Source organism: Burkholderia sp. Ac-20345 (assembly GCF_017104825.1).
In the GTDB taxonomy this organism is placed as follows: Bacteria; Pseudomonadota; Gammaproteobacteria; order Burkholderiales; family Burkholderiaceae; genus Burkholderia; species Burkholderia lata_B.
In genome coordinates this window covers 1-55,829 of record NZ_JAAGPO010000025.1, presented here as the reverse complement: position 1 = coordinate 55,829, position 55,829 = coordinate 1, and the positions used below count along the sequence as shown (strand labels likewise).

The 55,829-nt window shown below is 65.9% G+C and carries 56 protein-coding genes and 4 tRNA genes; 16 read left to right on the top strand and 44 right to left on the bottom strand.

Features of this window, described 5'->3' with window-relative positions; all coding sequences use genetic code 11:
- The first annotated feature begins 273 nt into the window (after positions 1-273).
- Positions 274-1,422, top strand: a complete 1,149-nt coding sequence (locus G3O06_RS12315; protein WP_205816182.1) for a branched-chain amino acid ABC transporter substrate-binding protein — start codon at positions 274-276, stop codon at positions 1,420-1,422.
- 137 nt (positions 1,423-1,559) lie between these two features.
- Here G3O06_RS12315 and G3O06_RS12310 read toward each other — a convergent pair whose 3' ends face one another.
- A complete protein-coding gene (locus tag G3O06_RS12310; protein WP_089450172.1) occupies positions 1,560-2,321 on the bottom strand; it encodes a FadR/GntR family transcriptional regulator in 762 nt (253 codons plus the stop codon).
- Positions 2,322-2,679: 358 nt separating this feature from the next.
- Here G3O06_RS12310 and gudD point away from each other — a divergent pair, with 358 nt between their 5' ends.
- Positions 2,680-4,032, top strand: coding sequence for a glucarate dehydratase (gene gudD, locus G3O06_RS12305; protein ID WP_174983063.1), 1,353 nt, complete (start codon positions 2,680-2,682; stop codon positions 4,030-4,032).
- A gap of 240 nt (positions 4,033-4,272) precedes the next feature.
- Here gudD and G3O06_RS12300 read toward each other — a convergent pair whose 3' ends face one another.
- The 3 genes from G3O06_RS12300 to G3O06_RS12290 form a co-directional block, all read right to left on the bottom strand.
- Positions 4,273-4,737, bottom strand: coding sequence for a DUF2214 family protein (locus tag G3O06_RS12300; RefSeq protein ID WP_205816181.1), 465 nt, complete (start codon positions 4,735-4,737; stop codon positions 4,273-4,275).
- A gap of 39 nt (positions 4,738-4,776) precedes the next feature.
- Positions 4,777-5,583: a hypothetical protein gene (locus tag G3O06_RS12295; RefSeq protein WP_174918687.1), complete on the bottom strand. Its 807-nt coding sequence runs from the start codon at positions 5,581-5,583 to the stop codon at positions 4,777-4,779.
- A 237-nt stretch (positions 5,584-5,820) separates the two neighbouring features.
- Positions 5,821-6,885 (bottom strand): glycosyltransferase family 4 protein, encoded by a 1,065-nt coding sequence (locus G3O06_RS12290; protein WP_059235315.1) that lies wholly within the window; start codon positions 6,883-6,885, stop codon positions 5,821-5,823.
- A gap of 563 nt (positions 6,886-7,448) precedes the next feature.
- Between G3O06_RS12290 and G3O06_RS12285 the strand changes: the two genes are divergently transcribed.
- Positions 7,449-9,281 (top strand): ABC transporter ATP-binding protein, encoded by a 1,833-nt coding sequence (locus tag G3O06_RS12285; RefSeq protein WP_174918686.1) that lies wholly within the window; start codon positions 7,449-7,451, stop codon positions 9,279-9,281.
- A 77-nt stretch (positions 9,282-9,358) separates the two neighbouring features.
- On the opposite strand, the gene otsA is transcribed toward G3O06_RS12285, so the two are convergent.
- Positions 9,359-10,738, bottom strand: a complete 1,380-nt coding sequence (gene otsA / locus G3O06_RS12280; RefSeq protein WP_205816180.1) for an alpha,alpha-trehalose-phosphate synthase (UDP-forming) — start codon at positions 10,736-10,738, stop codon at positions 9,359-9,361.
- The gene (gene otsB / locus G3O06_RS12275; protein WP_174973156.1) at positions 10,735-11,487 is read right to left on the bottom strand and encodes a trehalose-phosphatase; all 753 of its coding nucleotides are present in this window, start codon (positions 11,485-11,487) and stop codon (positions 10,735-10,737) included. The genes otsA and otsB overlap by 4 nt, the downstream gene beginning before the upstream one ends.
- 281 nt (positions 11,488-11,768) lie before the next feature.
- On the opposite strand from otsB, the gene G3O06_RS12270 reads away from it, so the two are divergent.
- Genes G3O06_RS12270 through G3O06_RS12260 form a run of 3 tightly spaced genes read left to right on the top strand, consistent with a single transcriptional unit; the run spans position 11,769 to position 13,743 of the window.
- Positions 11,769-12,404, top strand: a complete 636-nt coding sequence (locus tag G3O06_RS12270) for an SCO family protein (protein WP_205816179.1) — start codon at positions 11,769-11,771, stop codon at positions 12,402-12,404.
- A gap of 12 nt (positions 12,405-12,416) precedes the next feature.
- A complete protein-coding gene (locus G3O06_RS12265; protein ID WP_174973152.1) occupies positions 12,417-12,863 on the top strand; it encodes a copper chaperone PCu(A)C in 447 nt (148 codons plus the stop codon).
- 10 nt (positions 12,864-12,873) lie between these two features.
- Positions 12,874-13,743 (top strand): cytochrome c oxidase assembly protein, encoded by an 870-nt coding sequence (locus tag G3O06_RS12260; RefSeq protein WP_205816178.1) that lies wholly within the window; start codon positions 12,874-12,876, stop codon positions 13,741-13,743.
- A 22-nt stretch (positions 13,744-13,765) separates the two neighbouring features.
- On the opposite strand, the gene G3O06_RS12255 is transcribed toward G3O06_RS12260, so the two are convergent.
- Both G3O06_RS12255 and G3O06_RS12250 read right to left on the bottom strand, forming a co-directional pair.
- Positions 13,766-14,251, bottom strand: a complete 486-nt coding sequence (locus tag G3O06_RS12255) for a GNAT family N-acetyltransferase (protein ID WP_175003442.1) — start codon at positions 14,249-14,251, stop codon at positions 13,766-13,768.
- Positions 14,252-14,378: 127 nt separating this feature from the next.
- Positions 14,379-15,251 carry a pirin family protein gene (locus G3O06_RS12250; RefSeq protein ID WP_205816177.1) on the bottom strand — a complete coding sequence of 291 codons (873 nt, stop codon included), beginning with the start codon at positions 15,249-15,251 and terminating at the stop codon, positions 14,379-14,381.
- A gap of 109 nt (positions 15,252-15,360) precedes the next feature.
- Between G3O06_RS12250 and G3O06_RS12245 the strand changes: the two genes are divergently transcribed.
- Positions 15,361-16,278 (top strand): LysR family transcriptional regulator, encoded by a 918-nt coding sequence (locus G3O06_RS12245; RefSeq protein WP_205816176.1) that lies wholly within the window; start codon positions 15,361-15,363, stop codon positions 16,276-16,278.
- A 102-nt stretch (positions 16,279-16,380) separates the two neighbouring features.
- On the top strand, positions 16,381-16,884 hold the full coding sequence (locus G3O06_RS12240) for a GAF domain-containing protein (protein ID WP_205816175.1): 504 nt from the start codon (positions 16,381-16,383) through the stop codon (positions 16,882-16,884).
- A 153-nt stretch (positions 16,885-17,037) separates the two neighbouring features.
- Here G3O06_RS12240 and map read toward each other — a convergent pair whose 3' ends face one another.
- Together map and G3O06_RS12230 are read right to left on the bottom strand one after the other, a co-directional pair.
- Positions 17,038-17,844 carry a type I methionyl aminopeptidase gene (gene map, locus G3O06_RS12235; protein WP_174973143.1) on the bottom strand — a complete coding sequence of 269 codons (807 nt, stop codon included), beginning with the start codon at positions 17,842-17,844 and terminating at the stop codon, positions 17,038-17,040.
- Positions 17,844-18,080: a ParD-like family protein gene (locus tag G3O06_RS12230; protein ID WP_043182015.1), complete on the bottom strand. Its 237-nt coding sequence runs from the start codon at positions 18,078-18,080 to the stop codon at positions 17,844-17,846. Before G3O06_RS12230 ends, map begins: the two co-directional genes overlap by 1 nt.
- A 148-nt stretch (positions 18,081-18,228) precedes the next feature.
- Here G3O06_RS12230 and G3O06_RS12225 point away from each other — a divergent pair, with 148 nt between their 5' ends.
- Positions 18,229-18,849 carry a helix-turn-helix domain-containing protein gene (locus tag G3O06_RS12225; RefSeq protein WP_205816174.1) on the top strand — a complete coding sequence of 207 codons (621 nt, stop codon included), beginning with the start codon at positions 18,229-18,231 and terminating at the stop codon, positions 18,847-18,849.
- Between the two features lie 58 nt (positions 18,850-18,907).
- Positions 18,908-19,456, top strand: coding sequence for a GNAT family N-acetyltransferase (locus tag G3O06_RS12220; RefSeq protein ID WP_205816173.1), 549 nt, complete (start codon positions 18,908-18,910; stop codon positions 19,454-19,456).
- Between the two features lie 115 nt (positions 19,457-19,571).
- Here G3O06_RS12220 and G3O06_RS12215 read toward each other — a convergent pair whose 3' ends face one another.
- From G3O06_RS12215 to uvrC, 8 genes are all read right to left on the bottom strand, one after another.
- Complete coding sequence (locus G3O06_RS12215; RefSeq protein WP_205816172.1) at positions 19,572-20,015, bottom strand: GNAT family N-acetyltransferase; 444 nt, start codon at positions 20,013-20,015, stop codon at positions 19,572-19,574.
- Between the two features lie 243 nt (positions 20,016-20,258).
- Positions 20,259-20,582 carry a hypothetical protein gene (locus G3O06_RS12210; RefSeq protein ID WP_205816171.1) on the bottom strand — a complete coding sequence of 108 codons (324 nt, stop codon included), beginning with the start codon at positions 20,580-20,582 and terminating at the stop codon, positions 20,259-20,261.
- A 1,051-nt stretch (positions 20,583-21,633) separates the two neighbouring features.
- A tRNA-Cys gene (locus G3O06_RS12205) sits at positions 21,634-21,707 on the bottom strand.
- Positions 21,708-21,806: 99 nt separating this feature from the next.
- Positions 21,807-21,882 (bottom strand) — tRNA-Gly (locus tag G3O06_RS12200).
- A gap of 51 nt (positions 21,883-21,933) precedes the next feature.
- Positions 21,934-22,009 (bottom strand) — tRNA-Gly (locus G3O06_RS12195).
- A gap of 53 nt (positions 22,010-22,062) precedes the next feature.
- Positions 22,063-22,138 (bottom strand) — tRNA-Gly (locus G3O06_RS12190).
- A 135-nt stretch (positions 22,139-22,273) separates the two neighbouring features.
- Complete coding sequence (gene pgsA, locus G3O06_RS12185) at positions 22,274-22,861, bottom strand: CDP-diacylglycerol--glycerol-3-phosphate 3-phosphatidyltransferase (RefSeq protein WP_205816170.1); 588 nt, start codon at positions 22,859-22,861, stop codon at positions 22,274-22,276.
- Between the two features lie 90 nt (positions 22,862-22,951).
- A complete protein-coding gene (gene uvrC / locus G3O06_RS12180) occupies positions 22,952-24,985 on the bottom strand; it encodes an excinuclease ABC subunit UvrC (RefSeq protein WP_205816169.1) in 2,034 nt (677 codons plus the stop codon).
- Between the two features lie 76 nt (positions 24,986-25,061).
- Here uvrC and earP point away from each other — a divergent pair, with 76 nt between their 5' ends.
- From earP to G3O06_RS12165, 3 genes are all read left to right on the top strand, one after another.
- Positions 25,062-26,255: an elongation factor P maturation arginine rhamnosyltransferase EarP gene (gene earP, locus G3O06_RS12175; RefSeq protein WP_205816168.1), complete on the top strand. Its 1,194-nt coding sequence runs from the start codon at positions 25,062-25,064 to the stop codon at positions 26,253-26,255.
- Positions 26,256-26,381: 126 nt separating this feature from the next.
- Positions 26,382-26,939, top strand: a complete 558-nt coding sequence (gene efp, locus G3O06_RS12170) for an elongation factor P (RefSeq protein WP_057928039.1) — start codon at positions 26,382-26,384, stop codon at positions 26,937-26,939.
- 269 nt (positions 26,940-27,208) lie between these two features.
- A complete protein-coding gene (locus tag G3O06_RS12165) occupies positions 27,209-28,594 on the top strand; it encodes a sigma-54 dependent transcriptional regulator (protein WP_205816167.1) in 1,386 nt (461 codons plus the stop codon).
- A gap of 189 nt (positions 28,595-28,783) precedes the next feature.
- Here the strand turns inward: G3O06_RS12165 and nagZ are convergent, their stop codons facing one another.
- From nagZ to G3O06_RS12055, 22 genes are all read right to left on the bottom strand, one after another.
- A complete protein-coding gene (gene nagZ / locus G3O06_RS12160; protein ID WP_175003453.1) occupies positions 28,784-29,812 on the bottom strand; it encodes a beta-N-acetylhexosaminidase in 1,029 nt (342 codons plus the stop codon).
- A gap of 16 nt (positions 29,813-29,828) precedes the next feature.
- Positions 29,829-30,257 carry a holo-ACP synthase gene (gene acpS, locus G3O06_RS12155; RefSeq protein ID WP_166957641.1) on the bottom strand — a complete coding sequence of 143 codons (429 nt, stop codon included), beginning with the start codon at positions 30,255-30,257 and terminating at the stop codon, positions 29,829-29,831.
- Between the two features lie 72 nt (positions 30,258-30,329).
- The gene (gene pdxJ, locus G3O06_RS12150) at positions 30,330-31,106 is read right to left on the bottom strand and encodes a pyridoxine 5'-phosphate synthase (RefSeq protein ID WP_031400031.1); all 777 of its coding nucleotides are present in this window, start codon (positions 31,104-31,106) and stop codon (positions 30,330-30,332) included.
- On the bottom strand, positions 31,103-31,939 hold the full coding sequence (gene recO, locus G3O06_RS12145) for a DNA repair protein RecO (protein ID WP_174915656.1): 837 nt from the start codon (positions 31,937-31,939) through the stop codon (positions 31,103-31,105). Before recO ends, pdxJ begins: the two co-directional genes overlap by 4 nt.
- On the bottom strand, positions 31,926-32,825 hold the full coding sequence (era, locus tag G3O06_RS12140) for a GTPase Era (protein WP_174915655.1): 900 nt from the start codon (positions 32,823-32,825) through the stop codon (positions 31,926-31,928). Before era ends, recO begins: the two co-directional genes overlap by 14 nt.
- Before the next feature lie 60 nt (positions 32,826-32,885).
- Positions 32,886-34,118, bottom strand: a complete 1,233-nt coding sequence (gene rnc / locus G3O06_RS12135) for a ribonuclease III (protein WP_205816166.1) — start codon at positions 34,116-34,118, stop codon at positions 32,886-32,888.
- Between the two features lie 152 nt (positions 34,119-34,270).
- The gene (lepB, locus tag G3O06_RS12130) at positions 34,271-35,164 is read right to left on the bottom strand and encodes a signal peptidase I (protein WP_174983024.1); all 894 of its coding nucleotides are present in this window, start codon (positions 35,162-35,164) and stop codon (positions 34,271-34,273) included.
- 16 nt (positions 35,165-35,180) lie between these two features.
- Complete coding sequence (gene lepA, locus G3O06_RS12125; protein WP_205816165.1) at positions 35,181-36,974, bottom strand: translation elongation factor 4; 1,794 nt, start codon at positions 36,972-36,974, stop codon at positions 35,181-35,183.
- Positions 36,975-37,167: 193 nt separating this feature from the next.
- Positions 37,168-37,404: a glutaredoxin family protein gene (locus G3O06_RS12120; RefSeq protein WP_205816164.1), complete on the bottom strand. Its 237-nt coding sequence runs from the start codon at positions 37,402-37,404 to the stop codon at positions 37,168-37,170.
- Between the two features lie 7 nt (positions 37,405-37,411).
- Positions 37,412-38,914 (bottom strand): DegQ family serine endoprotease, encoded by a 1,503-nt coding sequence (locus G3O06_RS12115; RefSeq protein ID WP_205816163.1) that lies wholly within the window; start codon positions 38,912-38,914, stop codon positions 37,412-37,414.
- Between the two features lie 16 nt (positions 38,915-38,930).
- The gene (locus G3O06_RS12110; RefSeq protein ID WP_175000523.1) at positions 38,931-39,983 is read right to left on the bottom strand and encodes a MucB/RseB C-terminal domain-containing protein; all 1,053 of its coding nucleotides are present in this window, start codon (positions 39,981-39,983) and stop codon (positions 38,931-38,933) included.
- A gap of 5 nt (positions 39,984-39,988) precedes the next feature.
- Positions 39,989-40,606 carry a sigma-E factor negative regulatory protein gene (locus G3O06_RS12105; RefSeq protein WP_205816162.1) on the bottom strand — a complete coding sequence of 206 codons (618 nt, stop codon included), beginning with the start codon at positions 40,604-40,606 and terminating at the stop codon, positions 39,989-39,991.
- 86 nt (positions 40,607-40,692) lie between these two features.
- Positions 40,693-41,292, bottom strand: coding sequence for an RNA polymerase sigma factor RpoE (gene rpoE / locus G3O06_RS12100; RefSeq protein WP_006490873.1), 600 nt, complete (start codon positions 41,290-41,292; stop codon positions 40,693-40,695).
- Between the two features lie 91 nt (positions 41,293-41,383).
- Positions 41,384-41,848, bottom strand: a complete 465-nt coding sequence (locus G3O06_RS12095) for a hypothetical protein (RefSeq protein ID WP_174970299.1) — start codon at positions 41,846-41,848, stop codon at positions 41,384-41,386.
- A gap of 12 nt (positions 41,849-41,860) precedes the next feature.
- Positions 41,861-43,093, bottom strand: a complete 1,233-nt coding sequence (fabF, locus tag G3O06_RS12090) for a beta-ketoacyl-ACP synthase II (protein ID WP_174983014.1) — start codon at positions 43,091-43,093, stop codon at positions 41,861-41,863.
- A gap of 167 nt (positions 43,094-43,260) precedes the next feature.
- Complete coding sequence (acpP, locus tag G3O06_RS12085; protein ID WP_004197638.1) at positions 43,261-43,500, bottom strand: acyl carrier protein; 240 nt, start codon at positions 43,498-43,500, stop codon at positions 43,261-43,263.
- A gap of 144 nt (positions 43,501-43,644) precedes the next feature.
- Positions 43,645-44,394, bottom strand: coding sequence for a 3-oxoacyl-ACP reductase FabG (gene fabG / locus G3O06_RS12080; RefSeq protein WP_006476504.1), 750 nt, complete (start codon positions 44,392-44,394; stop codon positions 43,645-43,647).
- A gap of 36 nt (positions 44,395-44,430) precedes the next feature.
- Positions 44,431-45,363, bottom strand: a complete 933-nt coding sequence (fabD, locus tag G3O06_RS12075; RefSeq protein ID WP_205816161.1) for an ACP S-malonyltransferase — start codon at positions 45,361-45,363, stop codon at positions 44,431-44,433.
- An 83-nt stretch (positions 45,364-45,446) separates the two neighbouring features.
- On the bottom strand, positions 45,447-46,436 hold the full coding sequence (locus tag G3O06_RS12070; RefSeq protein ID WP_175000526.1) for a beta-ketoacyl-ACP synthase III: 990 nt from the start codon (positions 46,434-46,436) through the stop codon (positions 45,447-45,449).
- The gene (gene plsX / locus G3O06_RS12065; RefSeq protein ID WP_174915645.1) at positions 46,437-47,543 is read right to left on the bottom strand and encodes a phosphate acyltransferase PlsX; all 1,107 of its coding nucleotides are present in this window, start codon (positions 47,541-47,543) and stop codon (positions 46,437-46,439) included.
- Positions 47,544-47,672: 129 nt separating this feature from the next.
- Entirely contained in the window at positions 47,673-47,852 is a 180-nt protein-coding gene (rpmF, locus tag G3O06_RS12060) for a 50S ribosomal protein L32 (RefSeq protein ID WP_006051932.1), read from the bottom strand.
- 98 nt (positions 47,853-47,950) lie between these two features.
- Positions 47,951-48,589: a DUF177 domain-containing protein gene (locus G3O06_RS12055; protein ID WP_174915644.1), complete on the bottom strand. Its 639-nt coding sequence runs from the start codon at positions 48,587-48,589 to the stop codon at positions 47,951-47,953.
- 230 nt (positions 48,590-48,819) lie between these two features.
- Here G3O06_RS12055 and G3O06_RS12050 point away from each other — a divergent pair, with 230 nt between their 5' ends.
- Both G3O06_RS12050 and G3O06_RS12045 read left to right on the top strand, forming a co-directional pair.
- Positions 48,820-49,452, top strand: a complete 633-nt coding sequence (locus G3O06_RS12050) for a Maf-like protein (RefSeq protein ID WP_205816160.1) — start codon at positions 48,820-48,822, stop codon at positions 49,450-49,452.
- Positions 49,449-50,171: an SAM-dependent methyltransferase gene (locus G3O06_RS12045; RefSeq protein WP_174915642.1), complete on the top strand. Its 723-nt coding sequence runs from the start codon at positions 49,449-49,451 to the stop codon at positions 50,169-50,171. The genes G3O06_RS12050 and G3O06_RS12045 overlap by 4 nt, the downstream gene beginning before the upstream one ends.
- A 63-nt stretch (positions 50,172-50,234) precedes the next feature.
- Here the strand turns inward: G3O06_RS12045 and G3O06_RS12040 are convergent, their stop codons facing one another.
- Genes G3O06_RS12040 through G3O06_RS12025 form a run of 4 tightly spaced genes read right to left on the bottom strand, consistent with a single transcriptional unit; the run spans position 50,235 to position 53,307 of the window.
- Complete coding sequence (locus tag G3O06_RS12040) at positions 50,235-51,227, bottom strand: S49 family peptidase (protein WP_174915641.1); 993 nt, start codon at positions 51,225-51,227, stop codon at positions 50,235-50,237.
- A 12-nt stretch (positions 51,228-51,239) separates the two neighbouring features.
- The gene (locus G3O06_RS12035; RefSeq protein WP_043181955.1) at positions 51,240-51,641 is read right to left on the bottom strand and encodes a Rieske 2Fe-2S domain-containing protein; all 402 of its coding nucleotides are present in this window, start codon (positions 51,639-51,641) and stop codon (positions 51,240-51,242) included.
- Entirely contained in the window at positions 51,638-52,297 is a 660-nt protein-coding gene (locus G3O06_RS12030; RefSeq protein ID WP_174960347.1) for an HAD-IA family hydrolase, read from the bottom strand. The genes G3O06_RS12035 and G3O06_RS12030 overlap by 4 nt, the downstream gene beginning before the upstream one ends.
- Before the next feature lie 5 nt (positions 52,298-52,302).
- Positions 52,303-53,307 (bottom strand): RluA family pseudouridine synthase, encoded by a 1,005-nt coding sequence (locus tag G3O06_RS12025; RefSeq protein WP_174915663.1) that lies wholly within the window; start codon positions 53,305-53,307, stop codon positions 52,303-52,305.
- 725 nt (positions 53,308-54,032) lie between these two features.
- Between G3O06_RS12025 and G3O06_RS12020 the strand changes: the two genes are divergently transcribed.
- The coding region (locus G3O06_RS12020; RefSeq protein ID WP_205816159.1) for an Rne/Rng family ribonuclease at positions 54,033-55,829 on the top strand (1,797 nt) is incomplete at its 3' end.

Here is a 55,829-nt window from a genome sequence, read left to right as displayed (position 1 = left end):
CTCCCGATACCGGCTGCCGCCGCCCGCGCGGAAGCTATGCGCAAATCCGCACCGAATGCGCGGCAAATTGCCAAGACCCGGGCATATCGGCGACCTATATATCGAGGCGATCGGGGCTCTTCGCGGAGCCTGACGGGAGATTGTTCCGAGGATCACGATGCCGACCTCCCCGCCCGATTCCGAGAAGCGGTCGAACCGCCCGCCCGTCGCACATGTCCGGCCCGCCCGAGCATGTGCGGTACTCACTCGCAGGTATCGAACAAGAGGAACAACATGAAATTCCGTCATTCCCTGCTGTCGGTGTCGGTTGCATCCGCGCTTGCCCTCCTCTCGCAACAGGCGGCCCAGGCCGCCGATACGACCGACGTGAAGGTCGGTTTCGCCGCGCCGCTCACGGGCGTGAACGCCGGCTACGGCAAGGACCTGCAGAACGGCGTGCAGCTCGCGCTCGACGACGCTGCCGCGCAGAAGGTGCAGATCGCCGGCAAGCCCGCGCACTTCAATCTCGTCGTGCAGGACGACCAGGCCGACCCGCGCATCGGCGTGCAGGCCGCGCAGGCGCTCGTCGACCAGAACGTGTCGGTCGTGGTCGGCCACTTCAACTCGGGAACGACGATTCCGGCCTCGGTGGTCTACGACAAGGCCGGCATCCCGGTGATCGATCCGGCCGCAACCAACCCGACGCTCACCGCGCGCGGGCTCGCGAACATGTTCATGGTGATCGCGACCGACGGCCAGAACGCCGGCAATGCGGGCAAGTACGCGGTCGACGTGACGAAGGCGAAGCGCATCGCGATCATCGACGACCGCACCGCGTTCGGCCAGGGTGAGGCCGACGAGTTCGAGAAGGCCGTGAAGGCCGCGGGCGGCAACCTCATCGGCCGCGAGTTCACCAGCAACCAGGCGGTCGACTTCCGCGCGCAGATCACGAGCCTGAAGGCCAAGAATCCCGACCTGATCTTCTTCGGCGGCCTCGATTCACTCGCCGCGAACTTCATCAAGCAGATGCGCCAGCTCGGGCTGAACGCGCAGTTCGTCGGCGGCGGCGGCGTGAAGGACAACGAGTTCATCAAGATCGCGGGCCCGGCCGCCGAAGGCGCGATGGCGTGGGAATACGGCCGGCCGCTCGACGAGTTGCCGCAAGGGAAGGATTTCGAACAGCGCTTCAAGAAGCGCTTCGGCGTCGACGTGCTGTCGTACGCGCAGTTCGGCTACGACGCGGCGTGGGCGGCGATCAAGGCGATGCAGGCGGCCAGCTCGATCGATCCGAAGGTCTATCGCCCGGCGCTGAAGAAGGTCGACTTCGAAGGCGTCACCGGTCGCATCTCGTTCGCGAACGACGGCTCGCTGAAGAGCGGGATGTCGACGCTGTACCAGGTGAAGAGCGGCACGTGGAAGACGATCACGACGAAGGGAGGCTGATCGGCGGTGCCGGCGGCCGGCGGCGGAGACGCCGCCCGGCCCCGGTGATCGACGAAGGGATATCGATCTCGTATGACGACTGATGTTGGCGCGATGCGAGCGGGTAAGCGGCAACTCGGGCCGCGCCGCTCGGCGCGTCAGCTGGCCTGCGTGTCGCGCTCGGCCTCGGCCGCCTCGTGCGCGCGGCGCAGCCGTTCGCGGCTGTTCGTGAGGTGCGTGCGCATCGCGGCGCGTGCGGCCTCCGGGTCGTGGCGCGCGATCGCCTCGTAGATATCCTCGTGCTCGTGGTTCAGCCGGCCGACGTACCGCTCGAGATCGTCGCCGGCAAAGCGGGCCGAATTCACGCGCGTGCGCGGGATGATCGACGTGCCGAGCTGCGTCATGATGTCGACGAAATAGCGGTTGCCGGTGGATTGCGCGATCTGCAGGTGGAACTGGAAGTCGAGCTGCGCGGTGTCGCGGCCGCCGCCCGCCCCCGTGGCGATCGCGTCGAGCGCGCGCCGCAGCGCGGCCAGGTCGGTATCGTTCGCGCGTTGCGCGGCGAGGCTCGCGCATTCGCTTTCGAGGCTGATGCGCAGTTCCAGCACCGCGAGCACGTCGCGCAGCGTCGTGATCGTCGCCGGGTCGATGCCGAGCGTCTGGCGGCGCGACGGCTCCAGCACGAAGCTGCCGATGCCGTGGCGCGTCTCGACGAGGCCGCTCGCCTGCATCCGCGAGATCGCTTCGCGCACGACCGTGCGGCTCACGCCCTGCGCCGCCATGACTTCGGTTTCGGTCGGCAGCTTGTCGCCGGGACGCAGCGTGCCGTTTTCGATCTGCGCGGTCAGCGCGTCGACGACATCTTGTGCGAGGCTGCGTGCGCGACGGCGCGGCGCTGCGGGAAGCGTAGGCACGGACATGAGGCCGGTTCCTTTTTGAATGATCGTAATGTGAGCCGAGGGTTTACGCGGGGTTTGAGCGAAAGCCGATGATTCATTATACTGCGTCACAAGTCATCCGACGACTGATGATCGAAACACGGATCTCCTGTCGACTCAAGCGAGCATTCCAGCGCCGCCCGGTCCCATGCCTTACGATCGGCCAGCGTTCGCGTTCTGCGCTCCGCTGGTCAGGTTGTCGCTCCCACCCCGTTTCGGGTTGCGTCGACTTGCGGGGCTTGCGCGCCGCGCATGTCGGTTGTCGAATGATCGCACCTCCCGCCGCGCGCGGCAAAGCTTTTGCCGCACGGCATTGCCCACTCTTTCGCCATCGCCGCCCATGAACGCCGTCACTGCCTCGCCCTCCCACGACACGCCGCGCATCGTCGACCTGCAAGCGATTCCGGTCGCCGGCCACGACAGCATGCTGCTCAACCTGAGCGGCGCACACGGCCCGTTCTTCACCCGCAACCTCGTGATCCTGAAGGACAGCGCGGGCCGGACCGGCGTCGGCGAAGTACCCGGCGGCGAAAGCATCCGCCGCACGCTCGACGATGCACGCGCGCTCGTCGTCGGCCAGCCGGTCGGTAATTACCACGCGGTGCTCAACGACGTGCGGCGCACCTTCGCCGACCGCGACGCGAGCGGCCGCGGGCTCCAGACCTTCGACCTGCGCACGACGATCCACGCGGTCACCGCGCTCGAAGCCGCGCTGCTTGACCTGCTCGGCCAGCATCTCGGCGTGCCGGTCGCCGCGCTGCTCGGCGAGGGCCAGCAGCGTGAGCGCGTCGAAATGCTCGGCTACCTGTTCTACGTCGGCGACCGCACGAAGACCGCGCTCGCCTATCGCGACGGCAGCGGCGCGACCGACGACTGGACGCGCGTGCGCGACGAAGCCGCGCTGACGCCCGAGGCCGTCGTGCGGCTCGCCGAGGCCGCGCATGCGCGCTACGGCTTCAACGACTTCAAGCTGAAGGGCGGCGTGTTCGAAGGCGCGAGCGAGATCGAGGCCGTGACGGCGCTCGCCGAGCGCTTCCCCGACGCGCGCGTGACGCTCGACCCGAACGGCGCATGGTCGCTCGACGAGGCCGTGCGCCTGTGCCGCGACCAGCATCACGTGCTCGCCTACGCGGAAGATCCATGCGGCGCGGAGAATGGCTACTCGGGCCGCGAGGTGATGGCCGAATTCCGTCGCTCGACGGGGCTGCCGACGGCCACCAACATGATTGCGACCGACTGGCGGCAAATGGGACACGCGGTGCAGTTGCAGGCCGTCGACATCCCGCTCGCCGATCCGCACTTCTGGACGATGCAGGGCTCGGTGCGCGTCGCGCAGATGTGCCGCGACTGGGGCCTCACGTGGGGCTCTCACTCGAACAATCACTTCGACGTATCGCTCGCGATGTTCACGCACGTCGCGGCCGCCGCGCCGGGCCAGGTCACCGCGATCGATACGCACTGGATCTGGCAGGACGGCGAGCGTCTGACGCGCGAGCCGCTGAAGATCGAGAACGGTCTGGTGGAGGTGCCGAAGCGGCCGGGGCTCGGCATCGATATCGACATGGATGCCGTCGCGGTCGCGCACGAGTTGTACAAGCAGCACGGGCTCGGTGCCCGCGACGACGCGGCGGCGATGCAGTACCTGATTCCGGGGTGGACCTTCAACAACAAGCGCCCCTGCCTCGTGCGCTGAGCACAGAACGGACCGGGCGGCAGGGTCGCCCGGTCGGGCCGGCACCAAGAGAAATCGAGAGAAGCGATGCGGCCTGTGGCCGGTCTGAGGGATGCCAGGAGGAAGACGCTGCGCGCGTCGAACGGGATCCGGATGATGGTGGCGGTAGCGATGGCGGGCTTGGCCGGCCTCGCCCAAGCCGTATCTCTCGGGCCGCGCCTACTCGGCCATGCCTAGCCGGCCGCACCTACCCGGCCACGCCTAGCCGGCCGCCCCAATCCCCCGCGCCATCCCAGACGCGGCGAACACGATGACGATCACCAGCACCGCCTGCCAATGGCCGATCCGCACATAGGTGCGCGCACGGCCGAGATCCGGCATCTGCTGCTGCCGCACGGCGACGCGCCACCGGATCAGCCCGAGCATCGGCATGACCTCGAGCAGCAGGATCAGCACGAGCGCGGTCATCTTCAGGTGAAAGAGCGGTTCGTGCAGGTAGTACGCGGAGCCTTTCTCGAAACCGCCGAACGCGCGCATCAGGCCCGTCACGATCAGCACGAGCGCCGACAGCCCCCACGCGGCATCCGCCTTGAATACACCAGGCAAATCGGCCGCCTGCGCCGACGCGATGAGCCGGCGCAACGCGCGGTTACGCCCCGCGATCGCGGCAAACGCGACGCCGAACGCACTCAGGTGAATGGCAGCCAGCAACCAGCGGACGATCATCACGCCTCCTTGTCGCCCGCATGCCGTGCGCGGGACTTGTCAGACGATCTGTTTGAGCGCGGCGTCGAGCGCGAGCACCGCGACGCGGTCGCCTTCGGTCGCGAGCGGTGCGCGCATGACGATCTGCCGGTTATGGCCGACGGCCGCCGGAGAATCCCACAGCAGTTCGACCTTCGGTCGGTTGAACAGGCTGCCGCGACGCGGCGGCACGACGGCCGGCTGCGCGTCCGTCGCCCCCTCGCCTGCGGCGGGCGCCGCCCGGCCGGGCCAGCGCACCGACAGTTCGCGCGCATCGTACTGGCCGACCTTGCGGCTTTCCATCCACACGATCGTGGTGCGCGTCAGCACGTCGAGCGAAATCGCATAACGGCCGACCGCGAAGCGGCGGGCGGCCACGTTGGTCCGCCACAGCGGCCGCGGGCGGCAGATCCACACGATCGCCGCATAAAGCGCCGGTGCGGCAACGAGCCAGCCGTTGGTCGCCGTCACCGCATGCAGCGCGAGGCGCCAGCCGTCCGCCCATACGAACATGCCGATCGACCAGACCGCGAACAGCAAACCGATCAGCGCGAAGACGCGCAGCGCCTGGCGCAGCCACTGCGGCAGCGGATGGAACGGCCGTTCGGCGCGCGCGACGGCGCCCGGCAGCGCGAGCAGCAGGAAGATCAGCAGGAGGTAGACGAACGCCCAGGGCGACGACACCATCGCCGACAGCGACGAGCGATAACCCATCTGGGACATCGAGAACAGCCAGCGCGCGAGCAGCACGAGACCGATCGCACGCAACGCGAAGATCACACCGGCGCCGGGGGCCGGCGCCGCGCGCGTGGATTTCGTTCTCGCCAAGACTGCTCTCCTCTGGATATTCGTGCGGGGCCGGATTTCACGGCACGGCCATTATAGGGACATTACCGTCTGGACAGACGGACGGATGCCCTGCCGGGCCGCTTCGGGGGCCGTTCACGGCGTCGGGCGCGGCGAGAATACAACAGATCCGCGCCACGGATGTGACAACGCCCCGCCGGAAACCCGGACGGGGCGTCGATGGCAAGCCGCGCGCCGCAGTGCGGCGGCGGCCCGCAATCAGCTTGCGTTGACTTCGCGGAGCACCGTGCGACGCTTCTGGCGCAGCAGTTCCTCGTAGCCCTTCACATAGTTCTGCGCCATCACCTTCGACGAGAAGCGGGCTTCGAACGCAGCGCGGACCTTCTCGCGCGGCAGCGTATCGAGGCGCTTGAGCGCGGCAACGGCCGACAGTTCGTCTTCGACGACGAAGCCCGACACGCCGTTGTCGATCACTTCCGGCACCGAGCCGCGCTTGAACGCGATCACCGGCGTGCCGCATGCCATCGCCTCGATCATCACCAGGCCGAAGGGCTCCGGCCAGTCGATCGGGAACAGCAGCGCATGCGCGTTGCCGAGGAATTCGGTCTTTTCGGACTCGCTGATTTCGCCGATGTACTCGACGTGCGGCAGCGCGAACAGCGGCTTGATCTTCTCTTCGTAGTACGCGCGGTCAGCCTTGTCGAGCTTCGCGGCGATCTTGATCGGCAGGCCGGCCTGCTCGGCGATGCGGATCGCCGTGTCGACACGCTTCTCCGGCGAGATGCGGCCCAGGAACGCGAGGTAGCTCGGCTTGACGTTCGGGATCGGCGTCAGCAGGTTTTCCGGCAGGCCGTGGTAGACGGTCGACAGCCAGTTCGCCTGCGGCAGCGGGATGCGCTGGTTGTCGGAGATCGACACGACCGGCACGTCGTTGAATGCGTTGAAGATCGGTTGCAGTTCCGGCAGGTCGAGACGGCCGTGCATCGTCGTCAGATGCGGGACCGGCTGGCGCGAGAACAGCGAGAACGGGTAGTAGTCGATGTGGCAGTGCAGGACATCGAACTCTTCCGCACGGCGGCGCACCTGCTCGAGGAGCAGCATGTGCGGAGCCATCACGTCGCGGATCGTCGGGTCGAGGCGCAGCGCCTGCGGCCAGCACGCTTCGAGCTTCGCGGAGGTTTGCGAATCGCCGCTCGCGAAGAGCGTGACGTCATGCCCCATCTCGACAAGTGCTTCGGTGAGGTAGGACACCACTCGCTCGGTACCACCGTACAGTTTCGGGGGCACCGCTTCGTGCAACGGAGCGATTTGGGCGATTCGCATGCGTAACTCCTAAAAAATCGGCTAAAAACCAGGTATGGGTCGGCAACCTGCCGGCGGTCCGGGCTGGATGCATTTCGTCCGAAGATCGGACGAATCAGCCTGCCGGGGGCGTCAAACCCGCGCTGCTCAAGGAGCGTCGGCGACGCGACAGGCATAGAACGTTTGAAACGAAGACCCGTTGACAGGGGTTCGTAAAAAACCTGGAATCGAACCCGGAGCCGATTATCTAGGGTTAATCCCGATACGGCGCACAACATTTCAAACACTTTACTTTGTTACAAAGGCGCAACACTTTGCAACCCGCGGACTTGGGTGTCCGTTCTAGAGTGGAAGGCCCTTTTGGCGTTCCTTGCACCCGTGACTGCCGGCAGCGTGATTCCGGCACATGAGGCAGGACGGGATGCCGGATTTTATCTCAAAATCGATCGCGAGCCCCTGGCCAAGGCAAGATTCGCGCAGCGCGACACGCGGCCTTGTTTACAATGCCGGATTATTCAGTCCGGGCGAACGCCGGCCTGCGATCCAGCCGCCACGCTCAATCACCGAATCACCGCACGCATATTTTGGAATCTCTCACCCCTGCCCAGCGCAACGCCCACAACGCGAAGCTGTCGAGCTACGCGCACCGGCCGATCGCGTTCCTGTTCCGCTACATCCGCCTTCATCCCGTCGCCCACCTGGTCGTGCTCTGCAGCGTGCTGGCCGCCGTCGGCTGCGCGCTCGGTTCGCAATACGCGATCAAGCACCTGATCGACGTGCTGGCGACCGGGCGCCATCACCCCGGCCCGCTGTGGAGCGCGTTCGCGCTGCTCGTCGGGCTGATCGCCGCCGACAACCTGCTGTGGCGCGTCGGCGGCTGGTTCGCCGCGCACACGTTCGTCGCGGTCACCGGCGACCTGCGGCGCGACCTGTTCCAGTACCTGATCGGCCATTCGCCCACCTACTACGCCGAGAAGCAGCCGGGCACGCTCGCGAGCCGCATCACGGCGACGTCGAACGCCGTCTACACGTCGGAGAACACGATGGCGTGGAACGTGCTGCCACCGTGCATCGCGGTGATGGGCGCGATCCTGATGATCATCGTCGTCAATCCGATGATGGCCGCCGGCCTGCTCGGCTGCTCCGCGGTGCTCTCCGTCGTGCTGTTCAAGCTCGCCGGGCGCGGCTCGGCCCGCCACCACACGTTCGCGGCGAAGGCCGCGGCGGTCGACGGCGAGCTCGTCGACGTGATCGGCAACATGGGCCTCGTGCGTGCGTTCGGGATGACGCTGCGCGAACAGAAGCGCTTCGGCGCAACGGTCAAGGCCGAGATGGATGCGCGCCAGCAGAGCCTGCTCTATCTCGAGAAGCTGCGCCTGCTGCACGCGGTGATCACCGCGATGCTGTCCGCCGGCCTGCTCGGCTGGGCGCTGTGGCTGTGGGACCAGGGCCGCGCGACGTCGGGCGACATCGTGCTCGTCAGCTCGCTCGGCTTCACGATCCTGCACGGCACGCGCGATCTCGCGGTCGCGCTCGTCGACGTCACGCAGCACATCGCGCGCCTGTCCGAAGCCGTCAAGACGCTGCTCGAGCCGCACGGGATGCCGGACCGCTCCGACGCGCAGCCGCTGTCGGCCAAGGGCGGCCGCGTCAACTTCGAGCGCGTGACGTTCGCGTATCCGCACCGCCGCGCGATCCTCGACCATTTCGACCTCCAAATCGAGCCGGGCCAGCGCGTCGGCCTGATCGGCAAGTCGGGCGCCGGCAAGTCGACCGTGCTTGCGCTGCTGCAGCGCTTCTACGACACGCAGGACGGCGCCGTGCAGGTCGATGGCCAGGACGTGAAGACGATCACGCAGGACAGCCTGCGCCACGCGATCGCGCTCGTGCCGCAGGACATCTCGCTGCTGCACCGGACGATCTACGACAACATCGCGTACGGCCGCCCCGAAGCGACCCGCGACGAAGTGCTCGCCGCCGCGCGCGACGCGCGCTGCGCGGAGTTCATCGAAGCAATGCCGGAAGGCTATGACACGATCGTCGGCGACCGCGGCGTCAAGCTGTCGGGCGGCCAGCGCCAGCGCATCGCGATCGCGCGCGCGATCCTGAAGGATGCGCCGATCCTGCTGCTCGACGAAGCAACGTCCGCGCTCGACAGCGCATCCGAGGAAGCGATCCAGAGCGCGCTCGACCGCCTGATGGTCGGCCGCACGGTGATCGCGATCGCCCACCGCCTGTCGACGCTGCGCAACTTCGACCGGATCATCGTGATGAGCAACGGCAAGGTCATCGACGACGGCCCGCCCGACGTGCTGCGCAACCGCCCCGGCCTGTACCGCGACCTGCTCGCGAAACAGCACGGCCGCCATCACCCGGCCCCCGACGGCAGCACGCCGACCGGCGAACGCGCGGCCTGACGCGCCGGCCCGCAGTCGACAAAAAAGCCGCAGTGCTTCTCGCACCGCGGCTTTTTTCTTGCACGGGAAACCGCCGGTTACGCGTGCTGCAGATCGCGCAGGAAGTTGTCGCGCCACACCGACACGTTGTTCTCGCGAAGCTGCGCGATCATGTCCGTATAACGCGCCCGCCGCTCGGCGAGCGGCATCGTCAGCGCCTGCGACAGCGCATCGGCCATCCCGTCGATATCGATCGGATTGACGATCAGCGCCCCCGTCAGCTCGCGTGCGGCGCCCGCGAAGCGCGACAGCACGAGCACGCCCGGATCGTCCGGATTCTGCGCGGACACGTACTCCTTCGCGACGAGGTTCATCCCGTCGCGCAGCGGCGTCACGTAGCCGACCCGCGCGAGCCGGTACAGCGCAGCGAGCACCTGGCGGTCGTACTGGCGATGGATATAGAGGATCGGCGCCCAGTCGAGCTCGGCGAAGCGTCCGTTGATGCGCCCCGACTCCCCCTCGAGCTGCAGGCGGATGTCCTGGTACGCGCGCAGCTCCGCGCGAGTCGACGGCGCGATCTGCAGGAACGACACGCGATTGCGATGCGACGGCTCGTGCTCGAGCAGCTTCTCGAACGCGCGGAAGCGCTCGACGAGCCCTTTCGAGTAATCGAGCCGATCAACGCTCATGATCAGCTTGCGGCCGCGCAGCGACGTCGCGAGCGTGCGCACCGCCTTGCCGTGCTCGCCGGCCTGCGCGAGCGACGCGATCTCGTCCGGATGCACGCCGATCGGATACGCGGCCGCGCGCAGCGTCCGGCCGAATGCACGCACCGTCGCCAGGTGGCCGTCGCGCTCGATCACGCCGTCCGCTTCGGATTCGACGTAGTCGCAAAACGCGCGCAGGTCGGGTTCGGTCTGGAAGCCGAGCAGGTCGAACGCGCACAGCGACTCGACGAGATCGCGATGCGGCGGCACGTTGACGAGCACCTGCGCAGCCGGAAACGGGATGTGCAGGAAGAAGCCGATGCGGTTCTTCACGCCGGCCGCACGCAGTGCGCGCGCGAACGGGATCAGGTGATAGTCGTGCACCCAGATCACGTCGTCGTCCTGCAGCAGCGGCACGAGCTGCTGGGCGAGCCACACGTTCACGCGGCTGTAACCTTCGAACTCGTGACGGTCGTACTGGATCAGGTCGGTGCGGTAGTGAAACGCGGGCCACAGCGTCGCGTTCGAGAAGCCGCGGTAATACTGGTCGTAGTCGCGCCGCGACAGGCCGATGGTCGCGAACGTGACCGGCCCGTGCTCCTCGACGCGGATCTGCGGCGAGCCGGACGCGACGACCTCGCCGCTCCAGCCGAACCACATGCCGCCCGTCTCCTTCAGCGCATCGTAGACGCCGATCGCGAGACCACCCGCCGCCGGTTCGCCTTCCGAAATCGGCGCGACGCGGTTTGAAACGATGATGAGGCGACTCATGCGTCAGGCTGCCCCGCACCGAGCCAGCGCGCGATCTGCTCGTGCAGCGCGTCGACCGAATCGAGCCGTGTACGGGCGGACGTCTCGCCCGCGCCGACCTTGATCGACAGGCCGCCGCGCGCGTTGACCACCGCGAAGCCCTTCTCGTCGGTCAGGTCGTCGCCCGCGAACACCGGCACGCGGCCCGCGAACGGCGGTTCGTCGAGGAACGCGGCGAGCGCGCGCCCCTTGTCGACGCCCTTCGGCTTGATCTCGAACACCATCTTGCCGGGCTGCAGCACATACGCATCGGCATAGTCGGCGACGAGGCGCTCGGTTGCCGCGCGCGCCGCCGCCTCGCGCTCGGGCGCGTTGCGGTAGTGCAGCGCGACGGCCGCGCCCTTGATTTCGAGCAGCATGCCCGGATGACGGTCGACGACCGCCGCCAGTTCGCGCTCGATGCGCAGCAGGCGTTCGTCGTTGAAGCCGATGCGCTGCGTGTCGCCGTTCGCATCGCGGCGCTCCGCGCCGTGCAGGCCTGCCATCGGCAAGCCGGGCATCTTCAGGAACGTGTCGAGGTTGTCGATACCGCGCCCGGACACGATCGCAACCGCGCCGTGCGAGCGGCGCTGCAACTCGTCGAGCAGCGTCAGCAGCGACGGCGGAACATGAATGCTGTCGGGCGTCGGCGCCAGCTCGACGAGCGTGCCGTCGAAGTCGAAGAAGAACGCGGTATCGGTCAGGGACAGGGAAGCCGGAACGGATTGCATCGATTCGATAGTGTGAGGGTCGGCCGGCAAGCGCCGGGCGGCCGCTGCGCGAATGGAATTGTGCGCATCTTACCGCGCCTGCGCATCGAGATGGGCGAAACCGGCCCAGCGCCGGCATCGCGCGGCCGCCCGCGCCAACTGCGACATATTGCCCCGCTCGCCCGCCCCGTACGGGTTTCGAAAGGACGCGGGCGCGCGAATTGCGCTACAGTCGCAACCGCCTGCCGCGCGACGCATGGCGCCGCGCCGCCGGCTACCATTCCGTTCGATCGAGACCCAGGATGTCGTCTGCCTGCACCACGCCGCACCGGCGCTTTTCCCGCCTCATCCGCACGGCCGCGGCCCTCGCCGCCGCCGTGGCGCTCACCGCGTGTACGCACGACGAGCCGCGCTGGAACCTCACCAACGTTACCGGCCACCTGCCCGACCTGTCGTTCACGCTGACGGGCGGCGACGGCCATCCCGTCGACGCCGATGCGTTCCACGGCCAGGTCGCGCTCGTCTACTTCGGCTACACGCACTGCCCCGACGTCTGCCCCGAAACGATGGCGCGGCTGATGGAAGTGCTGGCGAAGCTCGGCCCGCAGGCAAGCAACGTGCGCATCCTGTTCGTGTCGGTCGACCCTGCGCGCGACACGCCGCAGGCAATGCAATCGTATGTCGCCGCGTTCGACGCCGCGCATGCGCGGGGCCTGACCGGCACCGACCGCCAGATCGAATCGCTCGCGAAGCGCTATCGCGTCGCGTACCAGATGGAAAAGCGCGATCCGTCCGGCGGCTACGAAGTCACGCACAGCTCGGCCGTCTACATCTTCGACGCGACCGGCCGCGCCCGCCTGCTCGCGACCGACCGCGACTCGCCCGACGCCATCGCCGCCGATGTGCGCCGGATCATCGACACCGCCTCCACTACCTGAATTCGTCCCCACATGAAAACGAAGACGACACTCAAGACGCTCGCCCTCCTCGCCGTGCTGTGCGCCGGCGCCCACGCGTATGCCGCCGGCGCGATCACCGCGCAGAACGCATGGGTGCGCTGGCTGCCGAACAAGCTGCCCGCCGGCGGCTACGTGACGCTCGTGAACACGGGCGACAAGCCGGTCGATCTCGTCGACGTCGACAGCCCCGACTACGGGATGGCGATGCTGCACCAGACCGTCTCGAACGGCTCGACGCAGAAGATGGAAATGGTCGACAAGCTGACGATCCCCGCGCGCGGCAAGGTCGACATCGCACCGGGCGGCTACCACTTCATGCTCGAGGAGCCGAAGCACGCGATCAAGCCGGGCGACACCGTGCACCTGCGCCTGAAGTTCTCCGACGGCGAAACGGTCGATGCGCCGTTCGCCGTGAAGTCGCCGGCCCAGGCAAAGTGATGCGCGCGCGATGAATCTCCTGTACTGGCTCGATCCGTGGGAACCGTCGCCCACCGTGGTGATCGCGGTGCTGACCGCCGCCGTGCTGTTCGCACGCGGCGTGAAGAAGGCGAAGGTGTCGCCGCTGCGGCAGTTCTCGTTCTGGTTCGGGCTGACGGCGCTCTACATCGCGCTGCATACACGGCTCGACTATTTCTTCGAGCACGAGTTCTTCCTGCATCGCGCGCAGCACCTCGTGCTGCACCACCTCGGGCCGTTCTTCATCGCGCTGTCCTATCCGGGCGCGGCGATTCGCGCGGGCATCCCGTTTCGCTGGCGGCAGCGCTTCGTGCGCCCCACGCTCGCGTGGGCGCCCGTGCGCGCGACGCTCGACGTGGTGTTCCATCCCGTCGTCGCGGTCGTGCTGTTCGTCGGGCTGATCTATTTCTGGCTGCTGTCGCCGATCCACTTCATCGCGATGCTCGACTGGCGTCTCTATCGCGTGATGAACTGGAGCATGGTGATCGACGGGCTGCTGTTCTGGTGGCTGGTCGTCGATCCGCGTCCCGCGCCGCCCGCCCGGCTGTCACCGGGCCGCCGGATCCTGATCGTCGTCGCGGCGATCCCGCCGCAGATCGCGCTCGGCGCGCTGATCTTCTTCACGCCGCACGAGCTGTATCCGATCTATTCGATCTGCGGCCGTGCGTTCACGTGGCTGAGCCCGCTGCGCGACCAGCAGATCGGCGGCCTGCTGCTATGGATTCCCGGCTCGATGATGAGCGTGATCGGCGCGCTGATCGCGCTGCGGCACTGGCTGCGGCTGTCCGCGCGCGGCCGCCTGATCGATGAACGGGCCGCGCAGCGCGCGGACCAGCCGTCGGTAGTGCACGCCGCGCACTGACCGCCGCGCGGCGCATCGCGCATTACGCGCGTGCGCTGCTCATCCACACGTGCGGGATGCCGTCCTCGTCGTGCACGTCCGAACTCGGCGCGAAGCCGAATGCCCCGTAGAAACGCTGCAAGTGGGCCTGCGCATGCAGGCTCACCGGCGTATCCGGCCACTGCGCGCGGATATGCTCGAGCGCGCGCGACAGCAGCCCGTTGCCGAGGCCCGCGCCGCGAAACGCGGCGGTCGTCAGCACGCGGCCGATGCGCACGTCGGTGTTCTGCGCATCGGGCAGCAGCACACGAAGATAGCCGGCCAGACGGCCCGCCGAATCGAAGGCGGCCAGGTGCCATGCGGCCTGGTCCGCGTCGTCGATGTCGCGATACACGCAGTTCTGCTCGACGACGAACACCGCGCTGCGTGCTTCGAGGATCGAATAGACTTCGCGCGCCGTCAGCGCGTCGAAGGATTTCCAGCGCCAGTCGAGATCGGCGGCGCTCGGGGATGCAGCGGATGCGTTCATGGTCGGTCCTGATTCGGGCGCGCCGGCCGGCGCGCGGCAATCGTCGATTATGCCTCGAAGCGCACTCGCCGCGCGACCGCCTGCCCGCGCGCGAAAAAAAGGCCCCGCATTGCGCGGGGCCTGTCCGTCATGCCGGCATCTGGCCGAAGCGGCCGCTGTTGAAGTCCTCGATCGCGGTGCGGATCTCCGCTTGCGAGTTCATCACGAACGGCCCGTAACCGACGACGGGTTCGTCGATTGGTTCGCCGCTCAGGATCAGCAGCTTCGCGTCGCCGTTCGCTTCGATCTCGACATCACTGCCGTCGCGACCGAGTTGCACGAACTGCGCTTCGCGGGCGACCGTCTCGCCGTTCACGTGCACGGTTCCGCTCAGCACGACCACCGCGAGCGTGCGCCCTTCGGCGACCGGGAACCGCGCCTGGCCGCCGGCCACGAGCCGCACGTCCCACACGTCGATCGGCGTATGCGTGCGGGCCGGGCCGCGCCGCCCGTCGAGTTCACCCGCGATGATCCGCGCACGCCCCGCGCCGTCCGGCAGTTCGACCACGGGGATGTCGGCGTTCAGCAGCGTCTGGTAGCCAGGCGCGCCCATCTTGTCCGCGGCGGGCAGGTTCACCCACAGCTGCACCATCTCGAGCGGGCCGCCACGCTTCGTGAACCCTTCCGAGTGGAATTCCTCGTGCAGGATCCCGCTCGCGGCCGTCATCCACTGCACGTCGCCCGGGCCGATCACGCCGCCCGCGCCGGTCGAGTCGCGGTGCGCAACCTCGCCGTCATAGACGATCGTCACCGTCTCGAACCCGCGGTGCGGATGCTGGCCGACACCGCGCGGCGACGAGGCCGAGCCCGGCTCGAACGTGGTCGGGCCGGCGTAATCGAGCAGCAGGAACGGGCTCAGGTGCGCGCCGTGAGACTGGTAGCTGAACATCGAACGCACCGGGAAACCGTCGCCGACCCAATGGCCGCGCGGCGCACTGTACACACCCTGGATCTTCTTCATTGCCTTCTCCGAATTGCGGCGAAACACGTGTTTCGCATCCTGGGTAGAAATATAGTGGTGGAACGATCGATCCGGTAGACTGCCAAAATCGCACTCAGCGTTCCATTTCATGAACGATAAAGCGCGGGATCTGAACGATCTCTATTACTTCGTGCAGGTCGTCGAACACGGCGGCTTCGCACCGGCCGGGCGGGCGCTGGACATGCCGAAATCGAAGCTGAGCCGCCGCATCGCGCTGCTCGAGGCACGGCTCGGGATGCGGCTGATCCAGCGCTCGACGCGCCGCTTCACGGTCACCGACGTCGGCCAGACCTATTACGCGCATTGCCGCGCGATGCTCGTCGAGGCCGATGCGGCCGACGAAGCGATCGCGCTGCTGCACGAGGAGCCGCGCGGCATCGTGCGCGTCAGCTGCCCGATCGTGCTGCTCGATTCGCTGGTCGGCACGATGATCGCCGCGTTCATGGTCGCGTGCCCGCGCGTCGAAATTCATCTGGAAGCGACCAACCGGCGCGTCGACGTGGTCGGCGAAGGGATCGACGTCGCGATCCGCGTGCGCCCGCCGCCGCTCGAAGACAGCGATCTCGCGCTGCGCGTGCTGGCCGAGCGCGGCCAGTGCCTCGTCGCGAGCCCCGCGCTACTGCACGAGCATGGCGCACCGGCCGTTCCCGCCGATCTCGCGCGGCTGCCGAGCCTCGATCACGGCGCCCCGCAGTCCGCGCACGTGTGGCGGTTGCGCGGGCCCGACGGCGCTCACGCGGAAATTCATCACCAGCCACGCTTCGTGACGGGCGGCATGCTCGCGCTGCGCGCGGCGGCAATTGCAGGCGTCGGCATCGTGCAATTGCCGACGATGATGGTGCGCGATGAGGTCGCGCGCGGCGAGCTGGCAACCGTGCTGCCCGACTGGGCGCCGCGCCGCGAGATCGTGCATGCGGTGTTCGCGTCGCGCCGGGGGTTGCTGCCCGCGGTGCGCGCGCTGCTGGATTTTCTGGCGGAGCGGTTTGCCGAACTGGAACCCGATTGAGCGCGCCGCGTCATGCATGACCGGGCGCTGCAAACCATGCGCGCGTGCCGTAGACTGCGGTACGCGCATCGCGCATTCCACAACCCTGATCGCTTTCCCGCCATGTTCACGCTGTCCAACGACCCCAACGCCTCCAAGGCCGCTCAATACGCGACGCTCGTCGAGCAGGCGCGCGCGCTCGTCGAGTCCGAACGCGACCTGACCGCGAACGCGGCCAATTTCTCCGCGCTGGTCTACCACTCGCTCGACCGTCTCAACTGGGCCGGCTTCTACTTCTTCGACGGAACGGAACTCGTGGTCGGGCCGTTCCAGGGCAAGCCCGCCTGCGTGCGGATCGCGCTCGGCAAGGGCGTGTGCGGCACGGCCGCGCAGACGCGCGAAACGCAGGTCGTGCGCGACGTGCATGATTTCCCCGGGCATATCGCGTGCGATGCGGCATCGGAATCGGAAATCGTCGTGCCGCTGGTGGCCGCCGACGGCACGCTGATCGGCGTGTGGGACGTCGACAGCCCGGTCGCCGCGCGCTTCGACGAAGAAGACCGCATGGGGATGGAAGCGCTGTGCCGCGTGTTCGTCGAATCTGCATGGCAGAAAGCCCGCGGTTGAGCGGCGGCCAGGCAGCGTTCGTCCATCGGGCAACCGGTCACCGCGCTCGCGTGTGAATCGCGCCGCACGAGCGCGAACCAAAAGGAAACGGGCCCCGCAAAGGGGCCCGCTTCACTGTGCCGCCGCACCGCCCTTCGCGGCGCACGGCAGGTATCAGGCGGCGTGCGTGCCGGACAGCGCCGGGAACGCCTGCGGCTTCGCGTCTTCGGTCAGCACCTCGAAACCCGTTTCGGTCACCACGACCATGTGCTCCCATTGCGCCGACAGCGAATGGTCCTTCGTGACGACCGTCCAGCCGTCCGCCAGCATGCGCGTGTCGCGCTTGCCCGCGTTGAGCATCGGCTCGATCGTGAAGATCATCCCCGGCCGGAGCGGCACGCCGGTACCCGGGCGACCGTAGTGAAGCACCTGCGGCTCGTCGTGATAGACATCGCCGATGCCGTGCCCGCAGTACTCGCGAACCACGCTGAATCCTTCGCGATGCGCGACCTGCTGGATCGCGTAGCCGACGTCGCCGAGCGTTGCGCCCGGACGCACCGCGCGGATGCCGGCGTGCATCGCCTCGTAGGTCGTCGCGACGAGGCGCCGCGCGAGCTCGTTCGGTTCGCCGACGAAATACATGCGGCTCGTGTCGCCGAACCAGCCGTCCTTGATCACCGCGATGTCGAGGTTCACGATGTCGCCGTCGCGCAGCGGCCGCGACGACGGGATGCCGTGGCACACGACGTGGTTGACCGACGCGCACACGGTTTTCGGATAGCCGTGATAGCCGATGTTGGCCGGGATCGCGCCGAGCACGTCGACGATGTAGTTGCGGCACAGCGCGTCGAGATCGTCGGTCGTGACGCCCGGCTTCACATGCTCGGTGAGCATCGTCAGCACCTGCGACGCGAGCTTCGCGGCTTCGCGCGACTTGGCGATTTCCGCGGCGCCGCGGATCGGGATTTCTCGCTTTGCCATTACGCCACCTGCTCGATGCCGTGCTCGACCGGTTCCGCCGGCCCCGCCTCGCCGCCCCGCGCCTCGGCCTCGATCAGCATCCGGCAGATGTCGCCGTACGACAGCGCCGGATTGAGTTCCGAGAGCATCCCGACGCGCAGCCAGTGTTCAGCCTGCGCGTTGATCGAGCGGCTCAGCGCCGTGCTGGTCGAGCGCAGCCGCTCGTGCATGTGCTCGGAAATCTTGATGATGCCCATATATCCCCAATTAAACGAAACGTAGTCAATTCGTATATTACGCTGCGCACGACTGCCGGGCAAGCCATTCGGATTCCGTCGAGTCGTCGGTCGGCCGCCATCAATGTCGTTGACATCGAATTCCAGTTTGCTGGAAAATAAATCCACCATGAAAGAATCAGCCACAGCCGTTGCCGACGACACCGGTATCAACGAACGCATCGCCCGGCGCGTACGCGACCTGCGCACCGTGCGAGGCTACACGCTCGATGCGCTGGCTGCGCGCTCCGGCGTCAGCCGTTCGATGATCTCGCTCATCGAACGCGCATCGGCCAGCCCGACGGCGGTCGTGCTCGACAAGCTCGCTGCCGGGCTCGGTGTGTCGCTGGCCGGGCTGTTCGGCGGCGACCAGGACGACACGCCCGCGCAGCCGCTGGCCCGCCGTGCGCAGCAGGCCGAATGGCGGGATCCGGCGTCCGGTTATGTGCGCCGCAACCTCTCCCCGGCCGGCTGGCCGTCGCCGATTCAGCTCGTCGAGGTGGATTTCCCGCCCGGTGCGCGCGTCGCGTACGACAGTGGCGGACGCGAAAGCGCGCTGCATCAGCAGGTTTGGATCATCAGCGGCCGCGTCGACGTCACGTTCGGCGACGCGCTTCACGAACTTCACGAAGGCGACTGCCTGGCCATGCGGCTCGACCAGCCGCTGATTTTCAGCAACCCGTCGCCGCATGCCGCGCGCTATGTCGTCGCGATCTGCGATGCGTCCGCCGCCGGCGTGCGGAACCTCTGATGAACGCGTCGTCGCAGCAGCCGTGCGCGCGCCCTACCTACTGCCCACAGGAGCCCGTATGAATTCTCCGAAACAGCGCGACGACGTGCGCCTGATCGATTGCAGCGAGGCCGAGCATGCGCCGGCCATCCTCGAGATCCTGAACGACGCGATCGCGAACTCGACCGCGCTGTACGACTACAAGCCGCGTCCGCCGGAAGCGATGATCGCGTGGTTCGCGGCGAAGCGCGCGGGCGGCTTCCCGGTCATCGGCGCGGTCGATGCGTCGGGCACGCTGCTGGGCTTCGCGAGCTGGGGCACGTTCCGCGCGTTTCCCGCCTACAAGTACACGGTCGAACACAGCGTGTACGTGCATCGCGACCAGCGCGGCCGAGGGCTTGGCGAGGTGCTGCTGCGCGAAGTGGTCCGGCGCGCGCGCGAAGCGCAGGTGCACGTGGTAGTCGGCTGCATCGATGCGACCAATGCGGGAAGCATCGCACTGCATACGAAGCTCGGATTCGTGCACTCGGGCACGATCACGCAGGCGGGATTCAAGTTCGGCCGGTGGCTCGACGCGGCGTTCTACCAGTTGACGCTCGACACGCCGGCGCAGCCGGTGGATGGTTGAGCAAATCGCGCGACGAACGAGCGGCATCGCGTAACCTGAGCCCGTTCGGGAATCCCGCTTCGTCTGCTGCAAACAAAAAGCCCGCTCACAGCGGGCTTTTGTCTTCGGACACGCGCTACGGATGCATTTTCCTGGAGAGCCGCTGCCCGTCGCGCGCGAAACCGTGATGCGCATAAAAGCGGTGAGCGTCCGGGCGTTGATCGCCACTCGTCACCTCCAGCTTCATACATCGGCCGCTCTCGAACCAACGCATGGCGGCCGCCATCAGCGTACCGCCAATACCGCATCCCCGGTGACGCTCGTCAACGACCATGCTCGTGATGCGCCCAAGATTTCCGGCTGCATGAAAGAGCGGCAGGATGTGCAGGCTGATACTGCCGACAACCTCGCCACCCAATGTTGCTACGCAAACCCGGTCATCCGGCTTGTCGGCCAGGGACTGCAACTTTTCATGAATCAGCGCGGGCGTCGCCTCATATCCGAGCTGGTGCAGCAGCCTCGCGATTGCGGCGCAATCGGATGGCCGCGCTTCCCTCGTTTCGAGCCCCGGGGTGTTCAATTCGCTTCGCCTGGTTTCGCCATCGATAGCCTCGACGCCTGATGATCGCGCCATGCTACCGCACCCGTCCCGTCCACCTCACGACCCACCTCCGCGCCGGCACGCAGAAAAATGAAAAGCCCCGCCAAAGCAGGGCTTTATCTGGAGGCGCAAGCCGGAGTCGAACCGGACTCACCGGACTACGAACTCATCTCTTGTGAAGAGCCTACCGAGTCAGGTTTCAAACCGGCCCCGCATGAAAGCTTACTTGAAATCTCCTGCTTGTCGAGCAGCCGCGCAAGTTGCAAATGCATGATTCCCTACCCGGTCATCGGACCCAACGACCACATAATAAGGAAGCGTGCTGCCATTTGCCGAGACAATATAATCCCAGCATTCCCCATCGCTGCCTCTGGTAATTTTTCTCGGACTTTCGACACGACGCACATCTTTACCAAACGCGCCATCCTTATTACTCGCTGCTCGCACAACAGGGCTACCAGCGGCATGGATGCGCGCCATACCGTCAGCACATCCCATCAGAACAACCGAGCTCAAGATCAAAACAGAAGAGAAAACGTATTTCATGACGATATTATTAAAAAATAAATAAATTGCGCTATTGCGAAATGAAGCAGTCGCGCCCGATCCGCGCAACTGCCGCTCGGCACTGACTTGGTGTTAGCTTGATACCGAATGGGTCCTGTCGGTGGAGCAGAAGTCGCTCGGCGAACTGCCGTGTTTGTAGATCGACAGCCCGGGCTGAACGGAAGCAGCCAGCCATCGGGCGAAATGGCATCAGACCTATGCCCGCAAGCCTGCGCAGCAGGCAGCTGTGTCATGCAATCGATACTCCCGCGCAGTAGCCGGGAAACCAATACCGGCCGATAGCGGCCTACCTGACAAACTGCTGACGCCGATTCTAACGATATCGACCTCCTTCAAATATGAACAAATGCAAAACGCAATCGCATCACATTATTTGCAGCGTCTTCATGCACCGTGGTGTATACGGAGCTGACGCCCACTAATTTTTCTGCATCAATAAATTCATGAAATTTTTGGAAATTCCTCATCGATGCTATCAGAAATGACGGACTAAGAGACGTCATTCGAGATGCATCTGGAACATTGATGTAAAGCACTTGGGCATAACGATCGCGAATCAGGATCGAGGGCGATTGCCAAGGGCCGATGCTGCCAATTCGACCCAAGCACGTCGAGCCGTTGGCGGCACCTCTGAAACCGGAACGTGTAAGCGCGCGACGAATGGAGCCACGATCCTGCGCGGCGGCGCCGGACTTGACGACGCAATCGAAGCAGCGTGCAAGCGAACCGACATTGCGTCGAATCGTAGACGGCGACAGGTGACGCTAGCGCTTCATGCCTGCCCCACTCCCAATCGCGCAACCCAGTCATCGTCAATGGTCGCAAGCGCTTTCGACGGCACTCGACCCGATAACGTGTTCAGCACCCGGGCGTCGGTCCGACACGGACATGCGACGCAAATACGCGCGAATCGCAGTGTGCTGAGTGGCTAGAGGCGACGTTGCACCACGCCAGGCGGTGGTCTTACATGAATGAATCGGCGCAGAAAAAAGAAAAGCCCCGCCGAAGCGGGGCTTTTTCTCTTTCTACTTGGAGGCGCGAGCCGGAGTCGAACCGGCCTAAACGGCTTTGCAGGCCGCTGCATAACCGCTTTGCTATCGCGCCAAAAGCGGACTGTCCGGATGCCGTGAGGCAAGCGACAGATTTTTATTCGAGGACCCTAAGTCCATCAAATAAAAAGGGAAGCTTGGCTTCCCCATTACTTGGAGCGGGAGACGAGTCTCGAACTCGCGACCTCAACCTTGGCAAGGTTGCGCTCTACCAACTGAGCTACTCCCGCATTGTCCTGCACCTGCAGCGCTTTGCCGTACAACACGCTGCCAGAAAAATCTGGAGCGGGAGACGAGTCTCGAACTCGCGACCTCAACCTTGGCAAGGTTGCGCTCTACCAACTGAGCTACTCCCGCATGTGTCCTGCATCTGCAGCGCTTTGCCGTACAACACGCTGCCAGAAAAAATCTGGAGCGGGAGACGAGTCTCGAACTCGCGACCTCAACCTTGGCAAGGTTGCGCTCTACCAACTGAGCTACTCCCGCGTATTGCTGCGCTACTGCTTCCCCGTCACACATTTACTTCGTCGTGCAGCGGAGAAGCGAGATTATGTCGAAGGCACATTCGTGTGTCAAGGGCTTTTCCAGCCCTTTTTCCAAAAACCTGCTCGACCGGACGCATCACGCGCCGCCGCGCTCCCGAATTTGCGGCCACGCGAGCTTCATGTAGTACATCATCGACCAGATCGTCAGCACCGCGGCGAGATACATCAGCCATTCGCCCCACACACGCGTGTCGATCGTCACGACGCCGAGCGGCAGCGGCCCGTAGAACAGCAGCATCGGAATCGCGACCATCTGGCATGCGGTCTTGAACTTGCCGAGCTGGTTCACCGCGACGCTCTTCGACGCGCCGATCTGTGCCATCCACTCGCGCAGCGCCGAAATCGCGATCTCGCGGCCGACGATCACGAGTGCGATCGCCGCGTCGACCCGCGAAATCTGCACGAGGATCAGCAGCGCGGCCGTCACCATCAGCTTGTCCGCCACCGGATCGAGAAATGCGCCGAACGACGACGTCTGGTTCCACTTGCGTGCGAGATAGCCGTCGAACCAGTCGGTCAGCGCCGCGAGAATGAAGATCGCCGCCGCCGCGAGATTGCGGTGCGCGCCGCCCATCACCGTGTCCGGCAGATAGAACACGCCGACGACGAGCGGAATCAGCACGATCCGTACCCACGTCAGGAAAATCGGGAAATTGAACGGCATGGCATGCGGGACAGTAAAGGATTCGCAATTGTGCCGTGTCGACCGGCCTGCCACAAGAACGCTAGCAAGGCAGCCGGCCGCACGGCCGCGTCAGTGAAGCTGCTTGTAGATCTGCTCGGCGAGCGCGTGCGAGATGCCCTCGACGCTCGCAAGTTCCTCGACACTCGCGGCAACGACGCCGCGCAACCCGCCGAACCGCGCGAGCAGCCGCTGCCGGCGCTTCGCGCCGACGCCCTCGAGCTCCTCGAGCCGCGACGTCTGGCGCGCCTTAGCCCGCTTCGCGCGCATACCGGTGATCGCGAAGCGGTGCGCCTCGTCGCGGATCTGCGCGACGAGCATCAGCGCGGCGCTCTCCTTGCCGAGTTCGAGCGGCGTGCGGCCGTCCGCGAACACGAGCGTCTCGAGGCCGACCTTGCGCCCCTCGCCTTTCGCGACGCCGACCAGCATCGACGTGTCGAGACCGAGCTCGGTGAACACCTGGCGCGCGATTTCGACCTGACCCTTGCCGCCGTCGATCAGCACGATGTTCGGCAGCAGGCTCGACGCCTCGGCCTGGCGCGTCGACTCGCCGTCGATGCCGGCCGCATCGTCGGCAGCAGCCGCCTGCGCGGCCTGCTCGACCATCTTCTCGTAGCGGCGCGTGAGCACCTGCCGCATCGCCGCGTAGTCGTCGCCCGGCGTGATCCCGGTGATGTTGTAGCGGCGGTATTCGCCCGACTGCATCTTGTGATGGTGGTAGACCACGCACGACGCCTGCGTCGCCTCGCCCATCGTATGGCTGATGTCGAAGCATTCGATCCGCAGCGTCGCGAGATCGTCGCATTCGTAGCTGAGCGTTTCCGCGAGCGCACGCGTGCGCGCCTGCTGCGAGCCCTGCTCGGACAGCAACCGCATGAGCGCGATCTGCGCATTCTGTTCGGCCATCGACAGCCACGCACGCCGCTGCCCCTGCGGCTGCCGCACCAGCGACACCTTGTGGCCGGCCTGCTCGGACAACAGCTCGAGCAGGTCGCGGCTCGCGGGCGCATGACTCACGACCAGCACGGGCGGCACACGGTTACCGAGATAGTGCTGCGCAATGAACGCGTCGAGCACCTCGGCTTCGACCGACGCCGCCGCTTCGCCGCGCGTGCGGCCGGTTTCTTCCGCGGGCAGGTCGGGCAATGCGCCGGTGGCCGCATCGGCCGCCTCCGCCAGCTCGGACTCGTCGCCGATACCGCCCTCGGCGAGCGTCAGCGCGCTTTCGACGTGCGTCGGGAAATACGCCTTGTCGCCGAGATGCCGGCCGCCACGCACCATCGCGAGGTTCACGCACACGCGCCCGCCCTGCGCGACGACAGCCAGGATGTCGACGTCACTGTCGCTGCCGACCTCGATCGCCTGCTGGTGCAGCACCGTCGCGAGCGAGCTCATCTGGTTGCGCACGGCCGCCGCCTGCTCGAATTTCAACTCGGCCGCGAACGCGTGCATCTTCTGCTCGAGCTCCTTCATCACTTCGGACTGCCGGCCGAGCAGGAAACGCGCGGCGTTCGATACGTCGATCGCGTAATCCTCGTCGGAGATCGCGCCGACGCACGGCGCCGTGCAGCGCCCGATCTGGTGCAGCAGGCACGGCCGCGTGCGGTTGTTGAAGACCGAATCCTCGCAGGTGCGCAACTGGAACACGCGCTGCAGGATCTGGATGCTCTCGCGCACGGCCCAGGCGCTCGGGAACGGCCCGAAATACTGGTTCTGCTTGTCGACCGAGCCGCGGTAGTAGGCCATCCGCGGAAACCGGTGTGCGGTGAGTTTCAGGTACGGATACGACTTGTCGTCGCGAAACAGGATGTTGTAGCGCGGCGCGAGCGCCTTGATCAGGTTGTTCTCGAGCAGCAGCGCCTCGGCCTCGGAACGCGTGACGGTCGTCTCGATGCGTGCGATGCGCGTGACCATCATCGCGATGCGCGGCGACAGTTGCGTCTTCGTGAAATAGCTCGATACGCGCTTCTTCAGGTCGCGCGCCTTGCCGACATAGAGCACGGCGCCCGCCGTGTCGTAATAGCGATAGACGCCCGGCATGTGCGGCAACTGCGCAAGGATCTTCTTCGGTTCGAACGGGGTATCGGAAGCTTCAGGGGATGTCATGCGTGATCCGGGCGCCTTGTAACGCGGAACGGGTCTATTAGAATCGCCAGTTTAGAGCATTCACCGGCCCGCTTCGATGCCACGCACCACCGCTGCCCCCCTGCCCGCCGCGCCGCTCGCGCCGGGCGAACCGATCGCCTGCGACCTCTTCTGTACGGTGGTCGACAATTTCGGCGACATCGGCGTCTGCTGGCGCGTCGCGCGCCAGCTCGCACACGAGCACGGCTGGCAGGTTCGCCTGTTCGTCGACGACCTGCGCACGTTCGCGCGCCTGCTGCCCGGGGTCGATCCCGACACGGGGCGGCAAACGGTCGACGGCATCGTGGTCGAGCACTGGCATGCCGAAGTGGGCGACGCGCTGGAGATCGCCGACGTGGTGATCGAAGCGTTCGCGTGCGAGCTGCCCGGCGCGTATCTCGCGGCGATGGCGCGCCGCGAGCGGCGCCCCGTGTGGATCAACCTCGAATACCTGAGCGCCGAGGACTGGGTCGCCGATTTCCATCTGCGGCCGTCGCCGCATCCGCGCTACCCGCTGCTGAAGACGTTTTTCTTCCCCGGCCTGTCGGCCGGCACCGGCGGCGTCCTGAAGGAGCACGACCTCGATGCACGCCGCTCGGCCTTCGAAGCCGACGCGGCGGCACGCGACGCATGGTGGCGGCGCGCGACCGGCGGCCCGTCGCCGGCCCCCGGCACGACGGTCGTCAGCCTGTTCGCGTACGAGAATCCGGCCGTCGAAGCGCTACTCGAGCAGTGGCGCGACGGCCCGACACCGGTCGTCGCACTCGTGCCGGCCGGCCTCGTGTCGCCCGCCGTCGCGCGCTTTTTCGGGGTCGAGTCGTTCGGCGCGGGCACGCATGCGCGCAGCGGCAACCTGACGGCACACGGGCTCGCGTTCGTCCCCCAGGCCGACTACGATCCGTTGCTGTGGGTGGCCGACCTCAATTTCGTGCGCGGCGAGGATTCGTTCGTCCGGGCGCAGTGGGCCCGCAAGCCGTTCGTGTGGCACATCTACCCGCAGGCCGACGACGTGCACCTGCCGAAGCTCGACGCGGCGCTCGCGCACCTGTCGGCCGGCCTCGCCGACGCGCCGCGCGCGGCGCTCGAGCGGTTCTGGCACGCATGGAACGGCATCGGCACGCCCGACTGGGCCGATTTCTGGCAACACCGCGCCGCACTGGACACCAACGCGTCCCGCTGGGCCGATGCGCTCGCGGCCGTCGGCGATCTCGCCGGAAAGCTGGCGGAATACGCAAAATCTCAGTTAAAATAAGCGGTTATCCGACGGCTGACCAGGCAAGCGCTCGCTTTTGGCGTCCACCGGAACGCACGCTTGCACCGTCAGCCGTTGCGCAACGCTCAGGCACCTATTTATTTGATTTGATCAGGACAGTTTTTTATGAAAACCGCACAGGAACTCCGCGTAGGCAACGTCGTGCAGATCGGCAGCGACGCATGGGTCATCGCCAAGGCCGAATACAACAAGTCGGGCCGTAACTCCGCCGTCGTCAAGATGAAGATGAAGAACCTGCTGACGAACGCAGGCCAGGAATCGGTCTACAAGGCTGACGACAAGTTCGACGTCGTCGTGCTCGACCGCAAGGAAGTGACGTACTCGTACTTCGCCGATCCGATGTACGTGTTCATGGACGCCGACTACAACCAGTTCGAAGTCGAAGCGGAAATGATGGGCGAAGCGCTGAACTACCTCGAAGACGGCATGGCTTGCGAAGTCGTGTTCTACAACGAGAAGGCAATCTCGGTCGAACTGCCGACGGTCCTCGTTCGCGAGATCACCTACACGGAGCCGGCAGTCAAGGGCGACACGTCGTCGGGCAAGGTGCTGAAGAACGCGAAGCTCGCAACGGGCTTCGAGCTGCAAGTGCCGCTGTTCTGCAACACCGGCGACAAGATCGAAATCGATACGCGTACGAACGAATACCGCAGCCGCGCGTAATCGCCAGCGATACCCGCATCGAACAAAGCGCCCTTCGGGGCGCTTTTTGTTTGTCCGGCGCCAACAAGCGAGCCTCCGTCAGGCTCATGTAAAGCACAAAATCCACCGGTAAAGATATTCAATTTGTATCATCGGTAACTGTTTTATAGCGCTGGAGAAATAATGCTCGTTACGCGTTCAGCGGGGCATAAAATCAGTTTTTAATCTGACATGCGGCTGCGGCCCCGTTGGCCGACAGCCCGCCTCTCTTGACTCGACTCGCGTCCACCATGCCACACGCCCTGATTGTCGAAGACGATCCCAACAGTCTGTCCGGCCTCACCGCGCTGCTTGCCGCGGACGGCTTCTCGGTCGACACGGCCACGTCGCTCGCCGAAGCGCGCACGGCGCTCGGCCGCTCGATTCCCGACGTCGTTCTGGTCGACCTGAACCTGCCGGACGGCAGCGGGTTCGACCTGCTCCAGCACCTGCCGCAGCAACAGCCGAACGGCTCGCTGCCCGTCATCGTGCTGACGGGCAATGCGACGGTCGAGAGCGCCATCGAGGGCCTGCGTCACGGTATCTGGGACTACCTGCTGAAGCCGATCAACATTCCGCGCCTGCGCAGCCTGCTCGCGCGGATCCCCCGTCCGTACGAGCTGATCGACGAAGTGCAGTCGTTGCGCGCCTCGCTGCGCCATCTCGGCCGCTTCGGCGCGCTGGTCGGCCGCAGCGACGCGATGCAGCACGTGTACGACATGATCGAGCACAACGCGCGCACCGAAACCGCCGTCCTGTTCTCGGGCGAAGCCGGTACCGGCAAGAAGCTGGCCGCGCGCACGCTGCATGACCTGAGCCGGCGCCGCAAGGGGCCGTTCGTGTCGTTCGACTGCCGGACGATCGCGCAGGCCGGCCGGCACGGCACATCGCTCGACAGCGTGCTGTTCGGCCATGAGCGCGGCGCGTTCGACGGCGCCGAGCGCCGCGAATCGGGCCTGTTCGAGCAGGCCGGCGGCGGCACGCTGTTCCTCGACGAAATCACCGCGCTGCCGCTCGTGCTGCAGGAAGCGCTGCTGCATGCGCTCGATTCGCAAAACTTCATGCGAATCGGCGGCACGAGCTCGATCACGAGCGATTTCCGGCTGATCGCGACCACCCGCCGCCCGGCGCGCGAAGCGGTCGCGAACGGCACGCTGCGCGAGGATCTCTGGTTGCGCCTCGATGCGGCGTCGATCACGATGCCGCCGCTGCGCGATCGCGACGGCGACGCACTCGCGATCGCGGATGCGCTGATCGACGAACTGAACCGCGAAGCGCGCGCGACCGGCCGCAGCACGACCGACAAGCGCGCGGCGCCGGGCTTCGTGCGCGAATGCCTGTCCTACGAATGGCCGGGCAACGTGCGCGAGCTGCAGGAGCGCGTACGCTTCGCGTACGACGCATCGGGCGACTTCATCGAAACGCTGCGTGCGGGCGAGCCGAGCTTCTCGGCCGGCGCCGCGCTGAACGGCAGCAGCGTGCAGATCAAGGTCGGCACGCCGTTGTCCGACGTCGAGGATCTGCTGATCCGCGCGACGCTCGACGCAGTCGGCGGCACGCGCCACCGTGCGGCGACGCTGCTCGGCATCAGCCCGAAGACGCTGTACAACAAGCTGCAGCGGATGAAGGTGAACTGAGCGGGCGATGACGCTTGCAGGCACTGGCAGGGATTGACCGTTAGTTGCGTTAAAGCCCGCTTCGCCGACCTGCATGACGCTTGAAGCTGCCCGGTTCGCGCCTGCAGCAACCCATGAAAAAGCCGCGCAACAGCGCGGCTTTTTGTTTCGACAGCCTGAATGGCGCACCCCGCGCCATCCCCTCCCCGCTCAGGCCAGTGCGCTGTTCAACAGCGCCTGCGCCTGCAAATACTCGGGTTGCGCGATCAGCTTGTCCCACTTGAGCGCCTTGCCGCGTGCGCGCATCCGCTTGATGCGCCGCACCGACTCGTCCGTTGCCCGCGCTTTCAGCCCGTTCAGCACGACCTCGGCCGCATCCGGCTGGTTGCAGACGAGCACCATGTCGCAACCGGCAGCGAGCGCGGCGTCGGCCGCCTGCGTGAGCGTGCCACCTTCGCGCGCGGCCTCCATCGACAGGTCGTCGCTGAAGATCGCGCCCGTGAAGCCAAGCCGCCCGCGCAGGATGTCCTGCAGCCACACGCGCGAGAAACCGGCCGGCCGCTTGTCGACCTGCGTGTAGATCACGTGCGCGGGAATCACCGCGGACAGCGACAGGCCGAGCCAGTCGTACGGCGCGACGTCCTGCTTGAGGATCGCATCGAGCGTGCGGTCATCGGTCGGCAGTGCGACGTGCGAGTCGGCCTCCGCGAAGCCGTGCCCCGGGAAATGCTTGCCGCAGTTCGCCATCCCGGCGAGCGACAGCCCGTGGTTCAGGCTTTTCGCGAGCAGCGTGACGACGCGCGGGTCGCGATGGAACGCGCGATCGCCGATCACTTTCGAGTGCCCGTAGTCGAGATCGAGCACGGGCGTGAAGCTCATGTCGATCCCGCATGCACGCAGCTCGGCAGCCAGGATGTAGCCGACGGCCGTGGCGACCTTCGTCGCGAGCAGCACGTCGCGATCCCACAGCTCGCCGAGGCGGCGCATCGCGGGCAGCACCGTGAAGCCGTCGGTACGGAAACGCTGCACGCGCCCGCCTTCGTGATCGACGGCGATCAGGATGTCTTCGCGCACCGCGCGGATCGAGTCGGTCAGCGCGGTCAGTTGCGCGCGGTTCTGGAAGTGCCGCGCGAACAGGATCACGCCGCCGGTATTCGGATGCGCGAGGCGCCGCGCATCATCGCGCGACAGGGCCGTGCCGACGACGTCGAGCATGACCGGGCCGGGAGTCGTTTTCATCGAATCAAAAATTCCGTCAGGAGGAGGTTCGGGAAACAGGTGCAGGCGCGGCGTCCGTCTCTGCGACCACGAACGACACCGCGTAGTCGCGTTCGTCGCTGACCGTCACGCGCGCCGTGATACCACGGGCGGCCAGCCAGTCGGCCAGCTCGCCCGATGCGACCACGTACGGCTCGCCGCTCGGATGGTTGAGGGTCTGCAGCGCACGCCACGTCATCGGCCAGTGCATGCCGAGCCCGATCGCCTTCGAGAACGCTTCCTTCGCGGAAAAGCGCGTCGCGAGGAACGCGATGCCGCGTACCTCGGAACGGGCGCGGCGCGCATGGAACACGCGCAGTTCGTCGGGGCCCAGCACCTTCTCGGCAAACCGGCCGCCCGTGCGTTCGAGCACGGCCGCGATGCGGCTCACCTGGGCGATGTCGGTACCGATGCCGTAGATCGCCATGTCAGTACGCGCCGGTGCGACCCGGCAGGGCCGGGTCAGGCATGACGCGCGACGCGCAGCGGCACTTCATCTTCAGCGCGCGCCGCCGTGCAGCGCGGCAACGCGTGCGGCGACCATGATCGCCTTCATTTCGCGCACCGCGTTGTCCCAGCCTGCGAAGATCGCATGCGCGACGATCGCGTGACCGATGTTCAGTTCGACGATGCCGTCGATCGCGGCGATCTGCTGCACGTTCGTGTAGTGCAGGCCGTGACCGGCATTGACCTTCAGGCCGAGTTGCGCGCCGGCCTGTACGCCCGCGACGATGCGCTCGTATTCGCGCTGCTGTTCGGCTTCGTCATGCGCCTCGGCGTAACGGCCCGTATGCAGTTCGATCACCGGCGCGCCCGCTTCGTGCGCGGCACGGATCTGCGTTTCGTCAGGGTCGATGAACAGCGACACGCGCACACCCACGTCGGCAAGCTGCTTGCATGCCGCACGCACGGCCTCGAAGTGGCCGGCGACATCGAGACCGCCTTCCGTCGTCAGCTCCTCGCGCTTCTCGGGCACGAGGCACGCGTCGTGCGGGCGCACTTCGCATGCGATATCGAGCATCTCGGCCGTCACCGCGCACTCGAGGTTCATGCGCGTCTTCAGCAGCGGGCGCAGCTTGCGCACATCGGCATCGACGATGTGGCGGCGATCCTCGCGCAGGTGCAGCGTGATCGCATCCGCACCGGCTTCTTCGGCGGCGAGCGCCGCGCGGATCGGATCGGGATAGGTCGTACCGCGCGCATTGCGCAGCGTCGCGACGTGGTCGATGTTCACGCCGAGGTCGATGGCGGTGGGCGTTGTCAGGAAGAAGCTCATAGGTTTTGCAGGTCGATCAGGATCTGACGCGTGGCAAGCGGCGTACCGCCGAGATAGGTGTTCAGCAGGAAGCGCATCAGCGTCTTGCTTTGCGCAACCGTCTGGGCTCGATGGTAATCGTCCTGCTCCATGTCGAGCAACGTCTGTCCGGAAATGACCGGCCAGTGCGACGGCACGTCGTCGTCCGCATTGCGCACGCCGCGCTCGGGATCGAACACGTAGCGGCGTTCAGGCTCGACCGCGCGGCGCGCGACCGTGCGGTTCAGCGCCATCGCGTAACCGGTCTCGCGCAGCAGCACGCGCTCGAACGAGCGCAGCACCTGCACCGCCGGCTCGCCGTGTGCGAGGCGCGTGAGGGTCAGCACGTAATGATTGAAGAGCGGCGGCTGGGGATCTTCGCGCGCGCAGAATTTCACGAGCAGTTCGTTCGCGTAGAAGCCGCACAGCAGCCCGTCGCCGCCGAGCGGCAGCATCCCGCCGACCCACTCGGCGCCGGTGAGCGTGCGCACTTCGGATTTGCCGGACCAGGACAGCAGCAGCGGCTGGAAGGTCTGCAGCACGCCGCGCAACGCGGAGTGCGGGCGCTTCGCGCCCTTCGCGACGAGCGCGAGCCGGCCATGATCGCGCGTCAGCACGTCGATGATCAGGCTCGTTTCCCGATACGGGTAACTGTGCAGCACGTACGCCGGCTGCTCGGCGACGCGGAAATCGGACGTGCGAGACGTCGCGCGCCGCGCCTTGCGCGGCGGTTCGGGCGGTGCCGGCAGCGGCGCGTCGTTCGCGCCGGCCGTCACCGCGTCTTCGGTCGACGTCAGCGCGTCATTCGTACCCATAGGCGCGCAGCCCCGCCTCGTTGTCGGCCCAGCCGCTCTTCACCTTCACGAAGGTCTCGAGGTACACGGGGCCGTCGAACAGCTTCTCCATGTCCATCCGCGCTTCGGTGCTGATCTGCTTGAGCTTCTCGCCCTTCTTGCCGATCACCATCGCCTTGTGCGTATCGCGTTCGACGAGGATCGTCGCGAAGATGCGCTTCAGGCGCCCTTCCTCCTCGAACTTGTCGATCAGCACGGTGCTCGTGTACGGCAGCTCGTCGCCGGTCCAGCGGAACACCTTCTCGCGCAGGATTTCGGCTGCGAGAAAACGCGAGCTGCGGTCGGTCAGCTCGTCCTCGCCGTAGATCGGCGCGCCTTCCGGCAGGTACGGCTTGATCGTCTCGAGCAGACGCTTGATGTCTTCCGGCCGCTGCGCCGACAGCGGTACGAGTTCGGCGAATTCGCGCAACTCGCTCATCTTCTGCATGAACGGGAACAGCGACGCCTTGTCGGTCACGCGGTCGATCTTGTTCGTGATCAGCAGCGTCGGCATGCCCGGCGGAATCAGGTCGAGCACCTTCTGGTCGTCGGGCCCGAAGCGGCCGGCCTCGATCACGAACAGGATCAGGTCGACCGACGTCAGCGTCGACGTGACCGCGCGGTTCAGCGAACGGTTCAGCGCGGTGCTGTGGCGGGTCTGGAAGCCCGGCGTGTCGACGAACACGAATTGCGCGTCGTCGAACGTGTTGATGCCGGTGATGCGGTGGCGGGTCGTCTGCGCCTTGCGCGACGTGATGCTGATCTTCTGGCCGACGAGTGCGTTCATCAACGTCGACTTGCCGACGTTCGGGCGGCCCACGATCGCGATCATGCCGCAACGGAAACCGGTAGGAGCGGGAGTGTTCATATCGTTTGGGAGACTGGTTCGGAAACGGCCGCGCGGCGCGCGGCACGATCGATGGGCAATTCAGTGGTCGGCATCGGCCACGCGCGCCTGCGCGGCAGCGAGGCTCGCGCCGCCCGGCGGCGTATCGGAATCCGGTGCCGCGGCATCGCGTGTGCGCGCAGCCGCACGCGAAGCGGGGTCGGTACCGGCGGAAGACTTGTCGGCGGACGCGGGCGCGGATGCCGGATCGGCTGACTGGCCAGCCGGCTTGTCGGCTGCGCGTGCAGCAGGCAAGGCTTCCGCAGGCTTCTCCGCGGCTTTGTCGGCTCGCTCGGCCGGCTTGTCGGTAGCCTTGTCGGCCGCCGGCTTCACCGCCCGTTCGCCCTTTTCCGCAGCCGCGTCGACATGCGCCGCGCGAATCGCGGCCATCGGCGCCGCGGCCGGCTCGGTACCGGTCGCAGCGGCTGCCGCGGGCGCCGCACCGGCCGCCCTAGCCTCGCGCGCCGCCGCGCGTTCCTTCCGCTCCGGCGAGCGCAGGTCAAGCGCTTCCTGCACGCCCTTCACGCCCGGCACGATTTCGGGTTCGACATGCTTCGACCCGCGCGCGTTTTTCGAGCGCTTCGGCTTCGCGGCCAGCATCGGCGCGGCCGCCATCACCTCATCGAGCGCCTTCTTCGCGGCGGCCTGCTCGGCCGCGCGCCGGCTCGCACCGGAGCCCGACACCTTCACGTCGAGCTTCGGCACCGTGCATTCGACTTCGAATTGCTGATTGTGCGCCGCACCATGCGTCGCGACCACCGTGTAGGTCGGCAGCGCAATCTTGTGGCCCTGCAGGTATTCCTGCAGCAGCGTCTTCGCGTCCTTGCCGAGCGTGCGCGGATCGATGTGGTCGAGAATCGGGATATAGAGGCGCTTGATGACCCCTTGGGCGGCTTCGAAGCCGCCATCGAGGAACACGGCCCCGATGATGGCTTCGAACGCGTCCGCGAGGATCGACGGGCGCCGGAACCCGCCGCTGCGCAGTTCGCCCTCGCCAAGCCTCAGCCCGTCCGAGATATTCAGGGCCTGAGCAATTTCGTACAGCGACTGCTGTTTGACGAGGTTGGCGCGTACGCGCGACAGATCGCCTTCGTCCAGCTTGCTGAAACGCTGGAACAAAAGGGCAGCCACCGCGCAATTCAGAACGGAATCGCCGAGAAACTCGAGCCGTTCGTTGTGCGTGGCACTGTGACTACGATGGGTCAAAGCCTGGCGCAACAATTCCGCATTGCGAAATTCGTAGCGCAGCCGGCTTTCCAACTGGGATAGGGGCATGTGCAGGAGTATAACGCGGGCGCCGGTCGGGCCGAAACGGCACGGCCGGACGCGAAAGGCGTGACGAGGCGGTGTTACCGCCGGTTCTTAAAGTAGTTCGGCAATACGCGACGCGGCCCGTGCGTCGCGTATTGCGAGTGAGTCGAATGCGATCAGTTGAAGGAACCGATGCGCTTCAGGTCGCTGAAGTTCATCCAGATGAAGAACGCGCGGCCGACGATGTTCTGGTCCGGCACGAAGCCCCAGTAGCGGCTGTCCGCACTGTTGTCGCGGTTGTCGCCCATCATGAAGTAGTGACCGGGCGGCACCTTGCAGATCACGCCGCGGCTGTTGTACGTGCAGTTGTCGCGATACGGATAGTCGTATGCGCCCATCACGAACGGCGGCACGGCCGGGTTGTTGAGGATCGCGTTCTTCTTGTTGCCGATCGTTTCTTCGAACTGCTTCGCGTAGTTCTGGCGCTCGTCGTCGAAGAAATCCGGCAGCGGCGTTTCGGGCACCGGCTGGCCGTTGATCGTGAGCTGCTTGTCCTGGTACGCGACGGTATCGCCCGGCAGGCCGATCACACGCTTGATGTAGTCGACCGACTCGTCCTTCGGATAACGGAACACGACGACGTCGCCGCGCGACAGCGGGCTGCCCTGCGTGATCTTCGTGTTCGTGACCGGCAGACGCAGCCCGTATTCGAACTTGTTGACGAGGATGAAGTCGCCGACGAGCAGCGTCGGCACCATCGAGCCCGACGGAATCTTGAACGGCTCGACGACGAACGAACGCACGACGAACACTGCCAGGATCACCGGAAAAAAGCTCGCCGTGTACTCGAGCCACCACGGCTGACGCAGCTTTTCGTCACGCAGCTTCGAACGCGTCTGCACGGCGTTTTCATCCGCGAAGCGCTTGTCGATGCGCGACTGCTGGCGATCGAACTCCTCGATCGCCGAGTCGGCCGCCTTGCGCCGTTGCGGCAGGAACACCAGTTTGTCCAGCACCCACGCTACGCCCGTCAAGACGACGAGCACAAAAAGAATCAGCGCAAAATTCATAAAAGGATCAGTCCTGTTATTTGTCTTCGACGCGCAAGATCGCAAGGAACGCTTCCTGCGGGATCTCGACCGAACCCACCTGCTTCATTCGTTTCTTACCCGCTTTCTGCTTTTCGAGCAGTTTCTTCTTTCGCGAGATGTCGCCGCCGTAGCACTTCGCGAGCACGTTCTTGCGCAGCGCCTTGATGTTCTCGCGGGCAATGATGTGCGCGCCGATCGTAGCCTGGATCGCCACATCGTACATCTGACGCGGAATGATCTCGCGCATCTTCGCGGCCACTTCGCGGCCGCGGTACTGCGACTTCGAACGGTGGACGATGACCGACAACGCATCGACCTTGTCGCCGTTGATCAGCATGTCGACCTTCACGACGTCGGCCGCGCGGTATTCCTTGAACTCGTAATCCATCGACGCATAGCCGCGCGACACCGACTTCAGGCGATCGAAGAAATCGAGCACGATCTCGGCCATCGGGATCTCGTAGGTCAGTTGCACCTGACGGCCGTGATATTGCATGTTGATCTGCGATCCGCGCTTCTGCTCGCACAGCGTGATCACGGAGCCGACGTAGTCCTGCGGCATGTACAGGTTCACCGTGACGATCGGCTCGCGAATCTCCTCGATCTTCGGCGGCTCCGGCATCTTCGCCGGATTCTCGACCTTGATGATCGCGCCGTCGCTCATCATGACCTCGTAGACAACCGTTGGCGCGGTCGTGATGAGGTCCATGTCGAACTCGCGCTCGAGCCGCTCCTGCACGATTTCCATGTGCAGCAGGCCGAGGAAGCCGCAGCGGAAACCGAAGCCGAGCGCCTGCGACACTTCCGGCTCGTACTGCAGCGACGCGTCGTTCAGCTTCAGCTTTTCGAGCGATTCGCGCAGTGCGTCGTACTGGTTAGCTTCGACCGGATACAGCCCCGCGAACACCTGCGGCTTCACTTCCTTGAAGCCCGGCAGCGGCTCGACGGCCGCCTTGGTCACGTGCGTGACGGTGTCGCCGACCTTCGCTGCCGTCAGTTCCTTGATGCCGGCGATGATGAAACCCACCTGCCCGGCCGACAGCGTTTCGAGATTGCGCGACTTCGGCGTGAACACGCCGATGTGCTCGACCGGATACTGCGCGCCGGTCGCCATCAGCTTGATCTTGTCCTTCGGGCGCAGCGTGCCGTTGACGATACGTACGAGCATCACGACGCCGACGTAGTTGTCGAACCACGAATCGATGATGAGCGCCTGCAGCGGCGCGGCCGGATCGCCCTTCGGCGGCGGCACCTTCGCGATCAGCGACTCGAGCACGTCCTCGACGCCGAGCCCCGTCTTCGCGCTGCAACGCGTCGCGTCGGCCGCGTCGATGCCGATCACGTCCTCGATCTCCTCGATCGCGTTCTCGGGGTTCGCGGCCGGCAGGTCGATCTTGTTCAGCACGGGCACGACCTCGACGCCGAGCTCGATCGCCGTGTAGCAGTTCGCGACCGTCTGCGCCTCGACGCCCTGGCTTGCATCGACGACCAGCAGTGCGCCTTCGCACGCGGACAACGAACGGCTGACTTCGTACGAGAAGTCGACGTGCCCGGGCGTGTCGATCAGGTTCAGGTTGTAGACCTTGCCGTCGCGTGCGCGATAGGACAGTGCGGCTGTCTGCGCCTTGATCGTGATGCCGCGCTCGCGCTCGATATCCATCGAGTCGAGTACTTGCGCCTCCATTTCACGGTCGGCGAGGCCGCCGCATACCTGGATGATGCGATCCGCGAGCGTCGACTTGCCATGGTCGATGTGCGCGATGATCGAGAAATTGCGAATATGATCCATTCAGTGCCGATCAAGCGAAAAAGGCGCGCTCGACGACTGCAGAGCACGCCTTGTGTAAGTCGGTGAAAAAACAGCTTATTTTAGCCGAAAAGGCCTTTGCCGGGCGGTATTTCGGGGAGCCGTGCTCCGCAGTGCCCGGCCGTCCGGGAAAGTCACGCGCGAAGCGACGCCGACCGGCGACATGCCAGGCTGCTCACCGCCGGGCCGCGAGCGCGTCGCGCACCCGCGCGTCGTCGAACCTGTGGCGGCATACTTCCGCCCCGTCCAGCAGCAGCACCGGTACGTCCTCGTCGTAACGAGTGACGAGCGCTTCATCGGTGTCGATGTCGACGTAATCGACCGCGACGCCGAATTCGGCCGCCACCGGCGCCAGTGCGTCGCGCATGTCGTCGCACAGGTGGCACCAGCCGCGGCCGTAGAGCGTGAACATCGGCGCTTTACTTCTGGCGCGGCCGCACGGGCACGAACTGCGTGTTGTCGCCACGCCGCACGAGCACCGCGACCGCCTTCTGCGGATCGAGCTGCGCGGTCACTTCGGCGAACTGCTTCGCGTTCGTGATGTCGGTGTCGCCGACGCGCAGCACGATGTCGCCGCGCTGCAGGCCCGCACGGGCGGCCGGGCCGTCGACACCGTCGATCTGCACGCCGCTCTTCAGCTTCAGCGTCTTCATCTGCTCCGCCGTCAGGTCGCTGACCGTCAGACCGAGCGAATTGGCCTGGCGCGGCTTCTGCGGCGCGTTCTTGCGCTGCTCGGCCTTCGCCGTCGTTTCGGCCGGCGTTTCCGCGATCGTGATCGGCAGATCACGTGCCTGACCCTTGCGCCACACGCTGACCGTCGCCTTCGTGCCGGGCTTCGTGTCGCCAACCATGCGCGGCAGGTCCGACGCCGCATCGACCGAGCGGCCATTGAACTTCAGGATGATGTCGCCCGGCTGGATGCCCGCCTTGTCGGCCGGACCGCCCGGCTCGACGCCGCTGACGAGCGCACCCTCGGCCTTCGGCAGCCCGAGCGAATCGGCCACGTCCTTCGTCACCTCGCCGATCGCGACCGCAATCCGGCCGCGCGTGACCTTGCCCGTCGCCTTCAGCTGGTCGGCCACGCGCATCGCCTCGTCGATCGGAATCGCGAACGAGATGCCCATGAAGCCGCCGGTACGGCTGTAGATCTGCGAGTTGATGCCGATCACCTCGCCCTGCATGTTGATCAGCGGGCCGCCCGAGTTGCCGGGGTTCACGGCGACGTCGGTCTGGATGAACGGCAGGTAGTCGCCCGTGTTGCGGCTCTTCGAGCTGACGATGCCGGCCGTCACCGTGTTGTCGAGGCCGAACGGCGAACCGATCGCGACGACCCACTCGCCGACGCGCACCTTGTTCGAATCACCGATCGCGACGACCGGCAGGTTCGACGCCTGGATCTTGACGACCGCGACGTCCGTACGATCGTCGACGCCGACCAGCTTCGCCTTGAATTCGCGCTTGTCGGTCAGCGTCACGTAGATGGTGTCCGCATCGTCGACGACGTGCGCATTGGTCATCACGTAACCGTCGGCCGACACGATGAAACCCGAGCCGACGCCGCGATTCTGTTCGGTGTCGGGCGAATTGTCCGGCGTCGGCGCGTTCTTCGGATTGCCGCCGCCATTGCCGCTACCGTTGCCGGGCGCCTGCGGCAGCGGAATGCCGAAGAAGCGCCGGAAGAATTCCGACATGTCGCCGTTGTCGAAACCCGGCGGGAGCATCCCGCGCGGGCCGCTGCTCGTCGGCACGTTGGCGGTGGTCCGGATGTTCACGACGGCCGGCCCGACCTTTTCGACCAGGTCGGCGAAGTCGGGCAGGCTGGCAGCGGGAGCCGTCACCGCGAACGCGGTATGCGGCACGAGCGGCAGGCAGGCAGACAGCGCCGCCGCCGCGAGCCATTTGCGCAGCGTGAGTTTCATCATGTCGGAAGCCGTAGCGTTACTTGGAAGCCTTGTATTCTATGGCAGACGCGAACTGCTGCAACGTAGCCGGCGGCACTTCGCCGAGCACGGTGATCCAGTAGTCGCCGCGGCGCTTCACGAGAACGTTCGTTGCACCGGTGCTGCCCGCGCCTTCCTTGCGCGTATTCTTTTCGGCCGGCTCGATGAAAACCGAGATCGTCGCGAGGCCATCGGTGAAGACGGCCTGATCGACCGGGATCGGCGGCTCGCCCGCGTCGCGCGCGGCCATCGGCCGGCGCACTTCACGAATCTTCTGGAAACCGGCCACGCTCGGGGCGAGTTGCCAGCCCTGTGCTTCCATGTCGACCGTCGCGACCGGCGGGCGTACGACCGTCCAGCCGTTCAGGTTGCGCATGCCGGCCGCGATCGCGGCCTTGTCGCCGCTTGCACCGCCCGTCTGCAATTGCGAGAACGCGATCTGCTCGAGCACGTGATCGTTCGCATCGAGCGTCTGCGAGCGCAGCAGCAGCCCCGTGCGCGTGTCAGCCCACAGCTTGTACGTGAAACGGTACGCATCCTTCGGCACGAGTTCGACGACCTGTGCATCGATCCCCGCCACTCGATCCTTGCCGAGCGACTTCGCGTCGTAGACGGACATCACGTGCTCACCGCTCGCGCCGAGCAGCGCGGGGAACGAATCGCGCGTCTGACGGCGCTCGACCACGCACAGCTTGCGCTCCGGCACGAACGTGTACAGCTCGTCGTTATGCCGCAACAGCTTGCGCGGCTTGCCGTCGAGCGTCTCGATGCGTTCGAACTCACCGTCGCGGGACGCGACGTGCGCGATGCGCGACGACTGCACATACCCGCCGCGCTGGTAGACGAACGTGCCTTCGTAGCTCTGCTGCTGCGCCGCCTGCTGGACACGGTCGAGCCAGTCGGCGGCACCCTTGCGGGTCGCGACGGGATCGTCCGGTTGCTGGGCGCTGGCGGGAAGGGATTGAACGGACAACAGGGCGGCCGCGCAAAGCAGGAGGGCCGGCAGCCGCTTCCATCCGGAGATGGCGTGATTCAACTGCAATGTCCGCATCGGGTTTATTGGCCTGGCGTGGTGGTCACGGCAGCGCGGATCAGCGGCATCGAACCCGTGACGACGGGCTGCTGCGCGAATTGCTGATGCGCTTCAAGGTATTGGTCGAGGCTGGCGTCGCGAATGATGTTGACGTCCTGCAGGCCCGGCTGGGCCGATGCTTGCGCAACCGTCACGCGCTGCAGGTTGCCGCCTTGCGGCGCACCGGCCGACGCGACCTGGACGGCGCCCGGGGCACCGGCCGTCTGCATTTGCGGGACGACGATCCACGTCAGCGTGGCCGCCGCGGCAGCAATCGCGAACGCGGGCACGACGCGCCGGCGCAGCGACAGCAGCTTGCGCGCGACGGGTGCGGCTGCCGGCGCGAGCAGGTGCGGCTCGCTTTCGAGCGCGGCCGACATGCGCGCGGTGAACGCGACGCTCAGCGCGGGCGACAGCGCGAGCTCGTCCGAGCGCAGCGCATCGCCGATCAGGTGGTAATCGGCCCACGCAGCGCGATCCGCGCGGTTGAGCTCAGCCAGAAACTGCCCGGTCTCCGGGCCATCGAACATTTCGCCGTCGACCAGCGCGGAAAGGCGCTCGCCGCGCGAGCACGCTTGTGACTGCGTATTGACCGACCCCATGATGCTCCCCATCTTGCACACCCCGTCGTGACTTCACGACTCTATCCGTAACTAGACCCCGACCCGCGTCGCTCCGCCTGTCGCGCTTACCAGCGCTTGCCTTCGGGCGTATCGAGCAGCGGACGCAATTTGGCAGCGATTGCCTCGCGTGCGCGGAAGATTCGCGACCGGACCGTCCCGATCGGACAGCCCATCATTTCCGCGATCTCTTCGTAGCTCAGGCCCTCGATCTCGCGCAGCGTAATTGCCTGGCGCAGTTCTTCGGGCAGCAGAGCCATTGCAGCGTTTACCGTCTCGGCAATCTGCTTGCTCATCAACATCGATTCAGGCGTGTTGATATCCCTTAGTTGGTCTGCGTCGGAGAAAGTTTCCGCTTCCTCCGCATCGGCCTCGGTCGAGGTCGGCGCCCGGCGGCCTTGCGTCGCAAGGTAGTTCTTCGCCGTGTTGACGGCAATTCGGTACAACCACGTATAGAACGCCGATTCGCCGCGGAATTGCGGCAGCGCACGATACGCCTTGATGAACGCGTCCTGGGCCACATCCTCGACCTCGGCGGGATCCCGCACGAGGCGCGAGATCAGCCGAATGATCTTGCGGTGGTATTTGGAGACCAGGAGTTCGAACGCTGCCTTGTCGCCCTTCTGTACGCGCTCGACCAGAGCCTGATCGATTTCTTTTTCACTCACCTGACAAATCCGTTAACTAGGGATGCAACGCGGAGCGTTATTGTAGCGTTCCCGCGCCGGCCGCTGGTTACGGTCCGTAACCGCGCCGCCGTCATGGCTGCCCCGCCGCGCCCGCCGTTCTCGCCAGCACGGAAAGCGCGCTGAACGATGCGGCGTCGAGCGCATCGGCCGGAATCAGCAGCGGCCGGGCCCGCCGGGCACCCTGCCCGACCGACAGCACCAGCAGCAAGCTGCTCCAGTGCGCATGGCCCGTCACACGGCCGCGGGCCAGCAGGCGCCCGGTGCGGCCAAACGCCGCGATTTCCCCGAACGCATCGATCCGCAGTTCGGCCGGCAGCCGGCGGGCACAGGCCCGCGCAGCGCACACGGCCAGCAGCGCAGCCGTCACGGCCGACACGCATGCGCCGGCGGCAGCGCCCGCACGCGGCGCCCAGAACAGGTAGGCCGACGCGGCAGCCGACGCGACGAACGCGGCCAGCACGACATACGACACGGCCGAGGCCCGCAACGCAAAGCGCTGCGGACGCCCGGCCGGAGCATCGAATGGACTCGTCAAGCGATTGCGGCGTCAGACGCGCTTGAACACCAGCGTGCCGTTGGTACCGCCGAAGCCGAAGTTGTTCTTCACGGCGACGTCGATCTTCATGTCACGCGCGGTGTTCGCGCAGTAATCGAGATCGCACTCCGGGTCCTGGTTGAAGATGTTGATGGTCGGCGGCGACACGTTGTTGTGCAGCGCCAGCACCGTGAACACCGATTCGAGGCCGCCCGCGCCACCCAGCAGGTGGCCCGTCATCGACTTCGTCGAGTTCACGACGATCTTGTACGCATGCTCGCCGAAGGCCGCCTTCACCGCGTCGGACTCGTTCTTGTCGCCCAGCGGCGTCGACGTGCCGTGCGCGTTCAGGTACTGGACCTCGTCGGCGTTCAAGCCGGCGTCGCGCAGTGCCGCGACCATGCAGCGGCGCGGGCCGTCCATGTTCGGCGCGGTCATGTGGTACGCGTCGCCCGTCATGCCGAAGCCCGAGACTTCCGCGTAGATCTTCGCACCGCGTGCCTTCGCCGCTTCGTACTCTTCGAGCACCATCACGCCGGCACCCTCGCCCAGCACGAAGCCGTCGCGGTCCTTGTCCCACGGACGGGACGCGCTGGCCGGATCGTCGTTGCGGGTCGACAGCGCACGCGCTGCCGCGAAGCCGCCGATGCCGAGCGGCGACACCGTCGATTCGGCGCCGCCTGCAACCATCACGTCGGCATCGCCGGCCTGGATCAGGCGCGCTGCAAGGCCGATGCTGTGCAGGCCGGTCGTGCAGGCCGTGACGGCCGCGAGATTCGGGCCCTTCAGGCCGAACATGATGCTCAGGTGACCCGAGATCATGTTGATGATCGAACCCGGCACGAAGAACGGCGAAATCCGGCGTGGGCCACGATCGACGTAGGTCTGGTGCGTATCTTCGATCATCGGCAGGCCGCCGATGCCGGAACCGACCATCACGCCGATGCGTTCCGCATTGGCTTCGTTCACTTCCAGCCCGCTGTCCTTGACGGCCTGGATGCCGGCGGCGATGCCGTAATGGATGAACGTATCCATGCTCCGGGCTTCCTTCGCCGGGATGTACTCCTCGGCGCTGAAACCCTTCACTTCGCCCGCGAAGTGGACGGCGAGGTTCGACGGATCGAACTTCGTGACGGTGGCAATACCGGACTTGCCGGCGACGAGATTGGCCCAGCCGTCGGCAACATTATTGCCAACAGGCGAAATCAGCCCAAGGCCTGTAACAACAACACGACGGCGGCTCACGGTAACCTCTTTTCCATTATTGGATGACAAAAACAAAAGCCACAGTGGCCACAGGAACCAGCCCTGCAAGCCCTGTGGCTGTTAGTCCATCCGGCGCGAAGCCGGCAGGATGGCGCGTCAATCGCGAAGATCGCGGCGACGTGGCGGACAAGCGCGAAAGGCGCCTGTTACGCCTTGACGTTTGCGCGAGCGTAGTCGATCGCTTGCTGAACGGTCGTGATCTTCTCTGCTTCTTCGTCCGGGATTTCCATGCCGAACTCGTCTTCCAGAGCCATCACCAGTTCGACGGTGTCGAGCGAGTCGGCGCCCAGGTCGTTCACGAACGAAGCTTCGTTCTTGATCTCGGCTTCTGCGACGCCCAGTTGTTCAGCGACGATCTTCTTGACACGTTGTTCGATGTTGTCCATTACCCCTCCGAGGGAAAGTTCAGATTTACAAGTGCGCGCATTTTATCAGGTTTGCTGACGCCAAAACGCGCGTTGGCTTGACGGTCTATCAAGCGCCTATCCGCCTGAAAAACGGGATACGGCGCGGATGGTAAACGAAAATCGTTACGACATGTACATGCCGCCGTTCACGTGCAGCGTCGTACCGGTGATGTAACCGGCCTGCGGCGATGCGAGGAACGCGACGGCATGGGCGATGTCTTCCGGGCTGCCGAGGCGGCCGAGCGGAATCTGGGTCTTGAGCGCGGCCTGCTGTTCTTCCGGCAGCGTCTTCGTCATGTCGGTGTCGATGAAGCCCGGCGCCACGCAGTTCACGGTGATGCCGCGGCTGCCGATTTCGCGCGCGAGCGCACGCGTCATGCCCGCCACGCCGGCCTTTGCGGCCGCGTAGTTGACCTGACCCGGGTTGCCGGCCGAGCCGACCACCGACGTGATGTTGATGATGCGGCCGCCACGTGCCTTCATCATCGGGCGCAACACCGCGCGCGACAGGCGGAACACCGACTTCAGGTTGGTGTCGATCACCGCGTCCCAGTCCTCGTCCTTCATCCGCATCGCCAGCTGGTCCTGCGTGATGCCCGCGTTGTTGACGAGCACGTTCAGCGCGCCGAATTCCTTCACGGTCGCGTCGATCAGCGCCTCGGCGGCTGCCGCGTCGTTGACGTTCAGCACCGCGCCGCGGCCCGTGACGCCCGCTTCCGCGAACGCCGCCGTGATCGCAGCGGCGCCCGATTCGCTCGTTGCCGTGCCGATCACCGTCGCACCCAGGCGCGCGAGTTCGAGCGCGATCGAACGGCCGATGCCGCGCGATGCGCCGGTGACGATCGCAACCTGTTTATCGAGAGTCTTGTCCATGAATCGAATATCCGTCTCTTGAGAAAAGGCGCCGCGTCAGGCGGTCACCAGCTTGAGCGCTTCGTCGAGCGACGCCGGATCGAACACCGACGCGCCCGTCAGGTTGCCGTCGATGCGCTTCGTCAGGCCGGCGAGCACCTTGCCCGGACCACATTCGATCACGTGCGTAACGCCCGTGCCGGCGATGTGCTGCACGCACTCGACCCAGCGCACCGGGCCCGCGGCCTGGCGCACCAGCGCATCCTTGATCGCGGCCGGATCGCTGACCACGGCGACGTCGATGTTGTTGACGACCGGAATCAGCGGCGCCTTGACGTCGACGTTCGCGAGATAGTCGCGCAGCTGGTCCGACGCCGGCTTGAGCAGCGACGAATGGAACGGCGCCGACACCGGCAGCGGCAGTGCGCGCTTCGCGCCCTTCGCCTTCGCGATCTCGCAGGCCTTTTCGACCGCGGCCTTGTTGCCTGCGATAACGACCTGTGCAGGCGCATTGAAGTTCACCGCTTCGACGACGCCCGCTTCCGCGGCTTCGGCGCAGACCGCGCGCACCGTATCGTCGTCGAGGCCCAGGATCGCGGCCATGCCGCCCTGGCCGACCGGCACGGCCGTCTGCATCGCCTGCGCGCGGAAGCGCACGAGCGGCACGGCGTCCTTGAACGCGAGCGCGCCGGCAGCGACGAGCGCCGTGTATTCACCGAGGCTGTGGCCGGCGACGATCGACGGCACCGGGCCGCCTGCCTGCTGCCACGCGCGATAGCACGCATAGGCCGCGGTCAGCATCACGGGCTGCGTGTTGGTGGTGAGGTTCAGCTCTTCGGCCGGGCCTTCGGCGATCAGCTTGCCGAGATCCTGATTGAGTGCATCGGACGCTTCCTGGAGCGTCTCGCGCACGACGGCCAGATCGGCGAATGCGTTGAGCATGCCGACGGCCTGCGAGCCCTGCCCCGGAAATACGAATGCAAATTTCATATCGTCCCCAATTGAATCGATTCGGACGGCGCGCGCGAATGGCGCGCCGATGGGATCCGCGCGCAGCAGTCGCGCGCCGCGGATCAGTAGCGGAAGACCGACGCGCCCCAGGTGAAGCCGCCGCCGACGCCTTCGATCAGCACGTGCTGGCCGCGCTGGATGCGACCGTCGCGCACCGCGGTGTCGAGCGCCAGCGGGATCGACGCGGCCGACGTGTTGCCATGCTGGTCGACCGTCACGACCATGCGCTCCTGCGGCAGGCCGAGCTTGCGGCAGGTGCTGGTCATGATGCGGATGTTGGCCTGGTGCGGAATCAGCCAGTCGATCTGCTCGGGCGCGAGATTCGCCTTCGCGAGCGCCTCGATCGCGACCTTCTCGAGCACGTTGACCGCGAGCTTGAACACGGCCTGCCCGTCCATGTACAGGAACGCGCTGCCTTCGATCACGCCGCGGTTGACGTTGCCCGGCGTGCAGAGGATATGCGAATAGCTGCCGTCCGCGTGCAGCGCGCTGCCGAGCACGCCCGGCGCTTCCGACGCGGACAGGATCACCGCGCCCGCGCCGTCGCCGAACAGCACGCAGGTCGTGCGGTCCTTGAAGTCGAGAATGCGCGAGAACGTCTCCGCACCGACCACGAGCGCCGTGCGGTGCTGGCCGCTGCGGATGAAGCTGTCGGCCGTCGCCATCGCGTACGCGAAGCCCGAACACACGGCCTGCACGTCGAATGCCGCGCCGCCGTTCTTGATGCCGAGCTTGTTCTGCAGCAGGCACGCGGTGCTCGGGAACACGAAATCGGGGGTCGAAGTCGCGACGATGATCAGGTCGATCGACTGCGGATCGATGCCGGCGGCTTCGATCGCGCGACGCGATGCCTCGAGCGCGAGGTCGCTGGTCGTGACGTCCGGTGCGGCGAAATGGCGCGCATGGATACCCGTGCGCGCAACGATCCACTCATCGCTCGTCTCGATGCCTTCCTTCGCAAGACGATCGGTCAACTGCTGGTTCGTGACGCGGTCAGGCGGCAGGTAGCTGCCCGTGCCGAGCACGCGGGAATAGAGAGTCGATTGGGCCATTTATGCTTTAGAGGATTGCGCAGCGGAAGGTTCGGCGTGATGGCCTGCGGCAGGGCTTGCACGGCCCGCGCCGCCCGCGTCGTGTTCGCCTTCGCCGAGCGACACTGAATTATCCGCCATCGCACGCGTGAGGCGCTCCAGCACGCCGTTTTTGACGGCATCATACCCGCGTTTGATCGCCCACTCAAACGCGTAGGCATCGGCCGAACCGTGGCTTTTGATCACGAGACTCTTCAGCCCCAGCAGCGCCGCGCCGTTGTACTGGCGGTGGTCGACGCGCTTCTTGAAACGCATCAGGACAGGCAGTGCGAGCAGCGCCATCAGCTTCGACATCAACGAACGGCCGAACTCCTCGCGGATGATGTCCGACAGCATCTGCGCGAGCCCCTCGGACGTCTTCAGCGCGACGTTGCCGACGAAGCCGTCGCACACGATCACGTCGACCGTGCCCTTGTAGATGTCGTTGCCTTCGACGTTGCCGCGGAAATTGAGCGTGCTGGCGCGCAGCAGTTCACCTGCGCGCTTGATCGTCTCGTTGCCCTTGATCACCTCTTCGCCGATGTTCAGCAGGCCGATCGTCGGACGCTCCTTGCCTTCGAGCGCGGCCACGAGTGCGTGCCCCATTTCCGCGAACTGCAGCAGATGCTGCGGTTCGCAGTCGACGTTCGCACCGAGGTCCAACATCATCGTGTAGCCGGTCGGGTTCGGCAGCGCGAACGCGATCGCGGGCCGCTCGATGCCGGGCAGCGTCTTGAGTACGTATCGGGAAACGGCCATCAGCGCACCGGTATTGCCGGCGGAGATGCAGGCCTGCGCCGCGCCTTCCTTGACGTGGTTGAGCGCGACGCGCATCGAAGAATCCTTCTTCTTGCGCAGCGCCACTTCGACAGGGTCGTCCATCGCCACGACTTCGGTGGCGGGAACGATGGTCAGCGCGGGATCGTCGAGGGCTTTCAGCTTTTTCAACTGAGCGCGGATCGCGCTTTCGATGCCGACGAGCATCAGGTGCGCATCGGGATGCGCGCGGACGAACTTGACTGCCGCGGGAACGGTCACGGACGGGCCGTGGTCGCCTCCCATGCAATCGATTGTGAGCTTTACGGTCATGGAATGCGACGAATTTCAGGCACAAAAAAGCGGCAGTTGAATGCCGCCTTTTTGTTGAGCCAGGAAAGTGTCAAGCGAACCAGTTGTCACGCGAACGGCAAGCGTAGCGCGCAACGCGTGACTTGACGCTTAGTCGTTCTTCGTCTTGACGACTTTCTTGCCGCGGTAGTAGCCGTTCGGGCTGACGTGGTGACGCAGATGCACTTCACCCGTGCTCGGCTCGACTGCCAGCGGCGCTGCCGTCAGGAAATCGTGCGAACGATGCATGCCGCGCTTCGACGGCGACTTCTTGTTTTGCTGGACTGCCATGACTAACTCCTAAATAATTTTCCGGATTCTAACACAGCCCGATCCGGCGCTTAACTACCCTGGCCCAAAGCCTTTACGCCTTCCCGCGCCACAACTGCTTAGTGTTTCTTGGTGCCGTCACCGTCCTTCTTCAGCGCTTCCAGCGCTGCGAACGGATTCGGCCGTTTGCCTTCGTCCCCGGCTTCGTCGGACTCCTCGTCCGTCTCTTCCGCGGGACCGCTCGCGCCCGACACGAGGCTTTCGTGAACTGCCGGGCAAACCTCGTGCTTGGGCACGAGCGGCAACGAAAGCAGCAATTCCTCTTCGATCAAGTCGACGAGATCGAACTGGCGTGAGCCCACGATCACATCGGCTTCATCGTCGTCGAGCGGAAATTCTTCAGCTTCTTCTTCGGTCGCAACGACCCGGTACGTCATGTCGACATCGAACGTCTGGTCGTACGGGGTCATGCAGCGCTGGCACGTGAGCCACGCATGGCCGTGCACCGCAAGGCGCAGATACGGCTGCTGCCCGTCGGCGCCGTCGTCCTGCAACTCCTTCTGGGTGAACCCTTCCGCCTGCCATGTGAAGGCCGTGTCGCGATCTGGCGCGTCCGCGGGCACTTCGTTTAACATGCGCGGCAGTTGCGAGAGGTGCAACGCGCCTGCCGCCTGCCGCCCGCTGCGGGCGAACTCGAACAGGTCGATCGCATGCGGATCAAGTGGCGCCGCCGCAGGTTTGCCAGAAGAAGTGTTCATGTGCGCTCCTGCCTACAGGCTGACTTGCGAATCCGGCTTGGCACCGCTCGCGTACGGCTCATCCGCGGATGACGTACTTTACTTCCGAAGACCCGGCAGGCACCACCACAACGGAAGCCTACCGACGAAAAGCGGGAAAGCATACCTGTTTTACCTTTTGCGGTCAATCACTTAAGCTTGCGTCCGCGCAACGCCGCGCCACCCCCGACGACTCACCGATCCAACCGACCATGCCGGATACCGTTTGCCGCCCGCCGCGGCTGATTCTTGCCTCCAGTTCACGCTACCGCCGCGCGCTCCTCGAGCGCCTCGGCATCCCCTTCGACGTCGTGTCGCCCGACCTCGACGAAACCCCGCACGACGGCGAAACGCCGGCCGCGACCGCCCTGCGCCTCGCCGAGGCGAAAGCGCGTGCCGTCGCTGCCACGATCGACGCGCCGGACGGCGTGCTCGTGATCGGGTCGGACCAGGTCGCGACCTTCGACGGGCTCCAGATCGGCAAGCCCGGCACGCATGAGCGCGCGCTCGCGCAGCTCGTGTCGATGCAGGGCCGCGAAGTCGAATTCCACAGTGCGCTCTGCCTGTACGACAGCCGCACGGGCGAAGCGCAGGTCGAGGACCTCGTCACGCGCGTGCGCTTCCGCTCGCTGCCCGAGGCCGAACTCGACGCGTACCTGCGTGCGGAAACGCCGTACGACGTCGCCGGCAGCGCCAAGTCCGAAGGGCTCGGCATCGCGCTGCTCGACGCGATCGACTCGAACGACCCGACCGCCCTCGTCGGCCTGCCGCTGATCGCGCTCACGCGCATGCTGCGCGCCGCCGAATATCCGTTGTTTGCAACCACCCGTGGAGACCGCGCATGACCGCCGGCACGCTTTACCTCGTCCCGAACACGCTTGGCGAAGGCGACGAATCGATGCTCGCGGCCGTACTGCCCGCGACCGTGCAGGCGCGCGCCGGCACGCTCGGCTATTACATCGGCGAGAACGCGAAGACGACGCGTGCATTTCTGAAGAAGATCGGCACGACGCGCCCGATCCAGGAAATCGAGATCAGCGAACTGAACGTCAATACGCCGGCCGGCGCCATCGACCGGCTGCTCGCGCCCATACTGGCCGGCGCGGATGCCGGCCTCGTGTCGGAGGCCGGCTGCCCGGCCGTCGCCGATCCCGGTGCATTGCTGGTGCGCCGCGCGCACGAGCGCGGCGTGAAGGTCGTGCCGCTCGTCGGGCCGAGTTCGATCCTGCTCGCACTGATGGCATCGGGCCTGAACGGCCAGAGCTTCGCGTTCAACGGCTACCTGCCGGTCGACGCGGCCGCGCGCGCGAAACGCCTGCGCGAACTCGAGCAACTGTCGCGCAAGGCGCGCCAGACGCAGATCTTCATCGAAACGCCGTACCGGAATCAGGCGATGCTCGACACGCTCGTCGCGACCTGCGCACCGTCGACGCAGATCTGTGTCGCGGCCGACCTGACCCTCGCGACCGAGACGATCGCGAGCCGCACCGCTGCGGACTGGAAAAAGGCGCCTGCGCCGAATCTGCACAAGCGCCCTGCGATCTTCCTGCTGCTGGCGAACTGAAGCCGCAACAGCCGAACCGCCAAGCGACCGACCGGCGGGCCATCGCGGCCCGCCCGCTTCCGGTCAGCGCAAGCTGACCGACGCGCCGCCGGCCGTCAGCGCCTTCATCGCGGCGCCGCCGACGGCCGCGCCGAACTTGCGCGCGACACGGTTCGTCAGGCTTTCCTTCACCGTGTAGTCGACGAGATCCGGCGCCTTCAGCACGTCACGCGCGACCGTGTCGGTCGTGCCGTAGCCGTCGGCGAGCCCGAGCTCGACGCTCTTCTCGCCGGTCCAGAACAGGCCCGAGAACATGTCGGGCGTCTCGTGCAGCCGCTTGCCGCGGCCATCCTTCACGGCCTTGATGAACTGCGCGTGCACCTGGTCGAGCAATGCCTGCGCATGCGCGTCCATCTTCGGCGTTTCCGGCGAGAACGGGTCGTAGAAGCCCTTGTTTTCGCCCGACGTATGCAGGCGCCGCTCGACGCCGAGCTTGCCCATCAGCCCAGTAAAGCCGAAACCGTCCATCAGCACGCCGATCGACCCGACGATGCTCGCCTTGTCGACGAAGATCTTGTCGGCCGCAGACGCGATGTAATAGCCGCCCGATGCGCACATGTCGGTCACGACGACGTACAGCGGCTTGTCCGGATACTTCGCGCGCAGCCGGCGGATCTCGTCGTAGACCATCCCGGCCTGCACCGGGCTGCCGCCCGGGCTGTTGATCCGCAGCACGACACCGGCCGTGCCGTCGTCGTCGAACGCAGCGGCGAGCGCCGTGTTGATGTCGTCGGCATTTGCGTTGACGCCGGCCGCGATCTCGCCGTCGATCGTCACGAGCGCCGTATGCCGCCCGCTCGAAGAAAACTTCGAATCGCTCGAGAAATCGATCAGCGCGAACGCGAACAGCACGAATACGGCGAGGAACGCGAAGCGGAAGAAGATCTTCCAGCGTCGCGCCGCGCGCTGCTCCTTGACGGCCGCGAGCGCGATCCGCTCGAGCGCCGCACGCTCCCAGTTCGGTTCACGGCTGTCGGGACGGGCGGAGGAATCCGGGGAATTCGGTTGGTCGGCCATGCAGTGTTGTCGTTAGTCGGTCGTGGCGGGAACGGCGGGACGCAGGTCGGCGTCGGGCACCCAGAATACCGCACGCCCGTCTGACGTGTCGCGCTCGTCGACCTCGACCGGCCGCAGGCGGCCGCCGCGGCACGGGCCGCCGACGCATTTGCCGGTGTTCGGCTCGTAGATCGCGCCATGTGTCGCGCACATCAGGTAGAGGCCCGACGATTCGAAGAACTGCCCTTCCGCCCAGTCGAGTTCCATCGGCACATGCGCACAACGGTTCAGGTAACCGTATGCCTGGCCCTCGTAGCGCACGAAGAACACGACGGCCTGCTCGCCGCGCAGCGTCGCGTCAACGCGCACGCCCGCTCCGCCGTCGGCCAGGGCATCCGATGCGCACACGCGCACGGCGTCCGGCGCCGCGCTCATGCGTGCTCCCGCAGCCACGCGGCCAGCGCGTCGACGTCCGGCGCGACGAAGCGCGGCGTGAGCGCAGCCAGCGCGTCGGCCGTGTGCGCACCGTACGCAACGCCGACACCGGCCGCTCCGGCGCTCGCGGCCATCTGCAGATCGTGCGTCGTGTCGCCGATCATCACGGTGCGCGACAGGTCCTGCCCCAATTCCCGGGACAGTTCATGCAGCATCGCCGGATGGGGCTTCGAGAAGGTTTCATCCGCGCAGCGCGTCGCATCGAACAGGCTCGTCAGCTTCGACTGGTCGAGCACGCGATTCAACCCGACCCGACCCTTGCCGGTTGCAACGGCGAGCAGATAGCCCGTGTCGCGCAGCTCGGCGAGCAGTTCGCGCACGCCGGCGAACAGCTCGATGCGCTGGTCGTCGAGCAGATAGTGATAGCGGTAGCGCTCGGCGAGCCGCGAATAGTCGGACGGATCGAGGGTCGGAGCCGTAATCTGCAGCGCATCGCGCAGCCCGAGGCCGATCACGTAACGCGACGCCTCGTCGGACGGCGTGGGCAGGCCGAGATCGCGGCATGCGGCCTGGATGCTGTGCGCGATGTGCGCAGTCGAATCCATCAGCGTGCCGTCCCAGTCGAAGACGATCAGGTCAAATTGCTGTCGAGCCATGCGGTTCAGGCGGTATCGCGCAGTGCGCTGAGTTGATCGAGGAAGCGCCGGCATTCGTCCGGCAGCGGCGCATCGAACTGCAGTGCCTCGCCGGTCAGCGGGTGGGCGAGCCGCAGCCGGTACGCATGCAGGAACATCCGTTTCAACGACGGCTGCGCATTCGCGCGCGCCAGCGCCTTGTTCAGTGCGAAATCGCCATACTTGGCGTCGCCGGCGATCGGCAGGCCGAGATGCGCGAGGTGCACACGAATCTGATGGGTCCGCCCCGTCTTGAGTTCCGCTTCGACGAGCGCGTACTCGGGCCAGCGGTCGACGAGGTTGAACACCGTATGCGACGGCAGCCCGTCGTCCTGCACGCGCACGCGACGCTCCCCTTCCGGGGTCGAATACTTGAACAGCGGCGCCTTCACCGCGCGGCGGCGGCCCCAGTCGGGTTGCCATTCGCCGTGGACGCACGCAAAGTAGCGCTTGTCCATCTTGTTCTCGCGAATCTGTTCGTGCAGCCCCACCAGCGCCGTACGCTTCTTCGCGAGCATCAGGACCCCGGACGTCTCGCGGTCGAGCCGGTGCACGAGCTCGAGGAATTTCGCCCGCGGGCGCGCCTGGCGCATCTGCTCGATCACGCCGAACGCGACGCCGCTGCCGCCGTGGACGGCAACCCCGGCCGGCTTGTCGATGACGAGCATCGCGTCGTCCTCGTACAGCACGTTGAAATTCGCGGGCGGCACGACGGGCGTGTCGGCGCGTGCGAGATCCGCCGCGGCCACGCGCACGGGCGGCACACGGACGACGTCGCCATGGGCAAGCCGATACTGCGCATCGACCCGACCCTTGTTTACGCGGACTTCGCCGCTGCGGAGGATCCGGTAAATATGACTTTTCGGCACGCCTTTACAGACGCGCAACAGGAAGTTGTCGATTCGCTGACCGGCCGAGTTTTCGTCGATCTCGATCATCGATACCTGGCCGCTTGCGACCGAATTCTGGGATATTTTGCCTAACTCGTTCATACTGAATATAATTTTGCCCAGCCTGACGTTGCGGGCGGCCTCACCGGCCGGCCCGGACCAACCGGGCAAGGCGCAAGCGCAAACCGCTATTTTACTTGCGCCGGGGGTCTGCTGCTCACCCCTAATCAAAGAGATGCAGCAAGTTGCACGCACGGCGCCGCCCGTCGGCAAGGATCGCGCCCACAGGCGGATTCGGTCGGCAAGGCGCCGCGGTAACGGAAAGTTGGTTGAAAAGAATTTGATCGGCAGCCCGACGGCGCGAAGTGCGTCCGCGCAGGCTGCCGGTTGCGAAAATTACGGCGTTGCGCCCGATTTGGCTCCGCGAAGCGTGCGGGGCCTGGCGACGTCAAACCAGGGAAGTACACCCCAGGCGGGAAAGTCGGGCTGGATTCGATACTCCCCGCTGCGGCCCAAGCCGCAGCATCTGCCGCCCGTTGGCACGCGCGACGCATGACGACGCGCCCCGCGGCAGTGCCCGGCCTCAGGCTTAGCGCGCTCTGACAGCGTGCGGTGTGTGGACGCCGTGCTTTGAAGCCGTGTTCGCAGGTGCCCTATGGCCGCCGGCCCCGTCTTTCGGGCCCAAGCGCCTCTTCAGGCAATTCTCCCCGCCATCGTTCCCGCTCCAGCGTGCTTGTGACAACACAACAAGGCGCGGCCTGCCGTCGTTCCCGCCCTCGCGACTGACAACCGCGAGGCGCCGCCAGCAGAGCCGCCTGGAGTCGTTCATGAAACGCATGCTGTTCAATGCGACGCAGCAGGAGGAGCTGCGCGTCGCCATCGTCGATGGGCAAAAGCTCATCGACATCGACATCGAGACAGCCGGGCGCGAACAGCGCAAAGGCAATATCTACAAAGGTGTCATCACCCGTATCGAGCCGTCGCTCGAAGCGTGCTTCGTCAACTACGGCGAAGACCGCCACGGCTTCCTGCCGTTCAAGGAAGTCGCCCGCCAGTACTTCAAGGAAGGCATCGACATGCGCTCCGCGCGCATCCAGGATGCCCTGCGCGAAGGCCAGGAGCTGATCGTCCAGGTCGAGAAGGAAGAGCGCGGCAACAAGGGCGCTGCCCTCACCACGTTCATCTCGCTCGCCGGCCGCTATCTGGTGCTGATGCCGAACAACCCGCGCGGCGGCGGTGTGTCGCGCCGGATCGAAGGCGACGAGCGCCAGGAACTGCGCGAGACGATGGCGCAACTGCAGATCCCGGACGGCATGAGCATGATCGCCCGTACCGCGGGCATCGGCCGCAGCGCCGAGGAACTGCAGTGGGACCTGAACTACCTGCTGCAACTGTGGCGCGCGATCGAAGCGGCGTCGCAAAGCGGCAACGCCGGCCAGCCGATGCTGATCTACCTGGAATCGAGCCTCGTGATCCGCGCGATCCGGGACTATTTCCAGCCCGATATCGGCGAAATCCTGATCGATACGAACGAAATTCACGATCAGGCCCGCGCATTCATGGACATCGTGATGCCGGACAACGTCGCGAAGGTGAAGCGCTACCACGACGACGTGCCGCTGTTCTCCCGCTTCCAGATCGAGCACCAGATCGAGACCGCGTACTCGCGCACGGTGCCGCTGCCGTCGGGCGGCGCGATCGTGATCGACCACACCGAAGCGCTCGTCGCGATCGACGTGAACTCGGCGCGCGCGACCAAGGGCGCGGACATCGAGGAAACGGCCACCCGCACGAACCTCGAAGCAGCCGACGAAGTCGCCCGCCAGCTCCGCCTGCGCGACCTCGGCGGCCTGATCGTGATCGATTTCATCGACATGGAATCGGCGAAGAGCCAGCGCGAAGTCGAGCAGCGCCTGAAAGACGCGCTCAAGCATGACCGTGCGCGCGTCCAGATGGGCAAGATCTCCCGTTTCGGCCTGATGGAACTGTCGCGCCAGCGCCTGCGTCCGGCCCTGTCGGAAGGCAGCCACGTGACCTGCCCGCGTTGTAACGGCACTGGTCACATCCGCGACACCGAATCGTCCGCGCTGCAGGTCCTGCGGATCATTCAGGAAGAAGCGATGAAGGAAAACACCGCGGCGATCCATTGCCAGGTGCCGGTCGAGGTGACCGCCTTCCTGCTCAACGAAAAGCGTCAGGAAATCAACAAGATCGAGTCGCGCTTCAAGGTCGGCATCGTGCTGATCCCGAACAAGCACCTCGATACGCCGCACTACAAGCTCGAGCGCCTGCGTCACGACGACGCACGTCTCGACGATCCGCGCGCGTCCTGGAAGATGGCCGAGGAAGCAGCACGCGAACTCGAGTCGGAAACCGGCTACAGCAAGCGCACGGCAGAAGTGAAGCCGAAGCAGGAAGCCGCGGTCAAGGGCATCACGCCCGAGCGTCCGGCCCCGACCCCGGCGCCGCAGCGTCCGGTCGAGCCCGTTCCGGCACCCGCGCCTGTCGCCGCGGCAAGCGGCGGCTTCATCGGCTGGCTGAAGGGCCTGTTCGGCGTGTCGCCGGCTCCGGCGCCCGCACCGGTTGCTCCGGCACCGGCGAAGGAGCAGGCAGCCCGTCCGGCT

Bases quoted from the DNA above. Each gene is read 5' to 3' on its own strand.
- G3O06_RS12245 (WP_205816176.1), top strand. From the start codon at position 15,361: ATGAACGATAAAGCGCGGGATCTGAACGATCTCTATTACTTCGTGCAG.
- G3O06_RS12025 (WP_174915663.1), bottom strand. From the start codon at position 53,307: ATGAACGAGTTAGGCAAAATATCCCAGAATTCGGTCGCAAGCGGCCAG.
- G3O06_RS12290 (WP_059235315.1), bottom strand. From the start codon at position 6,885: ATGCGAATCGCCCAAATCGCTCCGTTGCACGAAGCGGTGCCCCCGAAA.
- G3O06_RS12035 (WP_043181955.1), bottom strand. From the start codon at position 51,641: ATGAGCGCGGCGCCGGACGCCGTGCGCGTGTGCGCATCGGATGCCCTG.
- G3O06_RS12250 (WP_205816177.1), bottom strand. From the start codon at position 15,251: ATGAAGAAGATCCAGGGTGTGTACAGTGCGCCGCGCGGCCATTGGGTC.
- plsX (WP_174915645.1), bottom strand. From the start codon at position 47,543: ATGACCGTAAAGCTCACAATCGATTGCATGGGAGGCGACCACGGCCCG.
- uvrC (WP_205816169.1), bottom strand. From the start codon at position 24,985: ATGACATCCCCTGAAGCTTCCGATACCCCGTTCGAACCGAAGAAGATC.
- G3O06_RS12120 (WP_205816164.1), bottom strand. From the start codon at position 37,404: ATGTTCACGCTCTACGGCCGCGGCTGGTGCCACCTGTGCGACGACATG.
- pdxJ (WP_031400031.1), bottom strand. From the start codon at position 31,106: ATGAGCTTCTTCCTGACAACGCCCACCGCCATCGACCTCGGCGTGAAC.
- G3O06_RS12050 (WP_205816160.1), top strand. From the start codon at position 48,820: ATGCCGGATACCGTTTGCCGCCCGCCGCGGCTGATTCTTGCCTCCAGT.
- gudD (WP_174983063.1), top strand. From the start codon at position 2,680: ATGAACGCCGTCACTGCCTCGCCCTCCCACGACACGCCGCGCATCGTC.
- G3O06_RS12300 (WP_205816181.1), bottom strand. From the start codon at position 4,737: ATGATCGTCCGCTGGTTGCTGGCTGCCATTCACCTGAGTGCGTTCGGC.
- G3O06_RS12115 (WP_205816163.1), bottom strand. From the start codon at position 38,914: ATGATGAAACTCACGCTGCGCAAATGGCTCGCGGCGGCGGCGCTGTCT.
- acpS (WP_166957641.1), bottom strand. From the start codon at position 30,257: ATGGCGATCTACGGCATCGGTACCGACATCGCCCAGGTGAGCCGCATC.
- G3O06_RS12030 (WP_174960347.1), bottom strand. From the start codon at position 52,297: ATGGCTCGACAGCAATTTGACCTGATCGTCTTCGACTGGGACGGCACG.
- earP (WP_205816168.1), top strand. From the start codon at position 25,062: ATGCCACGCACCACCGCTGCCCCCCTGCCCGCCGCGCCGCTCGCGCCG.
- recO (WP_174915656.1), bottom strand. From the start codon at position 31,939: ATGGGTACGAATGACGCGCTGACGTCGACCGAAGACGCGGTGACGGCC.
- otsA (WP_205816180.1), bottom strand. From the start codon at position 10,738: ATGAGTCGCCTCATCATCGTTTCAAACCGCGTCGCGCCGATTTCGGAA.
- lepA (WP_205816165.1), bottom strand. From the start codon at position 36,974: ATGGATCATATTCGCAATTTCTCGATCATCGCGCACATCGACCATGGC.
- G3O06_RS12230 (WP_043182015.1), bottom strand. From the start codon at position 18,080: ATGGGCATCATCAAGATTTCCGAGCACATGCACGAGCGGCTGCGCTCG.
- pgsA (WP_205816170.1), bottom strand. From the start codon at position 22,861: ATGCCGTTCAATTTCCCGATTTTCCTGACGTGGGTACGGATCGTGCTG.
- acpP (WP_004197638.1), bottom strand. From the start codon at position 43,500: ATGGACAACATCGAACAACGTGTCAAGAAGATCGTCGCTGAACAACTG.
- rpmF (WP_006051932.1), bottom strand. From the start codon at position 47,852: ATGGCAGTCCAGCAAAACAAGAAGTCGCCGTCGAAGCGCGGCATGCAT.
- G3O06_RS12225 (WP_205816174.1), top strand. From the start codon at position 18,229: ATGAAAGAATCAGCCACAGCCGTTGCCGACGACACCGGTATCAACGAA.
- nagZ (WP_175003453.1), bottom strand. From the start codon at position 29,812: ATGAAAACGACTCCCGGCCCGGTCATGCTCGACGTCGTCGGCACGGCC.
- G3O06_RS12220 (WP_205816173.1), top strand. From the start codon at position 18,908: ATGAATTCTCCGAAACAGCGCGACGACGTGCGCCTGATCGATTGCAGC.
- G3O06_RS12055 (WP_174915644.1), bottom strand. From the start codon at position 48,589: ATGAACACTTCTTCTGGCAAACCTGCGGCGGCGCCACTTGATCCGCAT.
- G3O06_RS12070 (WP_175000526.1), bottom strand. From the start codon at position 46,436: ATGGCCCAATCGACTCTCTATTCCCGCGTGCTCGGCACGGGCAGCTAC.
- efp (WP_057928039.1), top strand. From the start codon at position 26,382: ATGAAAACCGCACAGGAACTCCGCGTAGGCAACGTCGTGCAGATCGGC.
- rnc (WP_205816166.1), bottom strand. From the start codon at position 34,118: ATGCCCCTATCCCAGTTGGAAAGCCGGCTGCGCTACGAATTTCGCAAT.
- G3O06_RS12315 (WP_205816182.1), top strand. From the start codon at position 274: ATGAAATTCCGTCATTCCCTGCTGTCGGTGTCGGTTGCATCCGCGCTT.
- lepB (WP_174983024.1), bottom strand. From the start codon at position 35,164: ATGAATTTTGCGCTGATTCTTTTTGTGCTCGTCGTCTTGACGGGCGTA.
- fabG (WP_006476504.1), bottom strand. From the start codon at position 44,394: ATGGACAAGACTCTCGATAAACAGGTTGCGATCGTCACCGGCGCATCG.
- G3O06_RS12045 (WP_174915642.1), top strand. From the start codon at position 49,449: ATGACCGCCGGCACGCTTTACCTCGTCCCGAACACGCTTGGCGAAGGC.
- G3O06_RS12105 (WP_205816162.1), bottom strand. From the start codon at position 40,606: ATGGGGTCGGTCAATACGCAGTCACAAGCGTGCTCGCGCGGCGAGCGC.
- G3O06_RS12265 (WP_174973152.1), top strand. From the start codon at position 12,417: ATGAAAACGAAGACGACACTCAAGACGCTCGCCCTCCTCGCCGTGCTG.
- era (WP_174915655.1), bottom strand. From the start codon at position 32,825: ATGAACACTCCCGCTCCTACCGGTTTCCGTTGCGGCATGATCGCGATC.
- G3O06_RS12110 (WP_175000523.1), bottom strand. From the start codon at position 39,983: ATGCGGACATTGCAGTTGAATCACGCCATCTCCGGATGGAAGCGGCTG.
- G3O06_RS12270 (WP_205816179.1), top strand. From the start codon at position 11,769: ATGTCGTCTGCCTGCACCACGCCGCACCGGCGCTTTTCCCGCCTCATC.
- G3O06_RS12165 (WP_205816167.1), top strand. From the start codon at position 27,209: ATGCCACACGCCCTGATTGTCGAAGACGATCCCAACAGTCTGTCCGGC.
- G3O06_RS12210 (WP_205816171.1), bottom strand. From the start codon at position 20,582: ATGAAATACGTTTTCTCTTCTGTTTTGATCTTGAGCTCGGTTGTTCTG.
- fabD (WP_205816161.1), bottom strand. From the start codon at position 45,363: ATGAAATTTGCATTCGTATTTCCGGGGCAGGGCTCGCAGGCCGTCGGC.
- otsB (WP_174973156.1), bottom strand. From the start codon at position 11,487: ATGCAATCCGTTCCGGCTTCCCTGTCCCTGACCGATACCGCGTTCTTC.
- G3O06_RS12255 (WP_175003442.1), bottom strand. From the start codon at position 14,251: ATGAACGCATCCGCTGCATCCCCGAGCGCCGCCGATCTCGACTGGCGC.
- map (WP_174973143.1), bottom strand. From the start codon at position 17,844: ATGGCAAAGCGAGAAATCCCGATCCGCGGCGCCGCGGAAATCGCCAAG.
- G3O06_RS12040 (WP_174915641.1), bottom strand. From the start codon at position 51,227: ATGGCCGACCAACCGAATTCCCCGGATTCCTCCGCCCGTCCCGACAGC.
- G3O06_RS12260 (WP_205816178.1), top strand. From the start codon at position 12,874: ATGAATCTCCTGTACTGGCTCGATCCGTGGGAACCGTCGCCCACCGTG.
- G3O06_RS12310 (WP_089450172.1), bottom strand. From the start codon at position 2,321: ATGTCCGTGCCTACGCTTCCCGCAGCGCCGCGCCGTCGCGCACGCAGC.
- G3O06_RS12240 (WP_205816175.1), top strand. From the start codon at position 16,381: ATGTTCACGCTGTCCAACGACCCCAACGCCTCCAAGGCCGCTCAATAC.